Here is a 56,407-nt window from a genome sequence, read left to right as displayed (position 1 = left end):
AGGACACTGGCATCGCGATCGGCCAGGCGCTGAGCAAGGCGCTGGGCGAACGGCGCGGCATCATGCGCTATGCCTCGATCGACCTTGCCATGGACGAGACGCTCACCAGAGCGGCGATCGACGTCTCGGGCCGGCCGTTCCTGGTCTGGAATGTGGGCTTCTCGTCGCCGAAGATCGGCACGTTCGACACCGAGCTGGTGCGCGAGTTCTTCCAGGCGCTGGCGCAGAATGCCGGCATCACGCTGCATGTGACCAACCATTACGGCGCCAACAACCATCATATCGCCGAAACCTGCTTCAAGGCGGTGGCGCGGGCGTTGCGCGCAGCGCTGGAGCCCGATCCGCGCCAGCCCGACGCGGTGCCTTCCACCAAGGGATCCCTGAAAGGATAGCCCTATGGCGATCTATGTCGTGATGGCGCCGCCGGCCGGCAACAAAGCCGAGGACGCAATTTTCGTGCGCGACAGCTTCACCTGGCTGGGTTTCCTGGTCGCGCCGCTGTGGCTCGCCTGGCACCGGATGTGGATCGAGGCGGCCCTAACCTTCATCGTCATGGCGATCCTGTCGGTGGCCGGCGAGAGGCTCGGGCTCGAAGGGGCCGGATCGCTGCTGTCGCTGCTGGTCTCCCTCTATGTCGGCTTCGAAGGCCAGGGCCTGCGCATCGCCTCGCTGCGGCGGCGCGGCTGGCGCGAATGGGGCGTGATCGAGGCCGGCAATCTCGCCGATGCCGAGACGCGCCATGTGCTGGAAACCGGCGAGGAGAGCGAGGAGCAGCCCCTGCCGCGCATCGTGCCGGATGCATCGCAGGCACGTCCGCCGCAGACAGGCATGGCGCTCGGCCTGACCCATACGCCTGGAAGGCCCTGACATGCGGGTGGCCATCATCGATTACGGCTCGGGCAATCTGCGCTCGGCCACCAAAGCCTTCGAGCGCGCCGCTCATGAGGCGGGCCTTGCCGCGACGATCGAGCTGACGGCCGATGCCGAGCGGGTGCGTTCCGCCGACCGCATCGTGCTGCCGGGCGTCGGCGCCTATGCCGACTGCGCCGCCGGCCTGCATGCGGTGTCGGGGATGTGGGAGGCGGTGGAAGAAGTCGCGCTTCGTAAGGGGCGTCCTTTCCTCGGTATCTGCGTCGGCATGCAGCTGATGTCGCAACGCGGCCTCGAAAAGACCGTCACCCAAGGTCTTGGCTGGATCGCCGGCGACGTCAAGGAGATCACGCCGTCCGATCCGGCGCTGAAAATCCCGCAGATCGGCTGGAACACGATCGAACTCCAACGCAAGCACCCGCTGTTTTCCGGAATCGAGACCGGCCCGAAGGGGCTGCACGCCTATTTCGTCCATTCTTATCATCTGGACGCGAAGAATTCCGGCGAAGTGCTGGCGACGACCGATTATGGCGGCGCGGTGACGGCGGCCGTCGCCCGCGACAACCTTGCCGGCACGCAGTTCCATCCCGAGAAGAGCCAGGCGCTCGGCCTGGCCTTGATCACCAATTTCCTGAAATGGAGGCCCTAGCGTGAGCAAGAAGGGCTATTGGATCGTCATCCTCTCGGTGACCGATCCGCAAGGCTACCAGCGCTATCGCGACGCCATAGGCGACGCCATTTCCAATTTCGGAGGCCGCTATCTCGTCCGCGGAGGGGATGTGACGAACCCGGAAGGATCGGATTTCGGCCGGCATGTCGTGGTGGAATTCGATTCCTATGAGGCGGCCCTGAACTGCTATCGGTCGGAGGCCTACCAGAGAGCGCTTGTGCACAGACGGGCGGCCTCGACCGGACACTTCGTCATCGTCGAGGGCGCCTGACCGATGATCCTGTTTCCCGCCATCGATCTCAAGGACGGAAAGTGCGTGCGCCTGAAGCACGGCGACATGGCCACTGCCACCATCTACAACGACGATCCCGCCGCGCAGGCCAGGGCCTTCGAGGAGCAGGGCTTCGAGTGGCTGCATGTCGTCGACCTCAACGGCGCCTTCAAGGGCCAAAGCGTCAATTCGGCGGCGGTCGGCGCCATTCTGAAGGCGACGAAGAATCCCGTGCAGCTCGGCGGCGGCATCCGCACCTTGCCGCAGATCGAGGATTGGCTGGATCGCGGCCTGACGCGCGTTATCCTCGGCACCGTGGCGGTGCGCGAACCCAACCTGGTCAAGGAGGCCTGCAAGGCCTTTCCCGGGAAAATAGCGGTCGGCATCGACGCCAAGGGCGGCAAGGTCGCGGTCGAGGGCTGGGCCGAGGCCTCCGAGCTCGGCGTCATCGAGCTGGCCAAGAAATTCGAGGGCGCCGGCGTTGCCGCCATCATCTACACCGACATCGACCGCGACGGCGTGCTGACCGGCATCAACTGGGATTCGACTATCGACCTCGCCGAGGCCGTGTCGATTCCGGTGATCGCCTCCGGCGGCCTCGCCTCGATCGCCGACATCGTGCGCATGACCATGCCCGACGCGCAAAAACTCGAAGGCGCGATCTCCGGCCGCGCCCTGTATGACGGACGTATCGACCCAGCCGAGGCGCTGGCGATCCTGCGCGGCGAGCGGACGGGGGCAACAGCGTGAACATTTCGATCATTCTGGCCTCCTATGACAGCGGCCATTTCCACGGCGGCTGCGGCCAGGGCCCGGACGCGCTGATTTCGGGCGGGCTGGCCGACGCGCTGAAGCTCGCCGGCCACGATGTCGAGGTGAGCGACATCGGCAAGGTGGTCGAGGACGACGCCGAGCGCGAGATCGGTACCGGATTTGCCGTCTGCAACGCCGTTTCAGGCGAAGTCCGCATGGCGCTGGACAGGAAGCGGTTTCCGATCGTGCTGGCCGGCAACTGCCTGACCGCCGCTGGCGCCGTGGCCGGTGCCGGTGCCGACGCCATCATCTGGGCCGACCAGCATGGCGACCTCAACACGCCGGAAACCACCACAACGGGCTTTCTCGACGGCATGGCGCTGGCCACCGTGCTGGGCCTGTGCTGGCGATCGATAGCGGCGCAGATTCCGGGCTTCAAGCCGGTCGATCCGTCGCGCTGCGTTCTGGTCAACGCGCGCGACCTCGACAGCGCGGAACAGGAACTGCTGGAAAAGCTGCCGATCATCCGGACCGAATGCCCGGACTGGAAGAGCGCCGCGCAAAGGCTGAAGGCCGACGGTGCACGCCAGGTCCACATGCATGTCGACCTTGACGTGCATGACCCCGAGAAGCTGCAAGCCAATCGCTACACCACGCCCGGCGGTCCGGCGCCCGAGCAGCTGCGCACCGCCATGTGCGGCCTCGCCGGGCCGCTCGCCATCGCCGGGCTCACCATCTCCGCCTACGATCCAGCCTTCGATCCCAAGGGCGACGTGCCGCCGCTGGTCGGCGCGCTGGTGGTCGACCTGCTCTCGACGCTGGAGCGCAAGTGATGCTCAAGGCCCGCGTCATCCCCTGCCTCGACGTCAAGAACGGCCGCGTGGTCAAGGGCGTCAATTTCGTCGACCTCGTCGATGCCGGCGACCCGGTCGAGGCCGCCAAGGCTTATGATGCCGCAGGCGCCGACGAGCTCTGCTTCCTCGACATCACCGCCTCGTCCGACAATCGCGAGACGATCTTCGACGTGGTTGCCCGAACTGCCGAGCAGTGCTTCATGCCGCTCACCGTCGGCGGCGGCGTGCGCCAGGTGGCCGACATCCGCAAGCTGCTCCTGGCCGGCGCCGACAAGGTGTCGATCAACACGGCGGCGGTGAAGAACCCGGATTTCGTCGCGGAAGCTGCCGATAAATTCGGCAACCAGTGCATCGTCGTGGCGATCGACGCCAAGAAGGTATCGGCGCAAGGCGAGACCGACCGCTGGGAGATCTTTACCCATGGCGGACGCGAGAAGACCGGCATCGACGCGGTCGAATTCGCGCAGCGCATGGTCGAGCGCGGCGCCGGCGAGATTCTTTTGACCTCGATGGACCGCGACGGCACCAAGGCCGGTTACGATATTGCGCTCACCCGGGCGATTGCCGACGGGGTGCGCGTGCCGGTGATCGCTTCCGGCGGCGTCGGAACGCTCGATCACCTGGTCGAAGGCATCCGCGACGGCCATGCGGCTGCGGTGCTTGCCGCCTCGATCTTCCATTTCGGCACCTACACCATTGCCGAAGCCAAGACGCATATGGCCAGGGCCGGCCTGCCGATGCGGCTGGACTCGGCCGCCCATCGGACTTAAACCGCTGCTATGGCTCAATTTTCGCTCGCCGAGCTGGAAACGATCATCCATCAGCGCGCCCATTCCGGCGACGCCGACTCATGGACGGCGAAGCTGTTCGCCAAAGGCATCGACAAGGCGGCGCAGAAGCTCGGAGAGGAAGCCGTCGAGACGGTGATTGCCGCGGTCAAGGGGGACAAGAAAGCCGTCGTTTCGGAAAGCGCCGATCTTATATATCATTGGCTGGTCGTCCTTGGCATCGCGGGCATTCCGCTTGACGAGGTGCTGAAGGAGCTTGAGGGCCGAACCAGCCGCTCGGGTACCGCCGAAAAGGCGTCCCGGCCCCAGGGCTGATCGAAAGAGAGAGCATGATGTCGCCCGAAAACGGCTTCGCACTTTTCGGCGGCACGCTCTAGGAGGGCAGGAAACCCGATGGACCAGCTGGCTCCGACCGAGAAGTATTCCCCCTATCGATTCTTCTCCGCCGAGCAATGGTCGCAGTTTCGCGCCGACACGCCGCTGACGCTGACCGGGGACGAGATCGACCGGCTGCGCTCGCTCAACGACCCGGTCGACCTCGAAGAGGTCAAGCGCATCTACCTCTCGCTGTCCCGGCTGCTTTCGGCCCATGTCGAGGCGAGCCAGCTGCTGTTTCGGCAGCGCCAGGCCTTTTTCAACGCGCAGGACGTCGTCAAGACACCCTTCATCATCGGCATTGCCGGCTCGGTCGCGGTCGGCAAGTCGACCACGGCGCGCGTGCTGAAGGAGCTTCTGGCGCGCTGGCCGTCGAGCCCGAAAGTCGACCTCATCACCACCGACGGCTTCCTGTTGCCCAACGAGATCCTGCGCCGCGAGAACCTCATGGAGCGCAAGGGGTTCCCCGAGAGCTACGACGTCGGCGCGCTGCTGAGATTCCTGTCCGGCATCAAGTCGGCGCAAAGCAGCGTCCGGGCGCCGGTCTATTCGCACCTGACCTACGACGTGATCCCCGGCGAGTTCGTCACCATTGACCGGCCGGACATACTGATCTTCGAAGGCATCAACGTGCTGCAGCCGGGCAAGCTGCCGAAGGACGGCAAGATCGTGCCATTCCTGTCCGACTTCTTCGATTTCGCCATCTATATCGATGCCGACGAGAAGCTGATCCATCAATGGTACATCCAGCGTTTCATGCGGCTGCGCGAAACCGCCTTCCGCAATCCGGATTCCTTCTTCCACCGCTATTCGCAGCTCTCCGAGGATGCCGCGCGGGCCATCGCCGAGGGGCTGTGGGCCAACATCAACCTGAAGAACCTGCGCGAGAACATCCTGCCGACCAGGGCGCGGGCCGACCTCATCCTGCGCAAGGGCACCAACCACCTCATCGAGGAAGTGGCGTTAAGGAAATTGTGACCCCTTAACGACGCCTTAGGCAATCCCGACTAGCGTTGCCAGCCAAACTCCAGCGGGTGTCGGGAGGCAACCGGTGATCAATGCGGGCAATGCCGCGGGACGCGAGCCCCGGTCTATTCACTGGTCATTTCGGGCTTCAATGCAGAGGCGGCGCTGCCGCTATTTGTCCGGCGGGATGAGTCTAACTCGAAAAGCTCGACGCCAGCGCCGGAGCAGCGTTTTCCTATTGCGGGCATCGCTGCGTGACGTTCATGCCTGACGGTGCGCTTGGCGTCGAAATCTTCCGCTTCGCCTGTGCAACCGGGGCCGGATTCCTCCTCTCCGTTGGGCTGGCCGCAATTCTCACCGATCTCGCCGGATACCTGTCGTCGGCGCCGGTGGCGCTGGCTTCCATTCTAGTGCCGGTTCTGAACTTCGCAGTCTTACGCAAGTTTGTCTTCGGCGCTCCCATGGGCGCCAACGGCCCCCTCTGCCCCGAAGGAGAGAGCCGATGACCGCCGTGCTCGACAGACCGACAGCAGACGCGCCTATCGGCGAAGCGCGCAGCATGTGGGCATGGACCGTGATACTTTGCCTGCTGGTCCTGGCGGCCGCCATTCCCTGGCAGATGCGATGGGGCGTCATACCAGACACAAGTTGGGTGATCACGCTGTGCGAGAAGATGCTTGCCGGATCACGGCTCTATGTCGACGTGTTCGAAGTCAATCCGCCTTTCACGCCTTGGATGTTCATGCCGGTCGTGGCACTGGCGCACAAGGTCGGCATGTCGCCGGAGGTGGCGGTTCATGCCTACAGCTATGCGATTTGCCTGGCAGGATTGGGGTTTGCCGGGCTGATCGCCAAGCAGGCCGGTCTTGCCGAGAACCGCGCACTGTTTCAAATGTTGCCGCTGTTCCTGGCCCTGCTTGTCATCTTCCCGGGCAATGCTTTCACCGAACGGGAGCAACTGGGGATCGCGTTGTTTTTGCCGATGCTGGTGCTGACGGCGTGGCGCGCGGCGCCTATCGAAGGACGCGTGCCGAGTATCCTGACGGCGGTTCTTGCCGGGCTTAGCGGCAGCGTGCTGGTTCTGGTGAAGCCCTACTATGCACTGGTCGTGCTCGTTCCGGCGTTATACGCGGCCTGGAGCCGCCGGTCGATCCGGATGCTTTTCGCCGTCGAGAACTGGGCGATCGGCCTGGTCTGCGTCGCCTATGTCGTTGCCGTCCAGTATTTCCATCCGGAATTCCTGAGCGTCGTCTATCCGATGCTGGCCGACACCTATATGCGGATGCAGAAGATGCAGGCGCTGCTGGAGATCTATGTGCCGATCTATGTGGTCGCTCTTGCCGCGCTGTATCTTCTTAGACCGGGATTGCCTTTGTCGCCACTGGTCACCGTGTTCACGCTTGCTTCGCTGGCTGCGACCGTGCCGCTGATCTACCAGGCAAAAGGCTGGCCCTATCACGCGTTTCCGGCCTTCAGTCTGATTCTGGCGGCCCTCCTGCTGAGGATGGCGCAAGCTGCCCCGGCGACATACAAGTCGCCGGGCACGGCAATGGAACTGGTGCTCAAGGTGCTGCTGGCTGTCATCATTGCCGCCGCCGCCATCCCGTTCATGCAGACACAGAAGCTCAGTGCAGAGTTTGTCGCCAAGCTTAAGGCCGCTGCTCCTCAGCCGACCGTCGCGCTAGTCGGCGCCGACATCTCGGGAGGCCATCCTCTTACCCGCATGCTCGGCGGGACATGGATTTCACGCCATTGCAACGACTGGCTGGGTGAATCAGCGCGTTATCTTTCGGGCATCGCAAGCCGGAACGGCGACCAGGAGGCGGCGTCCCACTACCGGCAGATCGCCGATCGCTACATCGAGAGCAAGATCGCCGAACTCGAGACCCAGAAGCCTGCCATGATAATCGTCGAGAAAAAGGACAGGGACTGGAATGCGGAGCTCGCCCAGCGGCAAGACTACACCAACTTCCTGCGTCGCTATCAGCAGATTGCCGAGGATGACGAAGTGCAGGTGTTGCTGCGCAATCCAGGAACTGCCCAGGCAGAGTGATCCGCAGCCGTCCTTTCGGGAGAGGTCGCGAGGAAATTTTGAACGGTGGCTGCCGGTTAAAGCGCGCTTAACTGCCGGTCCGTTAGAAACTAAGCCACAAACGCTGTACTGCTATTGAGGCTCCCGGCATGGATGCGCCATTGGTTGCTTCAGGCGAGCAGGCCGATCTGCGGCCCCGTCAGGCCGGAACTGCATTTCGCTTTGGCCTGCCGGCTGCCGCAACATTGTTGATCGCCCTCTATGCGATCGTCGTCTCGCGCCTCTTGCCGGGCAATGTCGACGTGTCGTGGCTGCTGACCGTCGGCGACCGCGTGCTGAGCGGCGAACGCCTCTATGTCGACGTCGCCGAGGCCAATCCGCCCTTTTCGACCTGGCTCTACCTGCCATTCCTAATTCTTGAGCGGTTGACCGGGTTTTCGGCGGAGCTCTGGGTGGGGCTCGGCATGGTAGTGCTGGCAATCGGTTCGGTCTGGCTTTCAGCTCGAATCCTCGTACGTGCAGACCAAACGCTGACGCGATTCGTCTGGGCAGTTCCGGCCCTGGTGTTTCTTCTGCTTGCGCTGTCGCCGGCGGATTTCGGCCAGCGCGAACAAATCGCAGTCATCTGCCTTTTGCCTTGGCTGGCGCTGCTTGCGGCACGCGACCGGACAGCGGATTTCCGCGCCGGCAGCACGGCCGAGCGGCTTGCCGCCGGGATTGGCGCCGCGATTTTCGTCATGATCAAACCGCCCTTCAGCGTGCTGGCGCTGGCTGCGCCGGTGCTGGTCCTTGCCGCGCAGCGACGCTCGGCGCGGCCTCTGCTGACGACCGAGAATGTCTTCGGCGCTGTTTTGACCGTCGCCTATCTGGTCATGCTTGTAGTCTTTATGCAGCCCTTCTTCACCGGTGTCCTGCCTTTGCTGCGCGAGGTCTATTTGCCGATGCGCTTGCCGGTCGTCGACATGTTGATGCTCTTGCCGGTGAAGATTTTCGTGGCCATGGCCGCGGCAACGTTGGCCATGGCCTACCCTGACCGGCCCGATCGCGATGCGAAGATTCTGCTGCTGGCAGGTGTCGGCTATGTCCCTGGGTTTGTCGTCTTGGGCAAAGGCTGGACCTATCAGGCGATGCCGTTCCTGACGCTCGGCATGTTGGCCTTTGTGCTCCAGTTTATCCGGTTGCGGCCACAGCGCGACCTGCCTGTGCTGGCAAGGGCGGGTGTCGGGTTCGGTCTGCTTTTGCTCGTAACGACCGTCGCGCCACGGCAAGGCCTGGCATTCGTCGAACCGCGTGGCGATCTCGACGCGGCGACGGCCGCCATCAACCGGATCGCCGATCACCCGACCTTTATATCGATCGGCTCGGCGCTGCAGATCGGCAATCCGCTCGTCCGGATGACCGGCGCTCGCATGGTTGGGCGCCACCCGTCCGGCTGGATGGTCAATGATGCCCAGGTCCTGATCGAGTCTGGGCCGGATACCGCGACCCACCTCAGGCTCGAAGCCTTGCGCGCGGATTACACGCAGGCGATCGCCAGTGAGTTGGCCACGAAACGGCCCGATATCGTTGCCGATGACGGAACCACAGGACCGGACGTACCGATAAAGCTCCATCTGACGCAGCCGCACGCAACGGCGCCGTTGCGTGACAGCCCTTTGATCGCAAAGGCTTTGCAGGACTATCGTCTGCTCTATCAGAACGCCTCCGTAACCCTGTTCATCCGCAGCGATATCGCCGAACGCAATTAGGGCGGCACTGGCTAATCGAGATCAATTGGCGCTTAAAGGATGTCTCCTTTCTGGCTGCCCTGGCGGGACTGATGCTGGCCGGCGCGGGGGTGCGCCGCCCGTTTCAGGGAAGGACCGGCGCTTCTCGCGCTTGCCCCCGCCGCCTATGGGATGCCGGTGCTGTTTCCCGGCAATGTTTCAGCGAGCGTGAGCATATCGGCGTCGCGCTTTTTTCTGCCGCTGATGTCATTGATGGCGTGGTGCGCGCGGGGCGAGGTACGGGTGCGACAGCGCAACGCAGGAATTAGCCAGGCACGAGGACCCGCGACCGCCTCAAATTGACATGGCCGTCATTCTTCATACTTCCTGCGGCGAACGGAAGGCTGCGGCAAAGCCGCCGAGCCTATCGCTGCGCACGTATCTTGGAATTGCTTCAGGCTAGGGACGGTTCTCCCGAGAGTTCAGCCTTCCGGCCTCTCGTCCATATCGAATGCAGCATCCACGCGGCAAGAAACAGCGGGATCAGGACAGCGACGCAATATCCGCCCCAGGTGAAAAAATTCACGACGAAAGGCGCGAGCCAGCAAATCGCCAGGATCAGCCGAGGCGGCCTGGAAATCATCGCGGCGAGCATCGCCACCGCTACGGCCACACCGATCGTGTCGTAGGTGTAGCCATAGGGCGTGGCCAGGATCGCAAGGACAGCGGTAAGCACCACGCGTTCCTGATGCGAGACCACGCGGCCCGGCCGCCAGAGCCAGATCGCCGCGGCGATGGAAGCGATGGTCGCGACCGCCTGCACGCCATAGGCGGAGGTCACCCCGGCGCCGAAAGCTCTCGCCGTGAAGAACACCGTTATCGCGTTGTACTGATAGGGCTGCGGATAAGGCGCCTCCATGATCGCCGTCATCAAGGGGCGGGTTTCGGTCAGGAATAGGCGCCAGACATCGAAGCCGAAGAACAGGCCGGTGGCGAGGGCGATCACGACGCTGGTGCCGATCGCCGCGAGAATGGCGCGCCAGTTGCCGCTGGCGAGCAGGCAGAAGGGCACGAGAATGCCGAGATGCGGTTTGATCGTCAGCAGGCCGAACAGGATTCCGGCCAGCAGCGGACGCCTTGGTGCCACGGCGAGGCCTCCGATCAACAGCGCGGCGGTCAGCGCGCCGTTCTGGCCGAACAAGGAGTTCCAGATAACCGCCGGGCTCAAGACAATCGCCAGTTCCAGCGCCGCTCCGAGCTTCAGCGGCCGGATCGCCAGCCACAGGCACAGCACGGTCCCGACCGTCCAGATCAGATAGGCAGGCAGGATCGGCAAGGTGGCGAGCGGAACGCCTAGCAGGAGGATGTTCGGCGGATAGCTCCATTCCTGATTTGGAAGGTCGGGTGAGAACATCGCGCGCAGCGCCGCGCGGTAGGCCTCCACGTCGAAGAGAACGGCAACGTGGCCCTCGATGGCCATGCGCGAACCTGACCAGAGGTTGGTGAAATCCCAGTAGGGGAGCCTGTGCGACAGCGCGGAAAAGCCTCTGCTGTCCAAGGTCCACAGAAAGCTCAGGTAGAACCAAGTCATCCATGCGGCGATGATCGACACGACCGTGACAATGGCCACGTCCAAAAGGCTCCTGGTCCTGATCCAATCCGGTTGCATGGCGATCTCGGTTACAGCAACCGCGATTGTAGCCCAGGTGTCCTTAAGATCGTCTTGCCCCAATATGCTCAGCCAGGCACCGTCACCCGCCGCAGCGTCAGATTGATGCGGCCGCCGTTCTTCAGCAGCGCCGATGTCGCCGGATAGATGCGGTCGACACCGTGGAAGGCGAGGCGGCCTTCGCCGCCAAGCACGACGACGTCGCCGCTCTTCAGCCTGAACGACTTGGTGCCGCCATCGCGCCTGTCCTGGCCGACCCGGAACAGGCAGTCGTCGCCCAGTGAGACCGACACCACGGGCGCGGCGAAATTCTGTTCGTCGCGGTCCTGATGCAGGCCCATTTTGGCATCCGCCGAATAGAAGTTGACCAGGCATGCCTCGGGCGGATGCTGATAGGCCGAGACCTCGCGCCATAATTCCAGCAGGGCTTCCGGGATCGCCGGCCAGGGCTCGCCGGTCACCGGATGCGTCGGCTGATAGCGATAGCCGCGCTCCTTGTCGGTCACCCAGCCAAGCGCGCCGCAATTGGTCATGCGCACGCTCATCTCCTTGCCGGTGCGCGGCATGGCCGGCACGTAGAGGGGTGCGGCCTGCACGACGCGCCTGATCTCCTCGACCAGCGCTTCCTGGGCCGGGCGCGGGAGGTAGCCCGGCATATGGCGGACGCCTTTGGGCAGAACGAGCATGGATCGATCCGTTGCTCCTAGAGCCGGATGGTTTCGGGTCTGTTCGACATGAAATCTGAATCCGTCTCTAAATCAGAGAGATAGGGCATGATGTCCCGAAAACCGCTTCACACTGTTCGGCATCATGCTCCAAGCCATGCCATCGTTCAAAGAAGGCGGCGACCCGAAACTAGCGGCTTTGGCCGGATCAGTCGCTTTCCACCCGACCGCGCAGCTTCTTCACCGTCGACCGGCCTGCCTTGCTCTTCAGGCGGCGCTCCACAGCGCCTTTGGACGGCCTGGTCTTCTTCCGCGGCGGAGGCGGCGGCTCGGCCGCCTTGGCGATCAATGCAGTCAGCCGCGCCCGCGCGTCGGCGCGGTTCTGCTCCTGGGTGCGAAAGCGGCCTGCCTCGATGACGATGACGCCGTCCTTGGTGGCGCGCTGGCCGGCCAGCTTGATGGCGCGCTCGCGCACGCGCTCGGACAGGCCGGACGCGTTCGCCGCGTCGAAGCGCAGCTGCACGGCGGTGGCCACTTTGTTGACGTTCTGGCCGCCCGGACCGGACGAGCGGATGAAGTCCTCATGCAGGTCGCCAGGACGGATGACCGCTTCGCCGGAGATGGTGATATCGTCGTCGCTTGCCATGCACGCACTCATGACGCGACGGCGGCAAAAAGAAAAGGCCCGGCGCGAGCCAGGCCCTGGAGGAAGACATTGGCAGTGACTGCTATTCAGCCGCTTCCTGCATCCGCGGCGCCGCGCCGAGGATGGTCGCGTCGACATGGCGTTCGAACTTCTCGAAATTGACGGCGAACATGTTGACCAGCTTCGCAGCCTGGCGGTCGTAACCGGCCTTGTCCGCCCAGGTCGAGCGGGGGTCGAGAATGGCGCCGTCGACACCCGGGACCGCCACCGGCACCTCAAAGCCGAAATTGGCGTCGGTGCGGAACTCGGCCGACTTCAGCGAACCGTCGAGCGCGGCGCCCAGCAAGGCGCGCGTCACCTTGATCGGCATGCGGCGGCCGGTGCCGTAGGCGCCGCCGGTCCAGCCGGTGTTGACCAGCCAGCAGTCGACGCCATGGCCGGCGATCAGCTCGCGCAGCAGATTGCCGTATTCGGATGGATGGCGCGGCATGAACGGGGCGCCGAAGCAGGTCGAGAACGTCGCCTCCGGCTCGGTGACGCCCTTTTCCGTGCCGGCAACCTTGGCGGTATAGCCCGACAGGAAGTGGTACATCGCCTGCGCCGGCGTCAGCCTGGCGATCGGCGGCATGACGCCGAAGGCGTCTGCGGTCAGCATGATGATGTTCTTCGGATGCCCGGCGCGGCCGGTCTTCGAGGCATTGGGGATGAAATCCAGCGGATAGGCGCAGCGCGTGTTCTCGGTCAGGCTGCCATCGTTGAAATCCGGAACGCGGCCGGCGTCGAGCACCACATTCTCCAGCACCGTGCCGAAGCGCTGCGTGGTGGCGAAGATCTCCGGCTCGGCCTCCGCCGACAGCCTGATCGTCTTGGCGTAGCAGCCGCCCTCGAAATTGAAGATGCCCTGCGGGCCCCAGCCATGCTCGTCGTCGCCGATCAGCGTGCGCGACGGGTCGGCCGACAGCGTCGTCTTGCCGGTGCCGGACAGGCCGAAGAAGACGGCTGCGTCGCCGTCCGCACCTTCATTGGCGGAACAGTGCATCGGCATCACGCCCCTTGCCGGCAGCAGATAGTTCAGCACGGTGAAAACCGACTTCTTCATCTCGCCGGCATAGGAGGTGCCGCCGATCAGAACGATCTTGCGGGTGAGGTCGACCGCGATCACCGTTTCGGTGCGGGTGCCGTGACGGGCCGGATCGGCGCGGAAGGAGGGCAGGTCGATGATCGTAAGCTGCGGCACGAAACGCTCGATCTCCGCGGCTTCGGGACGGATCAAAAGATTGCGGATGAACAGCGAGTGCCAGGCGAATTCGGTGATGACCCGGGTCGGCAGCTTCAGATTGGCGTCGGCGCCGCCGACGAGGTCCTGCACGTAGAGGTCCTTGCCGGCTGCATGTGCCTTGAAATCCGCCAGCAGCGCTTCGAACTCACCCGGCGAGATCGCCTTGTTGTTGTCCCACCACACCTGGCCGCCGGTCGCCTCGTCGCGCACGACGAATTTATCCTTCGGCGAACGCCCGGTGTGCTGGCCGGTCTCGGCGACCAGCGCGCCCTGCGCGGTCAACCTCGCCTCGCCGCGCCGGATCGCTTCCTCGTAGAGTTCGGCCGCGCCAAAATTATAGCGTACCATGCCCATTGTCTTCAGGCCGATCGCGTCGATGGCGCAGTCGGGGTTGCGTTTGCCGGCTTCCGACATCAAATTTCCTCTCTGGATTTGGCCACATCTGACGGGTTACTTCCCGGAGCCCGCGCTGGGGCCGTCAGGTTCAGAACCAGAAAAGCCGAATGATATCAAATCATTAATCGATTTAAAAAATTTGAAAGTTGTTTAAATCGTTTATATGTGCAAAAAACCGTAGAGGTTGCCCAAAGGATTGGCAGGCTCGGTTCGTCCAATCCCACTATGGGTGCGATGGCGTGTGACGGCAGGCCGCCCGTGACTTCGGACAAGGCCCGTGCCACATTTTGTACCCAATTTGTCCTGCAAAAGCCCCTTCTCGACGACAGAAGGGACAGCTCATGAGGGAGCCGCTTGAAATGGCAACAATCGCGCTTGTCGACGACGACCGAAACATTCTGACCTCGGTGTCGATCGCGCTCGAATCCGAGGGCTATCGGGTCGAAACCTACACCGATGGCGCGTCGGCGCTGGAAGGCCTGGCGGCACGGCCGCCGAACCTCGCCATCCTCGACATCAAGATGCCGCGCATGGACGGCATGGAGCTGTTGCGCCGCATGCGCCAGAAGTCGGATCTCCCGGTCATCTTCCTGACGTCGAAGGACGACGAGATCGACGAGTTGTTCGGCCTCAAGATGGGCGCCGACGACTTCATCCGCAAACCGTTCTCGCAGCGCCTGCTTGTCGAGCGCGTGCGCGCAGTGCTGCGCCGCACCAGCGCCCGCGAGGCGGCGGCCAAGGCGCCCAGCCAGCAGGCCCGCTCGCTCGAACGCGGCCAGTTGGTGATGGACCAGGAGCGGCACACCTGCACCTGGAAGGGCGAGCCGGTGACGCTGACGGTGACCGAATTCCTCATCCTGCATTCGCTGGCGCAGCGCCCCGGTGTGGTAAAAAGCCGTGATGCGCTGATGGATTCAGCCTATGATGAACAGGTCTATGTCGACGACCGCACCATCGACAGCCACATCAAGCGGCTGCGCAAGAAGTTCAAGGCCGTCGACGACGACTTCGAGATGATCGAAACCCTTTACGGAGTCGGGTACCGGTTCCGCGAAGCGTAAGATAGGCAGTAGGGTATAGTCAGTAGTCAGTTTTGAATGATGCGGGCGGCCACCCATAGCCGCAGTCAGCCAACCACTTCCCTACTGCCTACTCACTACTCACTAACTAAACAGGGCCTGCTATTCGATGGCAGTGGAAGTAGAGCGAGGCAGACGGGCGGGCGCGGCAAGGCGTCCGCCGCGGATCGTGCCCGCCTTCGTTTCGAAAATCACGGTGCCGATGCGCCGGTTTCTCGGCCATCACATCTTCTCCAGCCTGACGCGGCGCATCCTGTTCCTCAACCTGGCCGGCCTCGCAGTGCTGGTCACCGGCATCCTTTACCTGAACACCTTTCGCGACGGGCTGATCGACGCGCGCGTCGAAAGCCTGATGACGCAGGGCGAGATCATCGCCGGCGCCATCGCGGCTTCGGCGACCGTCGAGACCGATTCGATCAGCATCGATCCGGAAAAGCTGCTGGAGCTGCAGGCGGGCGAAAGCCTGGGGCCGGGGTCGGACCAGCTCGACAACCTCGATTTCCCGATCAATCCCGAGCGCGTCGCGCCGGTGCTGCGACGCTTGATCTCGCCGACGCGCACCCGCGCCCGCATCTATGACCGCGACGCCAACCTGCTGCTCGATTCGCGGCATCTTTATTCGCGCGGCCAGATCCTGCGCTACGACCTGCCGCCCGTCGACGAGGAGCAGCCGGGCGTCGTGGAGCGAGTGGAGAAGTTCATCTTCGACTTCTTCCGCAACAAGGACCTGCCGGTCTACCACGAGCAGCCCGGCGGCAACGGCGCGGCCTTTCCCGAAGTGGTCAAGGCACTGACCGGCAGCCCTTCGACCATCGTGCGGGTGAGCGAGCAGGGCGAACAGATCGTCTCCGTCGCGGTGCCGATCCAGCGCTTCCGCGCCGTGCTCGGCGTCTTGATGCTGTCCACCGAAGGCGGCGACATCGACAAGATCGTCGCGGCCGAGCGCAAGGCGATCCTGCGCGTGTTCGGGGTGGCGGCGCTCGTCACCGCGATCCTGTCGATGCTGCTCGCCTCCACCATCGCCAATCCGCTGCGCCGGCTTTCAGCCGCCGCCGTCAGGGTGCGGCGCGGCGTCAAGAGCCGCGAGGAAATCCCCGACTTTTCCGATCGTCAGGACGAGATCGGCAATTTGTCCATTGCCGTGCGCGATATGACGAATGCGCTGTATGCGAGAATCGAAGCGATCGAAAGTTTCGCGGCCGACGTGTCGCATGAGTTGAAGAACCCGCTGACGTCGCTGCGCAGCGCCGTGGAAACACTGCCTTTGGCGAAAAACGATGCTTCTCGCGCGCGCCTGATGGAGATCATCCAGCACGACGTGAGGCGGCTCGACCGCTTGATCACCGATATCTCGGATGCGTCCCGCCTCGATGCCGAGCTGGCGCGCGACGATGCCGCGACCGTCGACCTGAAGAAGTTCATCACCGATCTCATCGCCGTCTCGCGCGAGACGACGCGCAACAAGAAGGCTGTCGAGATCGACCTCAAGGTCGCCAAGCTGCCGGCCGGCGCCAAAGGCTATTTCGTTGTCGGCCATGACCTCAGGATCGGGCAGGTCATCACCAACCTGATCGAGAACGCGCGTTCCTTCGTGCCGGACGAGCATGGCCACATCGCGATCTCGTTGGCGCGCGCCGGCAAGTTCAACATCATCACCGTCGACGACAACGGCCCGGGTATCCGGGCCGAGAAGATCGACCGCATCTTCGAGCGCTTCTATACCGACCGGCCGGCCGGCGAGGCGTTCGGCCAGAACTCCGGCCTCGGGCTGTCGATCAGTCGCCAGATCGTCGAGGCACATGGCGGCACGCTGACGGCCGAGAACATCCCCGGCACCAAACCCGGCGAGATCAAGGGCGCGCGTTTCGTGGTGACGCTGCCGGCGGAAGGCTGATCGCCGAACCGACATGCCAGGCGCCGCCGCAAAGCCCCGCAACATTCATGGGACGGCCATACTGGTCGGCGAGCGCGGCGTGCTGATCACCGGGCCGTCCGGCGCCGGCAAGACGACGCTGGCGCTGGCGCTTGTCGATCATTGCCGCGCGCAGGGCCTTTTTGCCCGGCTGGTCGGCGACGACCAGTTGCTTGCGGCCGCGCATGGCGGCCGGCTGGTTTGCCGCGCGCCGGCGAGCATCGCCGGCCTCGCTGAGGTGCACGGCATCGGGCCGCGGCCGCTGGCTTTCGAACCGGCCGCCGTGATCGATCTTGTGGTGCGGCTTGTCGAACCGGCGGACATGGCGCGTCTGCAGGACGAGACCACGGAGACGATCGGCGGATGCCGGCTGCCCCGCGTCGACATCGCCCGGCAAAATGTCACCGCCGCGTTGCCCATGCTGATGGCGCGGCTGTCGATCCAGCCTTTTTCATGATCCGGCCCGGGTTTTTTGCTGCGATGCGTCAAAATGGCCCGGGCCGCCGCAATTTTGGGCTTGTCAACCGGCCGTGCGTCGACAAGATAGCGCTCCCGCCGCCTGGAATGGCTGGCGAACATAAGATACGCCTGTGAAGCGGCGATGACGGGAGCCACCAGAGAATGATCGGACTCGTGCTCGTGACGCACGGTCAACTCGCTACCGAGTTCCGACATGCCGTAGAGCATGTCGTCGGGCCGCAAGACAATTTCGAAACCGTGGCGATCGGCGCCGACGACGACATGGAGCAGCGCCGGGCCGACATCGTCGACGCGGTCGCGCGCGTCGACACCGGCGCAGGCGTCATCGTGCTCACCGACATGTTCGGCGGCACGCCTTCCAACCTCGCCATCTCGGTGATGGAATCCGGCCGCACGGAGGTCATCGCCGGCATGAACCTGCCGATGCTGATCAAGCTCTCCTCGATCCGCAAGGGCGACAACATGGCCGCCGCGCTCGACGAAGCGCAAGCGGCCGGCCGTAAATACATCAACGTCGCCAGCCAGCTCCTGAGCAGCAAATGAACGCATCGGCGCCGCGGACGGATGAGGTGGTGCGGGAGTTCCCGATCATCAATCAGCGCGGCCTGCATGCGCGCGCTTCGGCCAAGTTCGTCCAGGTCGCCAGCGGCTTCGACGCCATCATCCATGTCGAGAAGGACGGCGTGAAGGTCGGCGGCACCTCGATCATGGGCCTGATGATGCTGGCGGCGAGCCCAGGCTATTCGATCCGCGTCATCGCCAGCGGCCCGGAAGCCGTGCCGGCCATGGACGCGTTGGAGCAGCTGATCGCCTCGCGTTTCGGCGAGGAAATCTAGTTCCTCAGCACAGGGATTTTTACCGGTCGGCTCTGTTTGCGTTGGCAGGCGGCATGCCTTGGAGATTGGCCGAAACGCCCATCGCGTCGTCGCGCGGCTTCAACCAATCCCCGGCGTTTGCGCCGACTTCACGGAACATCTCGCTTTTCCGAAGACATGCGCGCATAAAGATTTCTTTATGTCCCATTGTCGTGCGGCGACCGATCTGCTAGTCAGGCCGGCAACCGCGCCCTCCCATGCGCCTCCCGGCGTCGGCGCGCCTTGAGAAAAAATCACACCGGAGCACTGCCATGACGGGTAGCAAGGATTATGTGGTCGCCGACATCTCGCTTGCCGGCTGGGGCCGCAAGGAGATCGAGATCGCCGAAACCGAAATGCCGGGCCTGATGGCCTGCCGCGAGGAGTTCGGCGCCAAGAAGCCGCTGAAGGGCGCGCGCATCACCGGCTCGCTGCACATGACCATCCAGACGGCGGTGCTGATCGAGACGCTGAAGGCGCTGGGCGCCGACATCCGCTGGGCCTCCTGCAACATCTTCTCGACCCAGGACCACGCGGCCGCAGCCATCGCCGAGGCCGGCATTCCGGTCTTCGCCATCAAGGGCGAGTCGCTGGAAGACTATTGGGACTACACCGACCGGATCTTCCAGTGGACCGATGGCGGTACCTCCAACATGATCCTGGACGATGGCGGCGACGCCACCATGTACATCCTGCTCGGCGCGCGCGCCGAGGCCGGCGAGGACGTGCTGTCCAATCCCGGCAGCGAGGAGGAAGAGATCCTGTTCGCCCAGATCAAGAAGCGCCTGAAGGCTTCGCCAGGCTTCTTCACCAAGCAGCGGGAAGCGATCCGCGGCGTCACCGAGGAGACCACCACCGGTGTCAACCGCCTCTACCAGCTGCAGAAGAAGGGCCTGCTGCCCTTCCCGGCGATTAACGTCAACGATTCCGTCACCAAGTCGAAATTCGACAACAAATACGGCTGCAAGGAATCGCTGGTCGACGGCATCCGCCGCGGCACCGATACCATGATGGCCGGCAAGGTCGCGGTGGTCTGCGGCTATGGCGATGTCGGCAAGGGCTCGTCGGCCTCGCTGCGCGGCGCCGGCGCGCGTGTGAAAGTCACCGAGGTCGACCCGATCTGCGCGCTGCAGGCGGCGATGGACGGCTATGAGGTGGTGACGCTGGAAGACGCCGCGCCCACCGCCGACATCGTCATCACCACCACCGGCAACAAGGACGTCGTCACGCTCGACCATATGCGGTCGATGAAGGACATGGTGATCGTCGGCAATATCGGCCACTTCGACAACGAGATCCAGGTGGCGGCGCTGCGCAACCTGAAATGGACCAACATCAAGCCGCAGGTGGATTTGATCACCTTCCCGGACGGCAAGCGTATGATCCTTCTGTCCGAGGGCCGCCTGCTCAACCTCGGCAACGCCACCGGTCATCCGAGCTTTGTCATGTCGGCCTCGTTCACGAACCAGGTGCTGGCGCAGATCGAGCTTTTCAGCAAGCACGGCCAGTACGAGAACCAGGTCTATGTGCTGCCCAAGCACCTCGACGAGAAGGTCGCGCGGCTGCATCTCGACAAGCTCGGCGCCAAGCTGACCGAGCTGTCCGGCGAACAGGCCGCCTATATCGGCGTGACGCCGCAGGGCCCGTACAAGCCTGAACACTACCGCTATTAACCAAAGCGAAATTATCTACCATATATTGAAGCCGGGAGGTTGACTTTCCATCCGGCTTTATTTTTTGCGCCAATGATTCTTCACGCCGGTTCCAGCAAGCGTTATTGTTGTGATTCGCGGTCCGGGGACATGTTGGGCCGGGGACGCATCAGGGCGGTCTTGCATTCAAGCGGCGAAGAGGACCAAGACATGCCGGGGGATTACCCGCCACGCGCGGGAAAGGCCGTTTCCGGCGGCCATGAGGATTCGAATGATGCCGGCCCCGGTGTGAGCCGCGGCGGTTTTCGTGCCGGCTCGCGGCTGGCCTTGCTGCTTGCGACCTCGACGCTTGCCGGCCCGCTGCTCGCCTTTGCCGCCCACGCCGAGACGGGCATTCCGGCAAAGGCCGTGGCGCCGGTCAGCACGCTCGAGGTCATGCAGCTCGCCATGTTCGTGGGCGTCATGGGCGCGGCGCTGGTTTCGGCCATCTTCCTTATCCGCGAGCGCGCACGCACCGCCTCGCAGAACCTGCAGCTCAGGGCCCGCATCGCGGACGTCAACGCTGCGCTGCAGCGTTCCGAGGCGCTGCTCAATCTGCGCGACCAGCGCCTGATCGTGTGGACAACGGACAACAAGAAATCCGAGCTCATCGGCAGCCTGCCGCTGGAAAGCGGCGCGCCTGACGACAGGTCCGCCTTCCTCGCTTTCGGCCGTTGGCTGATGCCGCGCTCGGCGGCGGCGTTGGAGCACGCGGTTGCCGCGTTGCGCGAACAGGCGAAGACCTTCGATCTGGTCATCGAAACGCAGGCCGGCGTGCCGCTGGAGGTGCATGGGCGCAAGAGCGCGGCGCATGTGCTGGTGCGTTTCGTCTCGCTGTCGGAGACGTTGCGCAACCAGGCCAGGCTGAAGATCGAGAACCAGCGGCTCAGCGCCGACTACGACACCTTGATCGGCCTGCTCGACGCGCTGAAGATGCCGGCATGGCTGCGCGGCGCGGACGGGCGATTGCAATGGGTCAACCGCGCCTACGCCGAGGCCGTGGAAGCAGGAAGCGCCGCCGCGGCCGTGCGCGACGCGACGGAATTCCTTGGCGGCCAGGCGCGCGATCAAATCGCCGAGCAGCATAAGTTGCACCCGGTCTTCGAACAGACGCTATCCACCGTGATCGAAGGCGATCGCCGCATGTTCGCGGTCACCGACTTCGCCGGCGCCGACGGTTCGGCGGGGCTCGCCTGCGACACCAGCGCGGCCGAGACGATCCGCGCCGAATATGAGCGGACCGTGCGCAGCCATGCCGACACGCTCGACCAGTTGAACACCGCCGTGGCGATCTTCGACACCGAGGAAAAGCTGCGCTTCTTCAACCAGGCCTTCCAGAAGCTGTGGGGCCTCGACTCGGGCTTCCTGCTCAGCGCTCCCTCCAACACGCTGCTGCTCGACAGGCTGCGCAGCGAAGGCAGGATCGCCGAGCAGCCGGAATGGCGGCGCTGGAAGGAAAACCTGCTCAGCGCCTATCGCGCCGTCGAATCGCAGGAACACTGGTGGCACCTGCCGGACGGCAAGACGATCCGCGTCGTGGCGAACCCGCAGCCGAAGGGCGGCGTCACCTGGGTGTTCGAGAACCTGACCGAAAAGATGGACCTCGAAAGCCGCTACCAGACCGCCGTGCGGGTGCAGGGCGAGACGCTGGACAATCTCGCCGAAGGCGTGGTCGTGTTCGGTCCGGACGGGCGGCTGCGCCTGTCCAATCCGGCCTTCGTCGCGCTGTGGGGGCTGACGATGGAAGCGGTCAAGCCGAACGTCCATGTTTCGGCGATCCGCGACCTGTGCGACCAGCGCGCCGCGAACAGCCCTTGGGGCGGCTTCGTCGCCGCAGTCACCGGCTTCGACGACGAGCGCCGCGACCGTCGCGGCCAGATCGAGCTCGTCGACGGGACGGTGCTGAGCTACGCGGTGATCCATCTGCCCAACGGCCAGGTGATGATCACCTTCGTCGACGTCACCGACACCGTCAATGTCGAGCGGGCGCTGAAGGACAGGAACGAGGCGCTGGAGAAATCCGATCAGCTGAAGAACGAATTCGTGCAGCATGTGTCCTATGAGCTGCGCTCGCCGCTGACCAACATCATCGGCTTCACCGAGCTTCTGTCGCTGCCCGCGACCGGGCCGCTGACGCCCAAGCAGCGCGAATATGTCGAGCATGTCGGCTCGTCGTCCTCGGTGCTGCTCACCATCGTCAACGATATCCTCGACCTGGCCACCGTCGATGCCGGCATCATGCAGCTCGACATCTCCGAGATGAACATCGACCGGACGATCGCCGCGGCCGCCGAGCTGGTCGCCGACCGGCTGGACGAGCATCAAATCAAGCTCGAGATCGATGCGGCGGAGGCGCCGGCGAGCTTCCATGGCGACGAGACTCGCATCCGCCAGATCCTCTACAACCTGCTCAGCAACGCGGCCAACTACGCACCGGAGGCAAGCACGATCCGGCTCACCTGCCGTCGGCTAGCCGACGGCGTCGAGTTCTCCGTGCATGATGACGGTCCTGGCATGCCGCCGGACGTGCTGGAATCGGTCTTCCGCCGCTTCGAGCCGCGCGCCAATGGCGGGCGGAGGCGCGGCGCCGGGCTGGGGCTCTCGATCGTCAAGAGCTTCGTCGAACTGCATGGTGGAACCGTGCGCATCGAGACCGGCCAGGACAGGGGCACCACGGTAATCTGCACCTTCCCGGACAAGCCTTCCGGAATCCCCGATACGCCGGCGGGCATCCGCGACGCGGCCGAGTAGCGCGGACTATATGGCTGGACCAGTGTTGGAACGTTTTCTCGCCGACGAGGCGGCCACGGCAAGGCTTGGCGAGGACCTCGCCATGGCGTTGCGCGCGGGCGACGCGATCGCGCTGAAAGGCGATCTCGGCGCCGGCAAGTCGACGTTGGCCCGCGCGCTGATCCGGGCGCTCGCCGACGACGCCAATCTCGAAGTGCCGAGCCCGACCTTCACCTTGGTGCAGAGCTACGAGACGCGCGTTCCGGTGCAGCATTTCGACCTCTATCGGCTGTCCGCGCCGGACGAGCTCGACGAGCTCGGCCTCGACGACGCGCTAAGCCAAGGCGCGGCGCTCATCGAATGGCCGGAACGGGCCGCAGACCGCTTGCCGGAAACGGCGCTGTGGGTCGATCTTGCCGAGCAGGGCGAAGGCCGCGTGGCGCGGCTTTCCGGGCAGGGACCGATCTATGATCGCGTGGCGCGATCGCTCGCGATGCGCGATTTTCTGGCCTCCGCCGGATGGGGCGGAGCCAGCCGCCGTCATTTCGTCGGCGACGCCTCCGCCCGCTCCTATGAGATCGTCTCGCTGCCCGGCAAGGCGCCGCGCGTGCTGATGAACTCGCCGCGCCTCGTGCTCGGGCCGCCGGTTCGCGACGGCAAGCCCTATGCGGTGATCGCCCACACGGCGCAATCCGTCGCCGCCTTCGTCGCCATCGACCGGGCGCTGCTTGGGGCCGGCGTCAGCGTGCCGGCGATCCATGCCCAGGATCTCGACCAGGGCTTTCTGCTCATCGAGCATCTCGGCTCGGAAGGTTTCCTCGGTCGCGACGGCCAGCCCATCGCCAAACGCTACGAGGCGGCGGCCGAATTGCTGGCCATGATGCATGGCAAGGCCTGGCCTACGCGCTTGGAAGCGGCGCCCGGCGTATTTCACGACGTGCCGCCTTTCGACCGGGAAGCCATGCTGATCGAGGCCGACCTTCTGGTCGACTGGTATGTCCCTTGGATTACCGGCGAACCGGCAAACGACGCGTTGCGGGAAGGCTACCACAAGGTATGGAACGCACTTCTCGATCACCTGGCAGGCAGCGAATACACGCTGATGCTGCGCGACTTCCATTCGCCCAACATCATCTGGCGGACCGAGCGCGCCGGCCTCGACCGGCTGGGCATCGTCGATGTGCAGGACGCGCTGATCGGGCCTGCCGCCTATGACGTCGCTTCTTTGGCCATGGATGCGCGCGTTACCGTCTCGCCCGAGATCGAGCGGCGCACCGTCGCGGCTTATGTCGCGGCGCGGCGCGCCGCCGGCGCTTTCGACGAGGCCGGCTTCGCCGAGGCCTATGCGATCATGGCCGCGCAGCGCAATTCGAAGATCCTCGGCATCTTCGTGCGGCTCGAAAAGCGCGACGGCAAGCCTTACTATCTGAAACACCTGCCGCGCATCCGCGACTATCTGAGGCGGGCGCTGGCGCATCCAGCGCTGGCCGGCCTGAAGGAATTCTACATGGCCCACGGCCTGCTCGAGGAACGGGTCCCATGAAGCCGACGACTGCGATGGTGCTGGCGGCCGGGCTCGGCAAGCGCATGCGGCCGATCACCGACACGATGCCCAAGCCGCTGGTGAAGGTCGCCGGCAAGACCTTGCTCGATTGGGGGCTGGACAGCCTGGAAGCCGCCGGTGTCGCCAAGGCCGTCGTCAACGTGCACTATCTGCCCGAGCAGATCGTCGCGCATGTTGCCCATAGGCGCGCACCGAAGATCGTCATCTCCGACGAGCGCAAGGCGCTGCTGGAATCGGCTGGCGGCATCGTCAAGGCGCTGCCGCTTCTGGGTGGCGAGCCCTTCTACATCATCAATGCCGACACCTTCTGGATCGACAGCGGCCAGCCCAGCCTCGAGCGTCTTGCCCTTGCATGGGACGCCGCGAGAATGGATATTCTGCTGATGCTTACCGATCTTGACTCAGCGACCGGGCATTGCGTCGGCACCGATTTCCTTGTTGCCCCTGATGGAGCCCTACGGCGCTCGAAGGGCGATCCGGCGGGCCTGATCTATGCCGGCGCCGCCATCATCCATCCGCGCATCTTCAAGGACGCGCCCATGGGCTCGCATTCGCTCAATGTCCATTTCGACAAGGCGATCGCCGCAGGGCGCCTGTTCGGCATGAAGATGAACGGACGCTGGATCACCGTCGGCACTCCGGACGCGATCCCTGCCGCCGAAGCGGCCGTCGCCGGCGCCCTAGCGAAGGCGGTATGAGCGGCACGCGCCGCGTCTTTTCCATTCCGCCCGGAGCGCCGTTCCTGCCGACGCTGGCGGGGGCGTTACTCGACGGACGCCTGATCCCCGGCTTCCGCTTCGACGGCGACCCGCTGGCGCTTGCCGACGCCACCATTTATGTGCCGACGCGCCGCGCGGCGCGGGCGCTGCGCGGCGCCTTCGTCGACGTTTTAGGAAAACGCTCCGCCATCCTGCCGACGGTGCGGCCGCTCGGCGAGTTCGACGAGGACGAGGCGGCCTTCGACGCCGAAGCCGCGCCGGCGATAGATCTCGCGCCGCCGATCGCCGCGCAGGAGCGGCTGCTTTTGCTGGCACCGCTGGTGCGCGCCTGGAAGGAAAGCCTGCCGGCGCATGTGAGGGCTCGGTTCAACGAGGAATTCGTCGTGCCGACCTCGGCCGCCGACGCCATCTGGTTGGCGCGCGACCTTGCCAGGCTGATGGATGAGATCGAGACCGAAGGCACGGATTGGGCAAAGCTCGCGACGCTGGTTACCGGCAACCTCGCCGGATGGTGGCAGGTGACGCTCGATTTCCTCGGCATCGTCACCGAGAACTGGCCGGAGTTGCTCAAGGAACGCGACCGCTCCAATCCAGCCGCGCATCGCAGCGCGCTGATCCGGCTGGAGGCGACCCGGCTGAAGCGCACTCCGCCGGCCGGACCGGTGATTGCCGCCGGTTCGACCGGCTCCATCCCCGCCACCGCCGAACTGCTTGCAGTGATCGCCGGCCTGCCCAACGGCGCCGTCGTGCTGCCCGGGCTCGACCGCAACCTGGACGACGCATCCTTCGCGGCGATCACGGCGCCTGGCGCGCGCCCGGCAACGCTCGGCCACCCGCAATACGGCCTCGCCAAGCTGATCGGCGGCATCGGCATTCCGCGCCGCGACGTCGAGGACCTTGTTGCGGCGCCATCGCCGCTTGCGTTGCGCGCGGCCCTGGTCGGCGAGGCGCTGCGGCCGGCCGAAACCACCGAATACTGGACCGAGACGCGGCCGCGCTTCACGGCACTCGACATCGAACAGGCGCTGGCCGGCGTGACGCTGGTGGAAGCGGCGAACGAACGCGACGAGGCGGCGGCAATCGCCATCGCGCTGAAGCGCGCCGTGGAGGCCCCAGGCAAGCGCGCGGCGCTCGTCACCGGTGACCGAGCGCTGGCCCGGCGGGTTTCGGCCGAGCTTTTGCGTTTCGGCGTCGTCGCAGACGATTCCGGCGGCGCGCCTTTAATCAATACACCGGCCGCCAGCCTGCTCAGGCTCGCGCTGAGCGCTGCGTTCCGACCCGGCGACCCCGTAGGCCTGCTTGCCTTGCTCAAGCATCCGCTGCTCGCGCTCGGTCTCGAACGCCAGGCCATGCGCAAGGCTGCCGAGCTCGTCGAGCTGGTGGCGCTGCGCGGCGGCACGGGCCGGCCCGATGTCGCATCGCTCGGCGCGCTGTTCGAGACACGGCTGGCGGAACTGAGCGGCGACACAAGGCAGCCTTTCTGGTTCTCGCGCTTGACCGTGCGCGGCATCGAGCAGGCCCAAGATATGCTTAGCCGCCTTACCAAGTCGCTGTTGCCGCTCACCGCGATGCGCGACGAGAAAGGCGCCGATATTGCGACGCTGACGCGCGCGAGCGTGGTCGCGCTGGAAAGTCTCGGTCGCGCCGTCGACGGCGGCCTGGCGGAGCTCTATGCCGGCGATGCGGGCGAGAAACTCGCCGAGCTGTTGCGCGGGCTGGTGGCGGCGTCGTCGCCCTTCACCTTCGCCGCTTTGGAGTGGCCCGACGTGATAGAGGCCCTGATCGCGCCGGAGACGGTCAAGCCGGCGCAAGGCACCGATCGCAACATCGCCATCTGGGGCGCGCTGGAGGCTCGGCTGCAGCATGTCGACATGTTGGTCATCGGCGGGCTCAATGAAGGGGTTTGGCCGCGCAAGCCCGAGAGCGACCGCTTCATGTCGCGGCTGATGAAGACCGGCATCGACCTCGAGCCGCCGGAGCGGCGCATCGGCCTTGCCGCGCATGACTTCCAGATGGCGATGGGCACAAAAGAGGTCGTGCTGACGCGTTCGGCGCGCTCCGGCGACGCGCCGGCGGTGCCGTCGCGCTGGCTGCAGCGCATCCTGACCTTCCTCGGCAAGGAGCCGGCGTCAGCACTTCGCGGCCGCGGCGACGCGCTGCTTGCCTGGGCGCGCGCGCTCGATGCCGGCGAGAAGAAGGATTTTGCCTCCCGCCCGCAGCCGAAGCCGCCGCTCAGCCTGCGCCCGCAGCATTTCTCGGTCACCGAGATCGAGACGCTGCGCCGCGACCCCTACGCGGTCTATGCACGGCGCATCCTCGGCCTGATGCGGCTCGAGCCGTTAATCCGCGATCCGGGCGCCGCCGAACGCGGCACGCTGTTCCACGAGATCCTGCATCTGTTCTCGCGGCGGGTCGAGGATCCGAGGGCGCCGAACGCGCTGGCCAGCCTCATTGAATCGGGCCGTACCTGCTTTGCCGACGCAAAGCTTCCGCCTGATATCGAGGCTATCTGGTGGCCGCGTTTCGAAAAGCTCGCCGAGAACATCATCGAATGGGAGCATGGCCGCGCCGATGCCGTCGCAAGGCGCTACGCCGAGGAGCGCGCTGAGAAGACGGTGGTCGGCCGCACCGGGGTGACGCTTTCCGGCTATGCCGACCGCGTCGACCTGCTTGCCGGCGGCATGGCCGACATCCTCGACTACAAGACAGGATCCTCGCCCTCGAAAGCGCAGGCGCACACGCTGCTGTCGCCGCAGCTCGCGCTGGAGGGCGCGTTGCTCAGGCGCGGCGCCTTCAAGGACCTCGGCATCCGCGAACCCTCGCAGCTCGCCTTCGTGCGGCTGAAGCCGAATGGCGAGGTATTCGAGGAATCGATCCTCGACTACAACCGCAAGTTCCGCACCGCCAACGATCTTTCCGAGGAGGCCTGGGCGCGGCTGGAACGGCTGCTCTTCCACTATGCCGACCCGACCACCGGCTATCTGTCGCGCGCGCTGCCCTTCCGCGAGGGCGAGGCCGACGGCGACTACGATCATCTGGCGCGGGTGCTCGAATGGTCGGCCGGCGGCGCCAGCGAGGACGAGGCGGAAGGATGAAATATCCGATCCCCTCCGATACCGCCGCCAGCCAGGCGCGCGCCTCCGATCCCGCCTATTCCGCCTGGGTGTCGGCCAATGCCGGTTCGGGCAAGACGCATGTGCTGGCGCAGCGCGTCATCCGGCTCCTGCTCAACGGCACCGATCCGTCGAAGATCCTGTGCCTCACCTACACGCGGGCTGCCGCCGCCAACATGTCGAACCGCGTGTTCTCGACCCTGTCGGAATGGACGGCGCTGCCTGATGCCGAGCTGGCGGTCAGGATCGCGGCGCTGGACGGCCGCGGCGCCGACCGCGACCTGATGCGGCGCGCGCGCCGGCTGTTTGCCGAGGCGCTCGAGACGCCGGGCGGACTGAAAATCCAGACCATTCATGCCTTCTGCGAATCCGTGCTGCACCAGTTCCCGCTCGAAGCCAATATCCCGGCGCATTTCGAGATGCTCGATCCGCAGATGGAGGCCTCGCTGTTCGCCGATGCCCGCCGCGACATGATCTCGGGCGCAGGCGCCGGCGTCGAAGGGCTGGCGGAAGCCTTTGCCACCGTGCTGGAACGCGGCGGCGAGTTCGGGCTCGATACGCTGCTTGCCGAGATCGTCGGCAAGCGCGATGAACTGCGCGGTTTCATCGCCAAGCTCGGCAGGGATCGGGACTTCCGGCCGCTGTTCGCCGAATTCGGCTTCAGGCCTGGACAGACGGCCGAGGACATCGCTGCTTCGCTGTGGCCGCTGCCTGGCTTTTCGCCTGGCCAGCTCGCTGAATTTGCCCGTGCCGCCGAGGCCGCCGACGCCAAGCAGGTTTTGAACAACGTGCTGCCCTATGCGCAGAGCGCCTTTGCCGAGGCCGATCCGATCCGGCGGCTGCGCCTGCTCGCCAAAGCATTCCTGCGTGCGGACGGCGACCCCTACGATCCGCCCAAAATCTTCAGGAAGGCGCTTGTCGACCGCCTGCCCGACCTGCCGGACCGCTATTTCGTGGTGGCGAAGGCAATCCTCGACGTAACCGACCGGCTGGCGCTGTTCCGCATGCTGGAAGGGACAGCGGCAGCACTGACCGTCGCCGGCTGGCTGATCGCGCGCTACGAGCAGTTGAAGCGCGGGCGGGGTTTCCTCGACTTCAACGACCTCATCACCCGCACGGTCAGTCTCTTGTCGCGACCGGATGCCGGGCCGTGGGTGCAGTTCAAGCTCGACCAAGGCATCGACCACATCCTGCTCGACGAGGCGCAGGACACCAGCCCGGACCAATGGGAAGTGGTGAAGAAGCTGACGGAAGAGTTCTTTGCCGGGCTCGGCCAGCGCGAAGCGGTGCGCCGAACTGTCTTTGCCGTCGGCGACGAGAAGCAGTCGATCTACTCCTTCCAGGGCGCGGCGCCGGATTCCTTTGCCGAAAGCCGGCTGTTGTTTGCCGGCCGCGTGCGCGACGCGGAGGCCGCCTTCGCCAATCTCAAGCTCACCTGGTCGTTCCGGTCGAGCGACGACGTGCTGGCCGCCGTCGACCGCGTCTTCGCCGAACCGGGCGTCAGGCGCGGCATCAGCCACGATCCAGACCCTCTGAGTCATAGGGCGATCCGCAATGACGCACCGGGCTATGTCGAGGTGTGGCCCTCGGTCGGCGCCGAGATGGTCGAGGAGCCCGACGACTGGACCTTGCCGGTCAACCATGCCAGCGCGCCCGCGGTGCGCGTCGCCGAGCATGTGGCCACCACCATCCAGACCTGGCTGCGCAGCGGCGAGGTCATCGAAGGCAAGGGCAGGAAGCTGACCGCCGGCGACATCCTGGTCCTGGTGCGCAAGCGCGACCGCTTCGTCCATGCGCTATCGCGCAGCCTGAAGAACCGACAGATCCCGGTCGCCGGCGCCGACAGGCTGAGCCTGCCCGGCCATATCGCCGTGCAGGACCTGATCGCGCTCGGACATTTCCTGATCCAGCCGGAGGACGACCTTTCCTTGGCCGCCGTGCTGCGCAGCCCGATCTTCGAGGTTTCGGAGGAAAGCTTGCTCGCGCTCGGCGGATCGAGGCCGAAGGGCCAGTCGCTGATCGCCTCGCTCAGACAACATGCGGCCGAGGATGTGGCCCTCGCCGCTGTCGTTAGCCGGCTCGACGGCTGGGCAACCGAAGTGGCCTTCAAGCCGGTGTTCGAATTCTACGCCGCGGCACTGGCGCGCGACGGACTGCGCCGCAAGATGACGGCGCGGCTAGGACCCGAAGCCGGCGACATCCTCGACGAATTCCTGAGCTTTTGCCTGGCCGAGGAACGGACCGGCCTGCCGGGGCTGGAATCCTTCCTCTCGACGCTCGAAAATGCCGGCCCCGAGATCAAGCGCGAGATGGACCAGACGCGCGACGAGGTCCGCGTCATGACCGTGCATGCCGCCAAGGGCCTGGAGGCGCCGGTCGTCTTCCTGGTCGACGGCGGCTCGGCGCCATTCAGCGACCAGCATCTGCCGCGGCTGATGCCGTTCGAGAGCTCGGGGACGCAATGGAAAGGCAAGGGCTATCTGTGGCGCTCGGCCAGCGACGTCTCCAACGGCGTCTCGAAGGCGGCATCGGTGCGGGCGCGCGAACTGGCGGACGACGAGTACCGGCGGCTGCTCTATGTCGGCATGACGCGTGCCGAGGACCGGCTGGTCGTCTGCGGCTATCACGGCAAGCGGCAGCCCAGCCCCGGCACGTGGCATTCGATCGTCAGCCGCGCGTTGCTCGGCGCGCCCGAGAGCTCCGAGCGCCGGCATCCGGCGACGGCCGAGGTGGCGGTACATCGCTTCCATATGACCGGGCTCCCGCCGGTGGCATTGACCGGCACCGACGAGGCAGGGCCGTTCGAGCATATCGCTCCGCTGCCTGAAGACCTGTTCCGGCCGCTGCCGCCTTATGAGGAGCTGCCGCGGCCGCTTTCGCCTTCCGGCGCCTCGGCGCTGATCGACGAGGCGAAAGAAGCCGTCCCCGACACTCGCTCGCCGGTGCTCGACGTCGCCGCCGAACCCGGCTTTGCGATCATGCGCGGCCTTGCCCTGCACAAATTGCTGCAGATGCTGCCCGGCATCGCCGAGGACGAAAGGCGGAACGCGGCGGAGCGCTACCTGGCGCGCGCCGGCGCGGATTGGCCGGATGGCGAGCGCGACAAGGCGCTGGACGCCGTGCTCTCCATCCTGTCCGACACCCGCTTCGGCGCGCTGTTCTCGCCATCCTCCCGCGCTGAGGTCGCCGTCATGGGCAGCCTCGAGGTGAAGGGCAGGCTGCGCTCCATCTCCGGCAAGATCGACCGGCTGGCGGTCACGCCGGAAAAGGTTTCGATCGTCGACTACAAGACCAACCGACCGGCGCCTGGGAACCTGGCGGAGGTGCCGCCTGCCTATGTGCTGCAGCTTGCGCTCTACCGCGCGCTGCTTCTGCCGCTCTATCCGGGCCGCGAGGTGACGGCGGCGCTGCTGTTTACCGAGGCGCCGCGCCTGATCGAGCTGCCCGCCCCCGCCATGGATGACGCCCTTGCCCGACTCACGGCAGCGTGACACAAGAACTGCTTGAACATCGCCGCCACAACCACCACATTTGGTGCAACCCGAGTTTTCGAAAGGATTTCAGCATGGCCACCGTCAAGGTCGACAAGGGCAATTTCCAGGCCGATGTGCTCAACGCCAAGGAGCCGGTCGTGGTGGATTTCTGGGCGGAATGGTGCGGCCCGTGCAAGATGATCGCTCCGGCGCTGGAAGACATCGCCAACGAGCTTGGCGCGAAGATCAAGGTCGCAAAGCTCAACATCGACGAGAACCCGGAGCTTGCCGCGCAATACGGCGTGCGCTCGATCCCGACGCTGATGATCTTCAAGGGCGGCGAAGTCGCCGACATGAAAGTGGGCGCCGCGCCGAAGACCGCGCTGTCGCACTGGATCAACGGCAGTCTCGCCTGAGCCAATCTAAAGTCTTCAAGATCCAAGCCCGGCCATCGCGCCGGGCTTTTCTTTGGCGTCATGGCTCGTCGCGCTCTGGCTCTCGCCTGCGGGCACTCCGTGTCCTCTGTTCGCAGGAAAGGGAGAGCTCCATGACCGGAACCGCCAAGGCCACAGTTCACGTCGACAATGAGCGCGTCATCGTCACCGAATACCGCTTCGCGCCGGGCGCCAATACCGGCTGGCACCGCCATGGCCACGACTATGTCGTCGTGCCGCTGATGGACGGCAAGGTGAAGCTGGTGACCAAGGACGGCGAATCCTTCGCCGAGATGAAGCAAGGCGCGCCCTATTTCCGCCGGGAGGGCGTCGAGCACGACGTCATCAATGCCAATGACGGCGAATACGCCTTCATCGAAATCGAGCTGAAGTAGGCCGGCCGTGATTGCCGGCTTGCACGTTTCCTTTCCGGCCTCGTGCGGGATGTCGTGGGTCTAACGCCTGTCCTCGCCTTTGCCGGTTTTGCGGCGGTGGCCGCTTATGTCCAGACCCTGACGGGCTTCGCCTTCGGCCTGGTGATGATGGGCGCGATTGCCCTTGTCGGCTTGCTGCCCCTGCCCGACGCAGCTGCGATGGTCGGCATGCTGACCCTGGTCAATGCCACGCAGATGCTGATCCAGGGCGGCTGGCGCGAGATTGCGCGCCGGGAGCTGCGGCTTATCCTGGTCGCAAGCCTGCCTTCGCTGCTCTTGGGGTATGCCCTGTTGGAATGGCTGGCGGACACGCGGGCCGACCTGCTGAAAATCGGACTCGGTCTGGTCATCATGATGTCCAGCCTGCAACTGGCCATCAGGCCTGCCGGCTTGGCAAAACGATCGTCGGACGCGAGTTTCGTCGGCTTCGGTGTCGTTTCGGGCCTGATGAGTGGGCTGTTTGCGACCGGCGGCCCGCCGCTCGTCTATCATCTCTTTCGCCAGCCAATGCCGCATGTACGAATCCGCGAAACGCTGGTCACCGCTTTCGGCGCCGCGCAGGTGGTGCGGCTTATCCTGGTGACGGCAAGCGGCAACCTGCCGACCATGTCGCCTGTCGCGCTCGTCGTCGCCATACCGGCCGTAATGCTGATGACCTATGCGGCACGCCGCTGGCCACCGTCATTGTCGCAAGGGACAATGCGAAAGATCGTCTTTGTTCTGCTTTTCCTGTCAGGGCTCTCGCTGGCACTGCCTGCCGCGATGCACCTTGCCGTCTAACTTCAACTGCTCATGTGGGCGACGTGTCGCTCCAATTTACCAGTCGGCGACACGGTCGCCGCCGGTGAATTGCGCGCTTTTGGCGGTGTATTCGAACAGCTCGATCTTCACGCCGTTGGGGTCGGCGATCCAGGCCTGGTATGTGTCGTCGCAGGCGAGCTTCTTTGGCGTGACCGCGACGCCTTTCGACCGGATATGAAGGATCGCCGCATCGATGTCTTCCACCTCGAGGCAGAAGTGGTTGATCTGGTTTGCCTCGCTGTAGCTGGCTTCACTTTTCTCGAACACCTCGACATGGCTGCGGCCGCCGCAGTCGAGATAGAAACCGAAAATCCTGCCGTCGCGCAGGAAATTGAACCGCGTGTCCATGCCGAGCACATCGCGGTAGAAGCGGCGCGTCGCCTCCAGGTCATGCGCGAAGATGCAGACATGAGCGAGCTGCTTCACCTTGATCATGCCGGTTCCTTTCGGCCCCCGCCGAATCCGCAACGCTGTCCCGATTTCGCCTCAGGTCGGCGGCGTGCCGTTTTCGGCCAGCACGGCGCCGGCGAAATAGAGGGAGCCGCCGATCAGGATGCGCGGCGCCGGGCCATCCCAAGAGTCGCGCAACAGCATCAGCGCGTTGGCGACGGAGCTGACCGGCTCGGCCGACAGGCCGGCCTCTTCGGCACGCAAGGCCAGCTCGTCGTTGGGAACGCCGGCGTCGCTGCTGGTTACCGGCACGGTATAGACGTGGCGGGCAAGCCCCTTGAAGGCGCTGAAATAGCCAGTCTGGTCCTTGGTGTTGATCATCCCGGAGATCAGGACCAGCGGCCGCGGGTTCTTTTCCTCCTGCTCGGCCAGCGCCTCGGCGATGACAATGCCGGCGCCGGGGTTGTGGCCGCCGTCCAGCCAGATCTCGGCGCCCTTCGGCGCCAGGTCGACCAGCTTGCCTTGGGTCAGCTTCTGCATGCGTGCCGGCCAGGCGACATGGGTCATCGCCCGCTCGGCGGCGCGGTGGCCGATCTCGAAACCAGCCGCCTTGACGGCGGCGATCGCCGCCGCGGCATTGGCGTATTGATGGCGCCCCGGCAGGCGCGGCGAAGGCAGGTCCATCAGCCCGTCCCCGTCCTGATAGACCATGCGGCCGTTTTCCTCGAAGGCGAGGAAATCCTGGCCATAGACCACGGTCGGGCAATCCAGCCGCTCGGCCGACTCGATCAGCACCTGAAGCGCGGTGTCGCTTTCCTGGGCGCCGATCACCACCGGGCAGCCGCGCTTCATGATGCCGGCCTTCTCGGCGGCGATCAGCTCGACCCGGTCGCCGAGATAGGCTTCATGGTCCATCGATATCGGCATGATCACCGAAACCGCCGGCTGCTTGATCACATTGGTGGCGTCGAAGCGGCCGCCGAGGCCGACCTCGATAATCGCCGCCTCCGCCGGGTGCTCCGAGAACAGGATGAAGGTGACGGCGGTGAGGATCTCGAAGACGGTGATCTTCTGGCCGCCATTGGCCTCGGCGACACGCGCAATGGCCTCAGCGAAAATATCGTCCTCGACGAGCTTGCCGCCGCCTTCGGCCGCCAGCCGGTAGCGCTCATGCCAGTTTACCAGATGCGGCGAGGTGTGGACGTGGACAAGGTGGCCGGCGGCCTCCAGCAGCGCGCGCGCGAAGGCGGCGCAGGAGCCCTTGCCGTTGGTGCCGGCGATGTGGATGACCGGCGGCAGCCGATCCTGCGGATTGCCGAGGCGCTCGAGAAGCCCCGTGACGCGGTCCAGCGAAAGGTCGAAGCCTTTCGGATGCAGCGTCATCAGATGTTCGATTTCGCGTTCGGCGGAAAGCGTTGTCATGATGGAATCCTAGAGCGGTTCATCATCTCATGGAATGCAGAACCGCTCTCTCTTTTTTGTTGGCGCAATTCCAAACGGAAAACCGTTCCACACTTTTCCTGGAATTGCTTTGGCGGGCGGTTCCCGAAACCGGGAATCGGTTCGAACGAGCCGTGCGCAAATCAGAGGCTACAGCACGCAACAGGCGGCGCAACTCGCGGTTCGCGGCGAGCGATGTCGCGTCAAGCCGATATATCGCTTCAAGCCGATATCGCTTCAGGCTTGCGCGCGCGCCTCGGCATTGACCACCGCCGGCGGCAGGATCTCCGGCTCCAGCGGCTTCTCGGCCTCCGGCATCTTGAGCAGCATCTTCAAGAGACGGGAAATGGTCCGGCGCATCTCAAGGCGCGACACGACCATGTCCACCATGCCGTGTTCCATCAGATACTCCGCGCGCTGAAAACCGTCGGGCAGTTTTTCGCGGATGGTCTGCTCGATGACGCGCGGGCCGGCAAAGCCGATCAGCGCCCCGGGCTCGGCGATGTGGACGTCGCCCAGCATGGCGTAGGACGCGGTGACGCCGCCGGTGGTCGGGTTGGTCAGCACCACGATATAGGGCAGGCCGGCTTCCTTCAGCCGGTCGACGCCGATCGTGGTGCGCGGCAATTGCATCAGCGACAGGATGCCTTCCTGCATGCGGGCGCCGCCGGAAGCGGCGAACAGGATCAGCGGCCGCTTGCGCTGCAGCGCGACCTCGAAAGCATGCACGATGGCTTCGCCGGCGGCCATGCCGAGCGAGCCGCCCATGAAGGCGAAGTCCTGCACGGTGACGATGACGGGCAGCCCGTCGATGGTGCCGGCGCCGTTGAGGATCGCATCCTCGAGGTTGGTCTTGGCCTTGGCCTCCTTCAGGCGGTCGGTGTAGCGCTTCTCGTCGCGGAACTTCAGCGGGTCCTGGACGACCTTCGGGTTTTCCAGCACCTCGTATTTGCCGTCATCGAAGAAATATTTCAGCCGCTCCTTGGCCGAGATCTTCATGTGATGGCCGGAAGCCGGGATGACGAACTGGTTGGATTCGAGATCCTTGTGGAAGACCATCTCGCCGGTCTCGGGATCCTTGATCCAGAGGTTTTCCGGCATGTCGGTGCGCCGGCCGAGCATCGAATTGATCTTCGGGCGGACGTAATTGGTGATCCAGTTCATGGCTTCGGCTCCTGTCCTGGAAAGGACTTCAAGCAATTCCAGGGAAAGTCTGTGGGGGTTTCCGGCCGGAATTGCTCAAGAACAAATAGTCGGGCTATTCGGCAGCAGCAAGGCGGGCCGAGCGGACGCCCTGGGCAAGCCCGCTGACCAAAGTGGCGACGGCTTCCGCCGGATCGGCTGTTTTGTCGCCCTTGGGGCCGAGCACATTGGCGACCGCATTGACAATCGCGGTGCCGACGACGACGCCGTCGGCATTAGCGCCGATCACACGCGCCTGCTCGGCGGTCTTGACGCCGAAGCCGACGCAGACCGGCAGGTCGGTGTGGCCCTTGATGCGGTTGACGGCCGCGGCTACCTTGCCCGTGTCGGCCAAGGCCGAGCCCGTGATGCCGGTCATCGAGACGTAGTAGACGAAGCCGGAGGTGTTTTCCAAAACCTTGGGCAGGCGCTTGTCGTCGGTGGTCGGCGTCGCCAGGCGGATGAAGTTGACGCCGGCCTTCAGCGCCGGAATGCAAAGCTCCTCGTCCATCTCCGGCGGCAGGTCGACGACGATCAGTCCGTCGATGCCGCTCGCCTTGGCGTCGGTGAGGAAGCGGTCCACGCCATAGATGTAGATCGGATTGTAGTAGCCCATCAGCACGATCGGCGTCTCGTCGTCGCCGGCGCGGAAGTCGGCCGCCAGCTTCAGCGTCTTGACCAGTGTCTGGCCGCCCTTCAGCGCACGCAGGCCGGCGGCCTGGATCGCCGGGCCATCGGCCATCGGGTCGGAGAAGGGCATTCCCATCTCGATAATATCGGCGCCGGCGATCGGCAGCGCCTTCATGATCGACAGCGAGCTGTCGTAATCGGGGTCGCCGCCCATGAAATAGGTGACCAAAGCCGGGCGGCCTTCGGCCTTGAGCTTCACCATACGGCGGTCGATGCGGGTGGTCATTGTCAGATCTCCATGCCCAGCATGTTGGCCACCGTGTGCACGTCCTTGTCGCCGCGGCCGGACAGATTGACGATGACGAGCTGATCCTTGTCCATCTTCGGCACGATCTTCATCGCATGGGCGATGGCATGCGCCGATTCCAGCGCCGGGATGATGCCTTCGACGCGGGTGGTGAGCTGGAAGGCTTCCAGCGCCTCTTCGTCGAGGATCGGCTCATACTGGACGCGGCCCGAATCGCGCAACCAGGAATGCTCGGGGCCGACGCCCGGATAGTCGAGGCCGGCCGAGATCGAATGGCCGTCGAGGATCTGGCCGTCCGAGTTCTGCAACAGATAGGTGCGGTTGCCGTGCAGCACGCCGGGCTTGCCGGCATTCATCGAGGCGCAATGCTCGACGCCGTCGAGGCCGCGCCCGCCAGCCTCGATGCCGATGATGCGGACGTCCTTGTCGTCGAGGAAGGGATGGAACAGGCCAATGGCGTTGGAGCCGCCGCCGACGGCGGCGATGATGACATCAGGCAGCCGGCCTTCCTGCTCCAGAATCTGGGCGCGGGCTTCCGTGCCGATCACCGACTGGAAGTCGCGCACCAGTTCCGGATAGGGGTGCGGGCCGGCGGCGGTGCCGATCAGGTAATAGGTGTCCTCGACATTGGTGACCCAGTCGCGCAGGGCCTCGTTCATGGCGTCCTTCAGCGTGCCGTGACCGGCGGTGACCGGCCGCACCTCGGCGCCGAGCAGCTTCATGCGGAAGACATTCGGGCTCTGGCGGGCGACATCGGTGGCGCCCATGTAGACGACGCAAGGATAGCCGAAGCGCGCCGCGACGGTAGCCGAGGCGACGCCATGCTGGCCGGCGCCGGTCTCGGCGATGATGCGCTTCTTGCCCATGCGCTTGGCGAGCAGGATCTGGCCGAGGCAATTGTTGATCTTGTGCGAGCCGGTGTGGTTGAGGTCCTCGCGCTTGAAATAGACTTTTGCGCCGCCTCCGAGGCCCTTGGCCGAGGAAACCTCACGAAGATGCTTTGTGAGGCCCTCGGCGAAATACAACTTCGACGGCCGCCCGGCATAGTGGGTGGACAGGTTCTGCAGCTCGGCCTTGAACTCGGGATCGGTCTTGGCCTTGTCCCACTGCTCTTCCAGATCGAGGATCAGCGGCATCAGCGTCTCGGCGACGAAGCGGCCGCCGAAAATGCCGAACATGCCCTGTTCGTCGGGTCCGGTGCGGAAGGAATTGGGCATTGCCGGCTTGTTCATCGCCGATCTCCTGATGTGAATTGTATTCAGGCGGCGCGGTCGTCGCGCGCGGCCCTGACGGCCCGGAAAAACTGCTCGATCAGCGCCGGATCCTTGACGCCCGGAGCGCTTTCCACACCGGACGAAACGTCTATTCCGGGCGGGTCGGCCTGTCTCAGGGCATCGCCGATATTGGCGGCGTTGAGCCCTCCGGAAAGCATGTAATCGAGTCCGGCGTCAAGGCCGGCAAGGATGCGCCAGTCGAAGGAAACGCCGTTGCCGCCCGGCAGTTGCGAGCCCTTCGGCGGCTTGGAATCCAGAAGGAAGCGATCGGCGATGCCGATGAAGGGTTTTATGCGATCGATATCCGCCGCCTCGCTGATGGGCAGCGCCTTCATCACCGGCAGGCCGTAACGCCCCTTGATCTCGGCCACGCGCTCGGGCGTTTCCGAACCATGCAATTGCAGCATGTCGGGCTGCATTTTCGCGACGATCTCGTCGAGAAAGCCATCATCGGCGTCGACGCTGACGGCTGCCGCCAGGGCCTTGCCGCGCGCCGCCTGACGCAAACGGCCGGCCTCGGCGGGCTCGACATAACGCGGGCTCTTGGCGAAGAAAATAAAGCCGACATGGCTGGCGCCACCGGCAAGCGCGGCGGCCATCGCGGCGTCGGTCTTCAATCCGCAGATCTTGATGTCGAGCGTCATGGCGCGGGCTTGGCACGAAACGGGAAAAGAGTCGAGAAAAAGCATGCTGTTGCCGGTCCGGCGGAAAACACTACCTTCATATAGGAACCACAGGCGGGAGCAGAATGATCATGGCCGACCGGACCGTCGCCGAACTGAAGCAGAAGATCGCGCAGGCGCGCGAGGTGATCGCGCATCTGATGGACAAGGCCGCCTTCAACGGCGCCGAGGCGCATCGGGCTCTGGATTATTTCGGAAGCGATACGTTCGACCGGGATTTTTTGCCGTGGCCGCATACCGAGGAAGGACTGCGGCCGGAAGAGCTGAGCGCGGCGAATGATGATTGATGGGCGGTAGTAGGGCGCCACCTCTCCTTCGTCATCCTAGGGCGGAGCGACGCGAAGCGGCGCGCAGACCCTAGGATCCATGCCGTTACGTCGGCCCAAGAGTGCAGCGATAGAGAATAAAACGCCTTTCCGGGACGCCTCCCGCCAAAGGCAAAGCAATTTCTGAACCGCTACGGCGTTCGCACGTCACGGCATGGATCCTAGGGTCTGCGCGCGTCGCTTCGCTCCTTGCTTCGCCCTAGGATGACGAAGCTGAGATGGCTCGGCTAATCTCCAGCGTTTGCACTAGCAGTGACGGCGTTCTCTGCATTGCCATCCGCTGGAGCTACTCAAACACAATCGCCTGCAGCGCCCCGCCGTTGCGCTTCAGCCAGTCCTTGCAGCGGTCGGTATCCGGGCAGAGTTTTTCGCACAACTTCCAGAATTTCGGGCCGTGGTTCATCTCCTTGAGATGCGCCACCTCATGCGCCACCAGATAGTTTATCACCGCCGGCGGCGCCATCATGATGCGCCACGAGAAGGAGAGATTGCCCTCCGAGGTGCATGACCCCCAGCGGCTGGAGGTATCCTTGTACCTTATCGCCTTGGCGCGCTTGCCGATCGTTTCGGTGTGCTTGACCACCAGCTTCTCGATCTCCTTCTTGGCCTCGCGCTTGAGATAGTCGGCGATGCGGCGCGGCAAATGGATGCGCTCGCCATGGATGATCAGGAGCGGGCCGCGATCGTCGCGCGCGACGGTGACGGTGCCGCGCCTCGAAGGCTCGTGCACGATGCGGTGAGGCACGCCGCGGATCGGGATCCGGATGCCCGGGCGCACCTGCGGCCTCGTCGGCACCTTGGCCAGCCGCTGCTCCAGCCAGTCCTGATGGCGGTCGAGGAATTTCTCCACCTCGCCGCGGCGCAGGCCGGGCGGCACGGTGACGCGCAGGCCCTGGCCGCCGGAATCGATGCGCAGCGTAAGCCGCCGAGCCCTGGCGCTCTCAACGATCTTGAGCGGCAGCGTGCGGCCGGCGACGCAATGCTCGCGCTCGACGACAGGCGTGGGCTTTGGCTTGGTCAGGTTGCGAAGGAAGCCGAGGGTCATGGCTGGACGATACGCGATTCGAAAAAAACGGCCAGTGGAGGGAAGCTACATAGAGAACAAAAAAGAAACGGCGCCGCTAAACGCGACGCCGCATATCATACCGAGACGTGTCGCCGGATCTCAGTCGTCGAGCAGGTTGGTACCTTTGCCGCCCTTCGGACCCGCCTTGTCGCTCGAGCCGGTCGAACTCGGCGCGGTCGACTTGTTGCGGTTGGCCATGAAGCGATCGAACTCTTCCTGGTCCTTGGCGCGGCGCAGTTCGCGGGCGTACTCGTCGAACTCGGAGAGCATCTCGTCGAGCTTGCGGCGCTCCTCGGCGAGGCGCTCCAGCTCCTTCTCGCGCCAATCGTCGAAGGCGACGTTGCCGGTGCGGGCCGAGCCGTGGCCCCAGCGGGCCGCCTTCTCGGAGCGACGACGGCAACCGGCGAAGATGCCGTCCGTGGCGCGGTTGACGTCGCGCTTGAAGCCTTCCAACCGATCGCCCCAGATGATGTAGGCGAGCATGGCGAAGCCGAGCGGCCAGAACACCATGAAGCCGATGACCATCAGCGCGATGGTGGCAGGCGTCCAGGCCGGACGGATCAATGCACTTGTGTTCATTTTCTCCCAATCCTTCCATTGGAGACAGCCAAACCGGCTGCGTGGAATCGAAATGGGAAGGCGAAATCGGCGATTCAAGACAAACCCGCCCAAAACCGGCGAAGCGCCTGAAATGATTATCGCTTTTTGAGCTTCTCGAGGAAAAGCACCGCCATTCCGGCGACCAGCCCCCAAAATGCCGCGCCCACGCCGAAGAGCGTGAGTCCCGAAGCCGTCGCGGCGAAGGTGACGGTGGCCGGCATGCGTTCGGCCTCCTCCTTCAGCGCGATCGACAGCGCGTTGGCCAAGGGCGCCGTCAAGGCGAGCCCCGCGACCAGCACGATCAGGCTTTGCGGCAGGACGGCGAAGATCGCCACCAGCGAGGCGCCGAAGATCGCGAAGATGAGATAGGCGAGCGCGTAGAACGGCCCGGTCTTCCAGCGTTCGGCCGGGTCGGGATGGACATCGGGGCCGGTGCAGATTGCGGCCGAGATCGCCGCGAGATTGGTGGTCGCGGCGCCGAACGGCGCCGAGAGCAGCGAAAACAGGCCGGTGACGCCGATCAGCGGACCGGGCTCCGGATGGTAGCCCGCTGCGCGCAGCACCGCGAGACCGGAAAGGTTCTGCGAGGCCATGGTGACCAGATAGAGTGGCAAGGCGAGGCCGATGATCGCCGACGCGGTGAATTGCGGCGCAATCAATGTCAATGTCGACAGTTCCGGCGCCGGCAGGCTGCCGACGCGGCCGGTGAGGAAAGCGGCGAGGCCGCCGCCGATCAGCACCACCAGCACCGACAGAGCCGGATTGAACAGACGGATGACGAAGAAGGCGGCGATCAGCGGCAGGATCAGCCAAGGGTCGGCCGGAATAGCCTTCACCGCATTGACGGCGAAGCCGACCAGAATGCCGGCCAGCATGCCGGACGCGACCGAGGCCGGGATTTTCGCGATTAGCCTAGTCAACGGCTTGAACAGGCCGGTGGCGACCAGAAGGACGCCGGTGACCATGAAGGCGCCGACGGCCTGCGGCATCGTAAATCCGCTGGAGGCCGCGATCAGCGCCAAGCCGGGCGTCGACCAAGCGGTGATGACCGGCATCTTGGTGCGCCAGGACAACCACAGACACTCAACGACCATGGCCAGGCATATCGCCGTCACGCCGCTGGCGGTCTCGATCTGGGTGGCGCCGACCGCCTTGGCGGCGGCAATGACCAGGGCCAGAGTGCCGCCGAAGCCGACGATCGCCGCGACGAACGCGGATATCGGGATGGAGATGCGCATTATTCGGCCGCCCGCTTGACCATGTCGCCGACGGCCCGCTTGAGCATGTCGAGATCCTCGGGGCGGGACAGGCGATGATCGCCGTCCGGGATCAGCGACAGCGTCACATCGTCGGCGGGCAGCATGGATGCGAGCTTCAAGGCATGGCCGGACGGCACGTCCGGATCGGCCAGGCCCTGCAGGATGTGCACCGGGCAATGAGTGTCGATCGGCCCGGTCATCACCCGATTGGCGCGGCCGTCCTCGATCAGCGCGCGCGTGTAGATATAGGGCTCGTCCGAATAATCGGACGGCTCGGCGAAGAAGCCTTTTTCCCTCAGATCCTGCCGCTGCGCGTCGGTCAGCACCGGCTCGATCAGCTCGACGGTGAAATCAGGCGCCGGGGCGAGCAGCACCAGGCCGGCAACCCTCGTGTCGCCCGCCTTGCGCAGTTCCTGCGCCATGCGCAACGCGATCCACGCCCCCATCGAGGAGCCGACCAATACCTGCTTGCCCTTGCTGAACCGGCGAAAGACGGCGAGGCTCTCGGCCAACCACTTCGAGATCGTGCCGTTGGCGAATTCGCCGCCCGACTCGCCATGGCCGGAATAGTCGTGGCGCAGACAGGCGTGGCCTTCGCTCGCAGCCCAGGCGGCAAGCGTCTGCGCCTTCGTGCCCTGCATGTCGGACTTGTAGCCGCCGAGCCAGACCACGCCGGGCGCCGCGCCCGGCATCCGCCTGACGGCGACGCCCGACCCGTCCACATCGATGAAAACCGGAGCGCTGGCGGCCATGAGCTTGTCCTTCCCGCCGGTCTTTTGGCACAGGCAGTGGTTCAACGAAAAGTGCTCGCGGCGTTTCTTTGCTTGGTGCAGACAATTACCAGGCAGCAGGTGATTTTGCGGCGCGGCTATGCTATTGACTCACGCCCCGCGCTTCCCACATAGGCGCGTCCACCTACTTTTGTCTAAAGAACCCAGAACGAAACGGCCGAGGAGACCACGACCATTCGCAGACCTTTCAAAGCAGCGGCACCCACCAAGGACGGGCCGCGCTCCAACCGAGACATCCGGGTGCCCCGGGTCCAGCTTATCGACGCCGACGGCCAGAACCGAGGCGATGTTTCCATCAACGACGCGCTGCTGCTGGCCGAAGAGGCCGGGCTCGATCTCGTCGAGATTTCGCCCAATGCGGTGCCGCCCGTCGTCAAGATCCTCGATCTCGGCAAGCTGAAATACGCCAACCAGAAGAAGGCGGCCGAAGCGCGCAAGAACCAGAAGGTCATCGAGATCAAGGAGATCAAGATGCGCCCGAACATCGACAGCCATGACTACGAGACCAAGATGAAGGCCGTGCGGCGCTTCTTCGAGGAAGGCGACAAGGTCAAGCTGACGCTGCGCTTCCGCGGCCGCGAGATGGCGCATATGGAACTTGGCATGCAGCTTCTGAACAAGGTGCGCGAGGAAGTTGCGACGATCGCCAAGGTCGAGGCGGAGCCGAAGCTCGAAGGCCGCCAGATGATGATGGTTCTGGCGCCGCGCTGACCAGGGATGGCGCGGCCGCCAAAGCGTCGCGCCCATCACGGTTTCGAGAGTTGCCGGGCTCTTTGTATCCCGCTCTAAAATCCGCCCGAATTGCCGGGCACGGCGTCCCGACGATCGGCGGGGCGCCTGTTTTCAACCCGATCGCCAGCCACCTCGACGATCCCTTCGCGATCGCGAGCAATCGACGATCGGCTTTTGCCGATCGCGAATCGACGATCGGATGGGTCATGGTCGATGAAGTGAAGGTCTCAGCCGACAACCAGACTGAGGGGTTGGGCGGCTACCAGCACATGCGCCGGATCGTGCTGGCGGTGCTGATCGTGGTGCTGTTCTGCGCGCTTCTGTTCGGCCAGTCTTCCTTTCCGCCGGACACGTCCGTGCACGAGTCGATCGAGATGTTCGGCGTGCTTTTGATCTTTCTCGGCATTGTCGGGCGGCTGTGGTCGACGCTTTATATCGGCGGGCGCAAATCGGCCGAGGTGGTCACCGGCGGTCCCTATTCGATCACCCGCAACCCGCTCTATTTGTTTTCGACCCTGGCTGCCGCCGGGGTCGGGGCGCAGATCGGCTCGTTCAGCGGCATCATCCTGTTCTCGCTGCTCTGCGCCGGCGCCTTCCACATCGTCATCCTGCGCGAGGAGCGTTACCTGAAGGAACTGCTCGGCGCGCCCTACCAGGCCTATCTGGCCAAAGTGCCGCGGTTCTTCCCGAACCTTGCGCTCTACCAGGAAGGCGATACCGGCAGCTTCAGGCCGCGCCTGCTCTTGAACACGCTGCTCGACGGCCTGGTGTTCCTGGTGGCGCTGCCCGCCTTTGAGCTGATCGACGGCATGCAGCAGTCGGGCATGCTGCCGGTGTGGTTCACGCTACCTTAGGGTGCTGACAGCCCAAGCACCCTCGAAACCTCGGCTCGCGAAAGCAGACAAATTAATAGTCTGGCTACGGGGGCAGTGTAGGGATAATCGCTGCTAACAAAGGCGGCGAGGCGTGTAGTGACGAGCGCGGGGCTTGGCATTTCGGCATATAGGGATGTCTTTCGACTTGCGCGGCCCTTGCTGCGGGGCATCATCCTTATCTTCGCACTGTCACTAGTCTCGTGCGGCTTCTTTGCCGACGTCTGGGAATGGAACCAGAAGTTGACGGTCGAGGTATTCGTGGACGGTAAGGTCGTTTCCGGGTCGGCGGTGACGCACGTCTGGTGGCAGGAGGCCAACGCGTTTGACGTCTATCCATCGGGCTACAAAGGCGAAGCGACGGTCGTCGACCTCGGACCGAAAGGCAAGCTCTTCGCGTTGATCGGTGAAGAGACCAAATACATTGCTCAATACGCACTCCATGCGGAATTGGGCTACAGTCGCGCTGACTACGAAGGGCTGTTGCCAGCGATCGTGCGGTTTCGCGGCACGAGGGACGTGCCGCATGACCGTTATCCGCTCCTTGTCACCTTCACCGATCCAAACGATCCGAAGACTGTGCGCAAAGTCGATCCGGACTATCTTGCAGGAGCCTTTGGTTCCGGCGTTTCGTTGAAACGCATCACGCTAGAAATTACCGATGACAAAATAACGGAAAACGTTGGCGATCAGCTGCTCTCATGGTGGTCGCTTTACGAGAATCGCCAACTCGATGGGGAGAGATACACAATGAGCAACCGTGTATCTCGGTTTGCAAACTCCCTAAATCGCTTGAATTTTAAAAAGGGGTAACGCGCACTGCGGCCAAAGCGCGTCGCATGGCTTGGGGTGTGTCGGGTGTTGCGCTCGCTCCATCTTTGATCTATAGGACCGCCGTTCCAAGAAAACCGCCCGGCAGGGCATGCCGTGGCGGTTTCATTTGCTTTTCGGGCTTTGGTCGGCCCGAAGCGAGACAAGAAGCGCGATGGTGCGCCACCAATACGGAGTAGCAAAATGCCCAAGATGAAGACCAAATCGGCCGCCAAGAAGCGGTTCAAGATTACTGCCACCGGCAAGGTGCTGTCGGCTGCCGCCGGCAAGCGCCACGGCATGATCAAGCGTTCCAACAAGTTCATTCGCGATGCCCGCGGCACGATGGTTCTGGCTGAACCGGACGGCAAGAAGGTCATCAAGAATTTTCTGCCGAACGGCCTCTAATCCCTCGGCTTGGAACCACTTTTGTTTTTACGCAATTCCGAACGGAAAACCGCTGAACACTTTTCCTGGAATTGCTTTTAAGGAGATCATGACATGGCACGCGTAAAGAGAGGCGTTACCGCCCACGCCAAGCACAAGAAGATTTTGAAGGCCGCCAAGGGTTTCTACGGCCGCCGCAAGAACACCATACGCATCGCCAAGCAAGCGGTGGAGAAGTCGCTGCAATACGCCTACCGCGACCGCAAAAACCGCAAGCGCTCGTTCCGCGCGCTGTGGATCCAGCGCATCAACGCCGCGACCCACGAGCATGGCCTGACCTATGGCCGTTTCATCGACGGCCTCAACAAGGCCGGCATCGAAATCGATCGCAAGGTCCTTTCGGACATGGCCATCCACGAGCCGCAGGCTTTCGCCGCGCTGGTCGCCAAGGCCAAGGTCGCGCTCGAATATCTGAAGAACACCACGCCGAATGCTTTTGAGAGCGCTGTCGCCTAAGCCAGCGCTTCCCAAGCATACGCAATTCTGATTTGGGGAACCCGCGCTGGCACGGCTGGCGCGGGTTTTTCTATGCCTGATGTAACCAAAATGGCGACGACGAAACCAAAATGGTGACAGTCGCCCGACCGAGAGAGCTTCGCCGTGAACGCCACTGCTGGAAATCTTGAAGCCCTGGAAGGCTCGTTGCTCGCCGAAATCGCGGCGGCGGCGGACGAGGCCGCGATCGAGGCGGTGCGCGTCTCGGCGCTGGGCAAGAAGGGTTCCGTCTCCGAAATGCTGAAGACGCTGGGCGCAATGAGCGCCGAGGAACGCCAGGTGAAGGGGCCGGCGATCAACGGCCTGAAGAACCGCGTCACCGAAGCGCTCACCCAGCGCAAGGCGGAACTGAAGGATGTGGCGATCGCGGCCCGGCTCGCGGCTGAGAAGGTCGACGTCACGCTCCCCGTTCGCCAATCGCCGGCCGAGCGCGGCCGCATTCATCCGATCAGCCAGGTGATCGACGAGATCGCGGCGATCTTCGGCGATCTCGGCTTCGCCATCGCCGAAGGCCCCGATATCGAGACCGACTATTACAATTTCACCGCGCTGAATTTTCCCGAGGGACATCCGGCGCGCGAGATGCACGACACCTTCTTCTTCCAGCCGGACGAGAAGGGTGAGCGCAAGCTGTTGCGCACCCACACCTCGCCCGTGCAGATCCGCACCATGGAGAAGCAGAAGCCGCCGATCCGCATCGTCATCCCCGGCAAGACCTACCGGCAGGATTCCGACGCCACGCACTCGCCGATGTTCCATCAGGTCGAGGGGTTGGTGGTCGACAAATCAGCCAACGTCGCCAACATGAAGTGGGTGCTGGAGGAGTTCTGCAAGGCCTTCTTCGAGGTGCCGTCGGTCAAGATGCGCTTCCGTCCGTCCTTCTTCCCGTTCACCGAGCCCAGTCTCGAGGTCGATATCCAGTGCGATCGCTCGCGTCCGGGTGAAGTGCGCTTCGGCGAAGGCTCCGACTGGATGGAGATACTGGGCTGCGGCATGGTGCATCCCAACGTGCTGCGCGCCGGCGGGCTCGATCCCGACGAATATCAGGGCTTTGCCTGGGGCATGGGCATCGACCGCATCGCGATGCTGAAATACGGCATGCCGGACCTGCGCGCCTTCTTCGACGCCGACGTGCGCTGGCTCGCGCATTACGGCTTCCGGCCGCTCGACCTGCCGACGCTGTTCGGGGGGCTGTCGACATGACCGCACCCCACACCGGGGGCTGTCGCTGCGGCGCGGTGCGGTTCGAGGCCTCGGCCGAGCCGCATCACATCAGCTATTGCCATTGCGGCGATTGCCGGCGCGCCAGCGGCGCGCCGGTGTCGGCCTTTGTCGGCTTCATGGCCGATCAGGTCGCGCTCAACGGCAAATCGCTGAAAAGCTATCGCAACGGCCCGGTGGAGCGCACGTTCTGCGGCAGCTGCGGCTCGCCGATCGCCTATACCGACCAGCGGCTCGACAACCAGATCTATTTCATGCTCGGCGCCATGGACATGCCGGCCTATTTCAGGCCGACAGTGCATGCGCATGTGCGCGAGCAACTGCCCTTCCTGCACATGCCCGACGCGCTGCCGCGCGAGCTGAAGACCAGCGTGCCCAGACCTGATGGGCAAGGACCGAACGGAACAGAAGCATGAAATTCACCCTCTCCTGGCTCAAGGACCATCTCGAGACCGACGCCTCGCTTGCCGAGATCGTCGAGCGGCTGACCGCGATCGGCCTCGAGGTCGAACATGTCGACGACAAGGCCGGCCTGAAACCCTTCGTCATCGCCAAAGTGCTGACGGCGGTGCAGCATCCGGACGCCGACCGGCTGCGCGTGCTGACAGTCGACACCGGCGATGGCAAGCCGCCGGTGCAGGTGGTCTGCGGCGCGCCCAACGCCCGCGCCGGCATGATCGGCGCTTTCGCCGCGCCCGGCACCTATGTTCCCGGCATCGACGTGACGCTCTCGGTCGGCAAGATCCGCGGCGTCGAGAGCCATGGCATGATGTGCTCGGAGCGTGAGCTGGAAATCTCCGACGAGCACAACGGCATCATCGATTTGCCTGAGGATGCGCCGGTCGGCACCAGCTTCGCCGCCTACGCGCATCTCGACGATCCGGTCATCGAGATCAACCTGACGCCGAACCGGCCGGACGCGACCAGCGTCTACGGTATCGCGCGCGACCTCGCGGCGAGCGGGCTTGGCCGGCTCACCGGCGGCGGGATCATGCCGCATGCCGGCGAAGGCCTGTGCCCGGTCAAGGTGAAGATCGAGGCGCCGGAACTCTGCCCCGGCTTCGCGCTGGCGCTGGTGGAGGGCGTCAAGAACGGCCCGTCGCCGAAATGGCTGCAGCAGCGGCTGATCGCCATCGGGCTCAGGCCGATCAGCGCGCTTGTCGACATCACCAACTATGTCACCTTCGACCGCGGGCGGCCTCTGCATGTCTTCGATGCCGGCAAGGTCGCCGGCAATCTCGTGGTGCGCCGCGCCAAGGACGGCGAGAAGGTGCTGGCGCTGGACGGCCGCGAATACACGCTGACGCCGGAGATGTGCGTGATCGCCGACGACAATGGCGTGGAATCGATCGCCGGGATCATGGGCGGCGAGCGTTCGGGCTGCGACGAGAACACCACCGATGTGCTGATCGAATCGGCGCTCTGGGATCCGATCGCCACGGCCCGCACCGGCCGCGCGCTCGGCATCATCACCGACGCGCGCTACCGCTTCGAGCGCGGCGTCGATCCCGAATTCATGGTGCCGGGCGTCGAGCTGGCGATCAAGCTGGTGCTCGATTTCTGCGGCGGCACGCCTTCTGAAATCGAGGTTGCCGGCTATGCCGGCCACAAGCCGAAAATCGTCTCCTTCCCGCTGTCGGAAGTGAAGCGGCTGACCGGCATAGAGGTGCCTAGGGAAGAAGCCCTTGGCATCCTGACCCGGCTCGGCTTCGAGCCGAAAGGATTGAGCGACGTCGTCAAGGTGGAGGTGCCGTCCTGGCGGCCGGATGTCGACGGCAAGGCCGACCTGGTCGAGGAGGTGATGCGCATACATGGCGTCGACAACATCTTGGCCCAGCCGCTTACCTCGCATGACGCGGTCAACGGCAAGATCCTGACCACGCTGCAGGTGCGCACCCGCGCCGCCAAGCGCGCGCTCGCCGTGCGCGGCATGATGGAGGCCGTCACCTGGTCGTTCATTCCCGCCAGACATGCAGAGCTGTTCGGCGGCGGCCAGACGGCGCTCAAGCTCGCCAACCCGATCGCCGCGGATATGTCCGACATGCGGCCGTCGCTGCTGCCGGGGCTGATCGCGGCCGCGCAGCGCAATGCCGACAAGGGCATCGGCGATGTGGCGCTGTTCGAGGTTTCGGGCACCTATGAAGGCGATGGCGCCGACCAGCAGCGGCGCGTCGCCGCCGGCGTGCGGCGCGGCACCGCCAAGCTCGACGGCTCGGGCCGCAGCTGGTCCGGCAATGCCGGGCCGGTGGGCGTGTTCGACGCCAAGGCGGACGCGATCGCGGCGCTCGAGGCCTGCGGCGCGCCGGTCGACCGGCTGCAGATCGAGCACGGCGGCCCGGCTTGGTATCATCCGGGACGCTCCGGCACGATCAAGCTCGGGCCAAAGACGGTGCTCGGCACTTTCGGCGAGTTCCATCCGAGGACGCTGGACGGCCTGGACGCGTCAGGTCCGATCTGCGGCTTCGAGGTTTTCGTCGACGCCGTACCGGAGCCGAAGGCCAAGCCGACGCGCACCAAGCCGAAGCTGGAGCTGTCGCCGTTCCAGGCGGTGAAGCGCGACTTCGCCTTCGTCGTCGACAAGACGGTCGAGGCCGGCACGCTGGTGCGGGCAGCTTTGGCGGCCGACAAGAAGCTGGTCACCGGCGTTTCGGTGTTCGACGTCTTCGAAGGCGCTTCGCTGGGGGCGGCCAAGAAGTCGATCGCCATCGAGGTGTCGATCCAGCCTGTTGAAAAGACGTTGACCGACGAGGATTTCGAGGCGCTCGCAAGACGCATCGTCGAGAACGTCAACAAGCAGACGGGCGGCGTGCTGAGGGCGTAAGGCATTGCGCAGAGATGGCGAATCGCTCTCCAAAGGGCGATGCACCATCTCCGCTATTCCGGCCTCCCCTTCGAGGAACAGCGCGCGGCCTTCCTGGCCATCATCGCGGCCGATCCGCTGCTGGATGAAACGCTGGCGCGTGTGCGCGAGCTTGCGCTTCCCGACTGGCTGGTGGTTTCCGGCGCGCTCTACAACAGCGTCTGGAACCACCTGACCGGCAAGCCGCCGGGCTACGGCATCAAGGATGTCGACCTGTTCTATTTCGACGACGCCGACTTGTCCTACGAGGCCGAGGATGCGGTGATCCGCCGGGCGGCAGAGCATTTCGCGGGGATGGCGCTGCCGGTCGAGGTGCGCAACCAGGCGCGGGTGCATTTGTGGTATCCGGTGAAGTTCGGGCAGGAGTGCCCGCGTTATGCGAGCGCCAGCGAGTCGGTGAGCTATTTCGCGTCGAAGACGCATGCGGTCGGGGTGCGGTACGACGCCGACGGAGCTTTGGAGCTGGTGGCACCGTTCGGGCTCGACGATCTTTTTTCGTTTCGCATCACGCCGAACCGGGTGCTGGACAACCAGCGGACGCACGAGGCGAAGGGGAGAAGGGCGCAGGAGTATTGGCCGGAGATCGAGGTGGTGCCGTGGTAGGGGGGCGCCGAAGCGCCCCTTCCATTGTCGCTCACCCGTTCACCAGCGCCAGCAGTTCCTCCGTATAGCGCTTGCCGACTACCTTGTCGGGCGACAGCGCATCACCGATCGCCGCGACCTCGGCCGCGCTCAGCCCGATATTCGCCGCCGCCGTGTTCTGCTCAAGGTGGCGTATCTTCCTTGCGCCGGGGATCGGGACGATGAAATCGCCCTGGTGCAGCACCCAGGCGAGCGCCAGCTGCGCCGCTGTCACGCCCTTCTGCGCCGCCATCTTCTCCAGCACTGCGATGACCGCGTTGTTGGCTTCCATCGCCTCGGCCTGGAAGCGCGGCAGAGTGAGGCGCCAGTCGCCGGCGCCGAGCGCGTCCGGCTTGGCGATCGCGCCGGTGAGCAGGCCGCGGCCGAGCGGGCTGTAGGGGACGAAGCCGATGCCGAGCTCGCGGCAGACGTCGAACACCTCATCCTCGGGATCGCGGCTCCACAGCGAATATTCGCTCTGCACCGCGGCGATCGGGTGCACGGCATGCGCCCGGCGCAGCGTCGCGCCGCTCACCTCCGACAGGCCCAGCGCCCGGACCTTGCCTTCGCGCACCAATTCCGCCATGGCGCCGACCGTGTCCTCGATCGGCACGTTCGGATCGACGCGGTGCTGGTAATAGAGGTCGATCACGTCGGTGTTCAGCCGCTTCAACGAAGCCTCGGCCACTGCCTTGACGTGCTCGGGGCGGCTGTCGACTCCGACCATGCGGTCGGTGCCCTCGCCATGTTCGGAAATCTTGAAGCCGAATTTGGTGGCGATCGTCACCTTGTCGCGTACCGGCTTCAGCGCCTTGCCGAGCAGGATCTCGTTCTCGTATGGACCATAGACTTCGGCCGTATCGAAGAAGGTCACGCCGATCTCGACGGCGCGGCGCAGCGTGGCGATCGCTTCCGCCTCCGGCTGGCCGCCATAGCCGAAGCTCATGCCCATGCAGCCGAGGCCGACGGAGAAGACTTCGAGTTCAGTTCCAAGTTTGCGGGTTTTCATGGCGCGTCTCCTTGTTGCGATGGGGGAGAGATAGCGCCTCGCACCGCGTTCGATAATTCTTTCTCTTTTGTACGGGTTGCTCTATAAAATAGAACGATGAATCGGACGAACCTCTCGCAACTCGCCGTGCTGGCCGCGGTCGCCCAATGCGCCAGCTTCCGCGGCGCCGCCCGCGAGCTCGGCATCGCGCCGTCGGCGGTCAGCCATGCGGTGTCGAGCCTGGAAGCACGGCTTGGCGTGCGGCTGCTTGCGCGCAGCACGCGCAGCGTCGCGCCGACCGAGGAAGGCGCGCAGCTTCTGGAACGGCTGCGGCCGGCCCTGTCCGAGATCGATCTCGCGCTGGAAACGGCGGTCGAGGCGCGCGACCGGCCGGCCGGCAATCTCAGGCTCAGCGTGCCGCGCACCGCCGCGCATCTGGTGCTGACGCCACGGCTCGGCGCCTTTGCCACCGCCTATCCCGACATCGTGCTGGAGATCGTCATCGAGGATCGCTTCACCGATGTCGTCGAGGGCGGCTTCGACGCCGGCGTCAGGCTCGGCGAAAGCCTGCAGCGCGACATGATCGCGGTGCGGATCGGGCCCGACATCCGCGGCGCGGTGGTCGCAGCGCCCTCTTATTTCGCTTCCATGCCGAAGCCAGGTCATCCGCGCGATCTCGCAGGCCATCGCTGCATCCGCTTCCGTTTTTCCAGCGGCATTCTCTATCGCTGGGAGTTCGAGAAGGACGGCGAGGAAATCGAGATCGCGGTGGAAGGACCGCTGATCCTCGACGAGGACCATCTGATCGCCCAGGCGGCAGTCGACGGCGCCGGGCTTGCCTTCGTCTTCGAGGATTATGTCAAGGCGCCGCTCGCCGATGGCAGGCTGATCCGCGTGCTGGAGGACTGGTGCCCGTCCTTCGACGGCTTCTTCGTCTATTATCCGAGCCGCCGGCAAATGCGCCCGGCGCTCAGGGCGTTCGTGGATTTCTTCAAGGTGAGCGGATAGCACCCCCAAGTGGGCAGGGTAAATCGCATATGGCAGCGCCAGCCCCCCACTCCGGCCGCTACGCGTTCACCTCTCACCCATGTTCATGGCGGAGAGGAAAGCCAGGCTTTTCGAGGCCGCAATCTCGGCGGTTGGCGTTTCCTCCCTCCAGAATGTGGCTACGCTATGCACACATCTTCTGTGACTGGCGCGACTGCAGGCCGAGGCTTGATTGCCAGGTGGTTCCCCCAATCCGTCGCTGCTTCGCAGCGCCACCTTTCCCCCCTCCGGAGGGAAAGGAAGGGAGCCTTGCCGGACGGGCGTTGACGGCAAAAGGCTTGGCGCCTTTCCTCTACCCCGTCGATCGGGGGAGAGGTGGCTCGGCGAAGCCGAGACGGAGTGGGGGTCGACCAGCGCTACATTGGACAATGCATGCGCCAAGCACCAATCAAACAGCCGGTAGCGCAAACAACCGGCCGCCGGCGGGCACGACGTCATCGATGCCGGCAAGCCGCAGGCAGTGCCAGGCCATTGCGTGGTTGGAGGAGGTGACGGGAATGCCGATGCGCCGCTCCAGCTCGGCGACCGCTTCCGCCACGCGCAGGCTGGTGCAGGAGATGAAGATCGCTTCCACCCCCGGCACGGTGGCCATCGTCTCGGCCGCCGCCTCGATCGAGGCAAGCGAGATGCGAGCCGCCTCGCGGTCGTCGCGCCGGTCGAAAGTGGCGACGGCTGATATGTCGAGGCCGCGGCCGGTGAAATAGCGGACCAGGCCCTGGTTGATCTCGGGTGCATAAGGGGTCAGCAGGCCGATGCCCCTGGCGCCGAGCGCCTTGAAGGCGGCCAAAGCGCCAGTGACCGGGGTGGTGCAGGCGACGCCCGGCCGCGCCTTGCGGATCTCGGCGAAGACGGCTTCCTCGCCGAGCGTCATGGTGGCCGAGGTGCAGCCGAAGCCTACGACGTCGAGCGGGATGCTGGGCAGGATTAGATCGACGGTCGGCGCGATGCGCGGGCCGATGGCGCGCAAAGTGTCGGGCGTGATGTCGTTGTCGTTGAACAGGCGCGCCTCGTAGAAGGCGACGCCCGGAATGCGGATCAGCGCGCGGAACTCATGCTCCAGCGTCTGGTCGGTGGCGAGGATCGCCAAGCCGATCGCCGCGCGCGAGGCGAGGCCGCCGTCGATCTCCGACGGAAGGACGCCCAGATCGACTGGCTTGGGGTCGACCGGCCCTGGCGATTGCGGGCGGGTAGCGGCCGCGCTGACAGACATGGCATTCCTTTTCCTGCTCGATCCCCTCCGGGATCATGCTCTCAGTTCAAAATTCCGTCCATCGAGATCGCCGGCTTGCGGCCGGCGATCAGGTCGGCGGTAATGCGGGCCGAGCCATGCGACATGGTCCAGCCGATATGGCCGTGCCCGGTATTGAGATAGAGGTTGCTGAGGCGGCGCCGGCCGAATTCGGGCAGGTTGTTGGGCGTCATCGGCCGCAGGCCCGCCCACATCTCGGCGCGGTCGTAGTCGGCGCCTTCGGGATAGAGTTCCTCGGTCACCCCTTTCATGAAGGCGAAATCGGCCGGTTTGTGACTGGTGTCGTAACCGGCGAACTCGGCCGTAGCGGTGACGCGCAGCCGGTCGCCGAAGCGCGATACGGCGACCAGATTGTGCTCGTCGATGGCGGCGATGGTGGGCGGCGCCGGACGGTTGCCGATCGGAATGGTCAGCGAATAGCCCTTGATCGGATAGATCGGCAGGCTGATGCCGACGGTGCTCGCGACCAGCGGGCTGTAGGAGCCGAGCGCCAGCACATAGGCATCGCCCTTGACGCTTCCCTTGTCGGTCAGCACCCGGGCGACATCATCGCCGGACGTCTCGATGCCGGTGATGGTCGTGCCGGTGCGGATCTCACCGCCGCGCGCGACCACTTTTGCCGCCAGCGCGCGGGTGAACTTCGCCGGATCGCCGGTCTCGTCGGTCGGGCAATGGATGCCGCCGGCGATTTTTTCCTTGGCGGAAGCCAGCGCCGGATCGAGGGCGACGATGGCGTCGCGGTCGAGCACCTTGATCAGCTGGCCGTCGGATTCCAGCAGCTTCATATGCTCGACGCCTTTGTCGAGCGCCTGCTGGCTGCGATAAAAATAGAGGATGCCGCGATCGTTGCGGTCATAGTCTATCGCCTCGTCGGCGACGACCTCGTGCAGGACGGATTGCGAATAGACCGCCAGCCGATGCTTGAGCAGCGTGTTGCGCCTGGCCTTCCCGGCCGTGCATTCCATCAGGAACAGCCATGACCAGCTGTAGAGCCGAGGATCGGCCGAAAGCTTGAAGCGCAGCGCCTGGTCCTTCAGCACCAGCGATTTCAAGAGGATCATCGGCGCCTTGGGCGATGACCAGACGAAGGAATGCCCCGGCGCGACCATGCCGGCATTGCCCCAGCTGGTCTCGGCGGCGACCTGAGGCTGGCGCTCGAGGATGACGACCTCGTGCCCGTCCTTCTGCAGCTGATAGGCCGTGGTGACACCGACCACGCCGCCACCCAACACGACCACGCGCATGGCGCCTCCGGAGATCGCAAGTCGGCTCACTGTAAGGTGTAGGCTGCAGCCTGCAATGGCACACATGGAGAGATGTCGGCGGGACAGCGCGTCTCTCGTGGGCAGGACGATCGCAAATGGCGCTTCGTCATTCTAGGGCGGAGCAAGGAGCGAAGCGACGCGCGCAGACCCTAGAATCCATGCCATGACATTGGCCATAGAATGCAACGGTCCAGAATAGCGGCTGGCAATGGCGCCAGATAAGATCGCCACATGACAGGTTACGTCTACATGACCGCAAGCCAGAAGGGCGGCACGATCTATATCGGCGTCACCAATGACCTTGCTCGCCGGATGCCTGAGCATAAGTCCGGCCAAGGCTCCGGCTTTACCAGCCGCTACGGCGTGCAGCGTCTGGTCTGGTACGAAGAATATTTCGACATCACCGATGCCATCCAGCGTGAGACGTCACTGAAACGCTGGCCTCGCCGATGGAAGGTCGAGCTGATAGAGAATGCCAACCCGGAATGGTTCGAGCTCTTCCGCGGGATTGGCTGGTGAACCGTTCTGCACCGTGGCGGCGCTCAGGCGTCACGGCATGGCAACTGTGTTCACGCGAATGCGGTTTTGTCGCGAATGATAGCGTTGAGGACGACCAGGAGCTTCCTTG

General features: G+C 64.6%; 54 protein-coding genes and 1 pseudogene (1 of these 55 cut by a window edge). 38 read left to right on the top strand and 17 right to left on the bottom strand.

Features of this window, described 5'->3' with window-relative positions:
• From hisB to FJ423_RS17780, 12 genes and pseudogenes are all read left to right on the top strand, one after another.
• On the top strand, positions 1-392 hold the 3' portion of the coding sequence (gene hisB, locus FJ423_RS17835; protein ID WP_140843544.1) for an imidazoleglycerol-phosphate dehydratase HisB. 205 nt of this gene lie to the left of the window's left edge; 392 of the gene's 597 nt are visible here — the last part of the coding sequence; its start codon lies off the left edge, out of view; its stop codon occupies positions 390-392.
• A 4-nt stretch (positions 393-396) separates the two neighbouring features.
• Positions 397-867: a DUF2628 domain-containing protein gene (locus FJ423_RS17830; protein ID WP_140843542.1), complete on the top strand. Its 471-nt coding sequence runs from the start codon at positions 397-399 to the stop codon at positions 865-867.
• 1 nt (position 868) lies between these two features.
• Positions 869-1,519: an imidazole glycerol phosphate synthase subunit HisH gene (hisH, locus tag FJ423_RS17825; protein WP_140843540.1), complete on the top strand. Its 651-nt coding sequence runs from the start codon at positions 869-871 to the stop codon at positions 1,517-1,519.
• 1 nt (position 1,520) lies between these two features.
• Entirely contained in the window at positions 1,521-1,811 is a 291-nt protein-coding gene (locus FJ423_RS17820; protein WP_140843538.1) for a DUF1330 domain-containing protein, read from the top strand.
• Positions 1,812-1,814: 3 nt separating this feature from the next.
• Positions 1,815-2,561: a 1-(5-phosphoribosyl)-5-[(5-phosphoribosylamino)methylideneamino]imidazole-4-carboxamide isomerase gene (gene hisA, locus FJ423_RS17815; RefSeq protein ID WP_140843537.1), complete on the top strand. Its 747-nt coding sequence runs from the start codon at positions 1,815-1,817 to the stop codon at positions 2,559-2,561.
• Positions 2,558-3,397: an arginase family protein gene (locus FJ423_RS17810; RefSeq protein ID WP_140843535.1), complete on the top strand. Its 840-nt coding sequence runs from the start codon at positions 2,558-2,560 to the stop codon at positions 3,395-3,397. Before hisA ends, FJ423_RS17810 begins: the two co-directional genes overlap by 4 nt.
• Positions 3,397-4,188 carry an imidazole glycerol phosphate synthase subunit HisF gene (gene hisF, locus FJ423_RS17805; RefSeq protein WP_140843533.1) on the top strand — a complete coding sequence of 264 codons (792 nt, stop codon included), beginning with the start codon at positions 3,397-3,399 and terminating at the stop codon, positions 4,186-4,188. The genes FJ423_RS17810 and hisF overlap by 1 nt, the downstream gene beginning before the upstream one ends.
• A 9-nt stretch (positions 4,189-4,197) precedes the next feature.
• Positions 4,198-4,521, top strand: coding sequence for a phosphoribosyl-ATP diphosphatase (locus FJ423_RS17800; RefSeq protein ID WP_095768008.1), 324 nt, complete (start codon positions 4,198-4,200; stop codon positions 4,519-4,521).
• 78 nt (positions 4,522-4,599) lie between these two features.
• The gene (gene coaA, locus FJ423_RS17795; RefSeq protein ID WP_140843531.1) at positions 4,600-5,559 is read left to right on the top strand and encodes a type I pantothenate kinase; all 960 of its coding nucleotides are present in this window, start codon (positions 4,600-4,602) and stop codon (positions 5,557-5,559) included.
• Between the two features lie 218 nt (positions 5,560-5,777).
• Positions 5,778-6,053, top strand: a pseudogene (locus tag FJ423_RS17790) (GtrA family protein); the annotation flags it as partial.
• A complete protein-coding gene (locus FJ423_RS17785; protein WP_140843528.1) occupies positions 6,050-7,600 on the top strand; it encodes a hypothetical protein in 1,551 nt (516 codons plus the stop codon). The pseudogene FJ423_RS17790 and the gene FJ423_RS17785, both read left to right, overlap by 4 nt.
• A 128-nt stretch (positions 7,601-7,728) precedes the next feature.
• Positions 7,729-9,327 carry a hypothetical protein gene (locus FJ423_RS17780; protein ID WP_140843526.1) on the top strand — a complete coding sequence of 533 codons (1,599 nt, stop codon included), beginning with the start codon at positions 7,729-7,731 and terminating at the stop codon, positions 9,325-9,327.
• A 412-nt stretch (positions 9,328-9,739) separates the two neighbouring features.
• Here FJ423_RS17780 and FJ423_RS17775 read toward each other — a convergent pair whose 3' ends face one another.
• The 4 genes from FJ423_RS17775 to FJ423_RS17760 all read right to left on the bottom strand — a co-directional run bounded on the left by FJ423_RS17775 (position 9,740) and on the right by FJ423_RS17760 (position 13,958).
• Complete coding sequence (locus tag FJ423_RS17775; protein ID WP_181174822.1) at positions 9,740-10,915, bottom strand: glycosyltransferase family 87 protein; 1,176 nt, start codon at positions 10,913-10,915, stop codon at positions 9,740-9,742.
• Between the two features lie 107 nt (positions 10,916-11,022).
• Positions 11,023-11,640, bottom strand: a complete 618-nt coding sequence (locus FJ423_RS17770) for an alpha-ketoglutarate-dependent dioxygenase AlkB (RefSeq protein ID WP_140843523.1) — start codon at positions 11,638-11,640, stop codon at positions 11,023-11,025.
• A gap of 187 nt (positions 11,641-11,827) precedes the next feature.
• On the bottom strand, positions 11,828-12,265 hold the full coding sequence (gene arfB, locus FJ423_RS17765) for an alternative ribosome rescue aminoacyl-tRNA hydrolase ArfB (RefSeq protein ID WP_140843521.1): 438 nt from the start codon (positions 12,263-12,265) through the stop codon (positions 11,828-11,830).
• An 82-nt stretch (positions 12,266-12,347) separates the two neighbouring features.
• On the bottom strand, positions 12,348-13,958 hold the full coding sequence (locus FJ423_RS17760; RefSeq protein ID WP_140843519.1) for a phosphoenolpyruvate carboxykinase: 1,611 nt from the start codon (positions 13,956-13,958) through the stop codon (positions 12,348-12,350).
• 341 nt (positions 13,959-14,299) lie between these two features.
• Here FJ423_RS17760 and FJ423_RS17755 point away from each other — a divergent pair, with 341 nt between their 5' ends.
• The 14 genes from FJ423_RS17755 to FJ423_RS17685 all read left to right on the top strand — a co-directional run bounded on the left by FJ423_RS17755 (position 14,300) and on the right by FJ423_RS17685 (position 33,203).
• Complete coding sequence (locus FJ423_RS17755) at positions 14,300-15,001, top strand: response regulator transcription factor (protein WP_006201274.1); 702 nt, start codon at positions 14,300-14,302, stop codon at positions 14,999-15,001.
• Positions 15,002-15,128: 127 nt separating this feature from the next.
• The gene (locus FJ423_RS17750; protein ID WP_095767999.1) at positions 15,129-16,913 is read left to right on the top strand and encodes a sensor histidine kinase; all 1,785 of its coding nucleotides are present in this window, start codon (positions 15,129-15,131) and stop codon (positions 16,911-16,913) included.
• Positions 16,914-16,926: 13 nt separating this feature from the next.
• Positions 16,927-17,388 (top strand): HPr kinase/phosphorylase, encoded by a 462-nt coding sequence (locus tag FJ423_RS17745; protein WP_140843517.1) that lies wholly within the window; start codon positions 16,927-16,929, stop codon positions 17,386-17,388.
• A 164-nt stretch (positions 17,389-17,552) separates the two neighbouring features.
• Positions 17,553-17,954: a PTS sugar transporter subunit IIA gene (locus FJ423_RS17735; protein ID WP_027166957.1), complete on the top strand. Its 402-nt coding sequence runs from the start codon at positions 17,553-17,555 to the stop codon at positions 17,952-17,954.
• Positions 17,951-18,247 carry an HPr family phosphocarrier protein gene (locus FJ423_RS17730; RefSeq protein WP_140843515.1) on the top strand — a complete coding sequence of 99 codons (297 nt, stop codon included), beginning with the start codon at positions 17,951-17,953 and terminating at the stop codon, positions 18,245-18,247. Before FJ423_RS17735 ends, FJ423_RS17730 begins: the two co-directional genes overlap by 4 nt.
• A gap of 290 nt (positions 18,248-18,537) precedes the next feature.
• The gene (gene ahcY / locus FJ423_RS17725) at positions 18,538-19,938 is read left to right on the top strand and encodes an adenosylhomocysteinase (protein WP_095767996.1); all 1,401 of its coding nucleotides are present in this window, start codon (positions 18,538-18,540) and stop codon (positions 19,936-19,938) included.
• A 189-nt stretch (positions 19,939-20,127) separates the two neighbouring features.
• Positions 20,128-22,707, top strand: coding sequence for a PAS domain-containing sensor histidine kinase (locus FJ423_RS17720; RefSeq protein ID WP_140843514.1), 2,580 nt, complete (start codon positions 20,128-20,130; stop codon positions 22,705-22,707).
• Between the two features lie 10 nt (positions 22,708-22,717).
• On the top strand, positions 22,718-24,229 hold the full coding sequence (gene tsaE / locus FJ423_RS17715; RefSeq protein ID WP_140843512.1) for a tRNA (adenosine(37)-N6)-threonylcarbamoyltransferase complex ATPase subunit type 1 TsaE: 1,512 nt from the start codon (positions 22,718-22,720) through the stop codon (positions 24,227-24,229).
• On the top strand, positions 24,226-24,948 hold the full coding sequence (locus FJ423_RS17710) for a nucleotidyltransferase family protein (RefSeq protein ID WP_140843510.1): 723 nt from the start codon (positions 24,226-24,228) through the stop codon (positions 24,946-24,948). Before tsaE ends, FJ423_RS17710 begins: the two co-directional genes overlap by 4 nt.
• On the top strand, positions 24,945-28,064 hold the full coding sequence (gene addB, locus FJ423_RS17705; protein WP_140843509.1) for a double-strand break repair protein AddB: 3,120 nt from the start codon (positions 24,945-24,947) through the stop codon (positions 28,062-28,064). Before FJ423_RS17710 ends, addB begins: the two co-directional genes overlap by 4 nt.
• Positions 28,061-31,573, top strand: coding sequence for a double-strand break repair helicase AddA (gene addA, locus FJ423_RS17700; RefSeq protein ID WP_140843507.1), 3,513 nt, complete (start codon positions 28,061-28,063; stop codon positions 31,571-31,573). The genes addB and addA overlap by 4 nt, the downstream gene beginning before the upstream one ends.
• A gap of 74 nt (positions 31,574-31,647) precedes the next feature.
• Positions 31,648-31,971 (top strand): thioredoxin, encoded by a 324-nt coding sequence (gene trxA / locus FJ423_RS17695; protein WP_095767992.1) that lies wholly within the window; start codon positions 31,648-31,650, stop codon positions 31,969-31,971.
• Between the two features lie 131 nt (positions 31,972-32,102).
• A complete protein-coding gene (locus FJ423_RS17690) occupies positions 32,103-32,384 on the top strand; it encodes a cupin domain-containing protein (RefSeq protein ID WP_027166948.1) in 282 nt (93 codons plus the stop codon).
• A gap of 54 nt (positions 32,385-32,438) precedes the next feature.
• Positions 32,439-33,203, top strand: a complete 765-nt coding sequence (locus FJ423_RS17685) for a sulfite exporter TauE/SafE family protein (RefSeq protein ID WP_140843505.1) — start codon at positions 32,439-32,441, stop codon at positions 33,201-33,203.
• 36 nt (positions 33,204-33,239) lie between these two features.
• Here the strand turns inward: FJ423_RS17685 and FJ423_RS17680 are convergent, their stop codons facing one another.
• The 6 genes from FJ423_RS17680 to FJ423_RS17655 all read right to left on the bottom strand — a co-directional run bounded on the left by FJ423_RS17680 (position 33,240) and on the right by FJ423_RS17655 (position 39,091).
• Positions 33,240-33,659 (bottom strand): VOC family protein, encoded by a 420-nt coding sequence (locus tag FJ423_RS17680; RefSeq protein ID WP_140843503.1) that lies wholly within the window; start codon positions 33,657-33,659, stop codon positions 33,240-33,242.
• Positions 33,660-33,710: 51 nt separating this feature from the next.
• Positions 33,711-35,036: a folylpolyglutamate synthase/dihydrofolate synthase family protein gene (locus tag FJ423_RS17675; RefSeq protein ID WP_095767990.1), complete on the bottom strand. Its 1,326-nt coding sequence runs from the start codon at positions 35,034-35,036 to the stop codon at positions 33,711-33,713.
• Positions 35,037-35,291: 255 nt separating this feature from the next.
• A complete protein-coding gene (gene accD, locus FJ423_RS17670) occupies positions 35,292-36,218 on the bottom strand; it encodes an acetyl-CoA carboxylase, carboxyltransferase subunit beta (protein ID WP_140843501.1) in 927 nt (308 codons plus the stop codon).
• 94 nt (positions 36,219-36,312) lie between these two features.
• Positions 36,313-37,152, bottom strand: a complete 840-nt coding sequence (gene trpA / locus FJ423_RS17665) for a tryptophan synthase subunit alpha (protein WP_140843499.1) — start codon at positions 37,150-37,152, stop codon at positions 36,313-36,315.
• A 2-nt stretch (positions 37,153-37,154) separates the two neighbouring features.
• Positions 37,155-38,405 (bottom strand): tryptophan synthase subunit beta, encoded by a 1,251-nt coding sequence (gene trpB, locus FJ423_RS17660; protein WP_140843497.1) that lies wholly within the window; start codon positions 38,403-38,405, stop codon positions 37,155-37,157.
• Positions 38,406-38,431: 26 nt separating this feature from the next.
• Complete coding sequence (locus tag FJ423_RS17655; RefSeq protein ID WP_140843700.1) at positions 38,432-39,091, bottom strand: phosphoribosylanthranilate isomerase; 660 nt, start codon at positions 39,089-39,091, stop codon at positions 38,432-38,434.
• 104 nt (positions 39,092-39,195) lie between these two features.
• Here FJ423_RS17655 and FJ423_RS17650 point away from each other — a divergent pair, with 104 nt between their 5' ends.
• On the top strand, positions 39,196-39,417 hold the full coding sequence (locus tag FJ423_RS17650) for a hypothetical protein (RefSeq protein ID WP_246680191.1): 222 nt from the start codon (positions 39,196-39,198) through the stop codon (positions 39,415-39,417).
• 325 nt (positions 39,418-39,742) lie between these two features.
• Here FJ423_RS17650 and FJ423_RS17645 read toward each other — a convergent pair whose 3' ends face one another.
• From FJ423_RS17645 to FJ423_RS17630, 4 genes are all read right to left on the bottom strand, one after another.
• A complete protein-coding gene (locus tag FJ423_RS17645) occupies positions 39,743-40,501 on the bottom strand; it encodes a M48 family metallopeptidase (protein WP_140843495.1) in 759 nt (252 codons plus the stop codon).
• 120 nt (positions 40,502-40,621) lie between these two features.
• Entirely contained in the window at positions 40,622-41,101 is a 480-nt protein-coding gene (locus tag FJ423_RS17640) for a DUF2852 domain-containing protein (protein ID WP_140843493.1), read from the bottom strand.
• A gap of 116 nt (positions 41,102-41,217) precedes the next feature.
• Entirely contained in the window at positions 41,218-42,360 is a 1,143-nt protein-coding gene (locus FJ423_RS17635; protein ID WP_140843491.1) for a benzoate/H(+) symporter BenE family transporter, read from the bottom strand.
• Positions 42,360-43,133: an alpha/beta hydrolase gene (locus FJ423_RS17630; RefSeq protein ID WP_140843489.1), complete on the bottom strand. Its 774-nt coding sequence runs from the start codon at positions 43,131-43,133 to the stop codon at positions 42,360-42,362. The genes FJ423_RS17635 and FJ423_RS17630 overlap by 1 nt, the downstream gene beginning before the upstream one ends.
• Positions 43,134-43,346: 213 nt before the next feature.
• On the opposite strand from FJ423_RS17630, the gene infC reads away from it, so the two are divergent.
• The 9 genes from infC (at position 43,347) to FJ423_RS17585 (ending at position 51,212) form a co-directional block, all read left to right on the top strand.
• Positions 43,347-43,883 carry a translation initiation factor IF-3 gene (gene infC, locus FJ423_RS17625; protein ID WP_095767981.1) on the top strand — a complete coding sequence of 179 codons (537 nt, stop codon included), beginning with the start codon at positions 43,347-43,349 and terminating at the stop codon, positions 43,881-43,883.
• 227 nt (positions 43,884-44,110) lie between these two features.
• A complete protein-coding gene (locus tag FJ423_RS17620; RefSeq protein ID WP_140843487.1) occupies positions 44,111-44,758 on the top strand; it encodes an isoprenylcysteine carboxylmethyltransferase family protein in 648 nt (215 codons plus the stop codon).
• A gap of 177 nt (positions 44,759-44,935) precedes the next feature.
• Positions 44,936-45,589 carry a hypothetical protein gene (locus tag FJ423_RS17615; RefSeq protein ID WP_140843485.1) on the top strand — a complete coding sequence of 218 codons (654 nt, stop codon included), beginning with the start codon at positions 44,936-44,938 and terminating at the stop codon, positions 45,587-45,589.
• Positions 45,590-45,790: 201 nt separating this feature from the next.
• Complete coding sequence (rpmI, locus tag FJ423_RS17610; RefSeq protein ID WP_027166935.1) at positions 45,791-45,994, top strand: 50S ribosomal protein L35; 204 nt, start codon at positions 45,791-45,793, stop codon at positions 45,992-45,994.
• Between the two features lie 93 nt (positions 45,995-46,087).
• Complete coding sequence (gene rplT, locus FJ423_RS17605; RefSeq protein WP_140843483.1) at positions 46,088-46,489, top strand: 50S ribosomal protein L20; 402 nt, start codon at positions 46,088-46,090, stop codon at positions 46,487-46,489.
• 144 nt (positions 46,490-46,633) lie between these two features.
• Entirely contained in the window at positions 46,634-47,731 is a 1,098-nt protein-coding gene (gene pheS, locus FJ423_RS17600) for a phenylalanine--tRNA ligase subunit alpha (protein ID WP_140843481.1), read from the top strand.
• Positions 47,728-48,165 carry a GFA family protein gene (locus tag FJ423_RS17595; protein ID WP_140843479.1) on the top strand — a complete coding sequence of 146 codons (438 nt, stop codon included), beginning with the start codon at positions 47,728-47,730 and terminating at the stop codon, positions 48,163-48,165. Before pheS ends, FJ423_RS17595 begins: the two co-directional genes overlap by 4 nt.
• Entirely contained in the window at positions 48,162-50,570 is a 2,409-nt protein-coding gene (gene pheT, locus FJ423_RS17590) for a phenylalanine--tRNA ligase subunit beta (protein ID WP_140843477.1), read from the top strand. The genes FJ423_RS17595 and pheT overlap by 4 nt, the downstream gene beginning before the upstream one ends.
• 39 nt (positions 50,571-50,609) lie before the next feature.
• Positions 50,610-51,212, top strand: coding sequence for a nucleotidyltransferase family protein (locus FJ423_RS17585; RefSeq protein ID WP_140843475.1), 603 nt, complete (start codon positions 50,610-50,612; stop codon positions 51,210-51,212).
• 31 nt (positions 51,213-51,243) lie between these two features.
• Here FJ423_RS17585 and FJ423_RS17580 read toward each other — a convergent pair whose 3' ends face one another.
• Positions 51,244-52,239 carry an aldo/keto reductase gene (locus FJ423_RS17580; RefSeq protein WP_140843473.1) on the bottom strand — a complete coding sequence of 332 codons (996 nt, stop codon included), beginning with the start codon at positions 52,237-52,239 and terminating at the stop codon, positions 51,244-51,246.
• 96 nt (positions 52,240-52,335) lie between these two features.
• Here FJ423_RS17580 and FJ423_RS17575 point away from each other — a divergent pair, with 96 nt between their 5' ends.
• A complete protein-coding gene (locus FJ423_RS17575) occupies positions 52,336-53,226 on the top strand; it encodes a LysR family transcriptional regulator (protein WP_140843470.1) in 891 nt (296 codons plus the stop codon).
• A 427-nt stretch (positions 53,227-53,653) separates the two neighbouring features.
• Here FJ423_RS17575 and FJ423_RS17570 read toward each other — a convergent pair whose 3' ends face one another.
• Both FJ423_RS17570 and FJ423_RS17565 read right to left on the bottom strand, forming a co-directional pair.
• Positions 53,654-54,475 (bottom strand): aspartate/glutamate racemase family protein, encoded by an 822-nt coding sequence (locus FJ423_RS17570; protein ID WP_140843468.1) that lies wholly within the window; start codon positions 54,473-54,475, stop codon positions 53,654-53,656.
• A gap of 41 nt (positions 54,476-54,516) precedes the next feature.
• The gene (locus FJ423_RS17565) at positions 54,517-55,758 is read right to left on the bottom strand and encodes a D-amino acid dehydrogenase (protein WP_140843466.1); all 1,242 of its coding nucleotides are present in this window, start codon (positions 55,756-55,758) and stop codon (positions 54,517-54,519) included.
• A gap of 252 nt (positions 55,759-56,010) precedes the next feature.
• Here FJ423_RS17565 and FJ423_RS17560 point away from each other — a divergent pair, with 252 nt between their 5' ends.
• Positions 56,011-56,298: a GIY-YIG nuclease family protein gene (locus FJ423_RS17560; RefSeq protein ID WP_140843464.1), complete on the top strand. Its 288-nt coding sequence runs from the start codon at positions 56,011-56,013 to the stop codon at positions 56,296-56,298.
• Positions 56,299-56,407: the final 109 nt, after the last annotated feature.

Origin of the sequence: Mesorhizobium sp. B2-8-9, assembly GCF_006439475.1 — a bacterium.
GTDB lineage: Bacteria > Pseudomonadota > Alphaproteobacteria > Rhizobiales > Rhizobiaceae > Mesorhizobium.
The sequence above is the reverse complement of the archived record's forward strand: the minus strand, read 5'-3'. Positions and strand labels throughout refer to the sequence as shown.

Excerpts from the sequence above, each read along its gene's own strand:
- FJ423_RS17830 (WP_140843542.1), top strand. The coding sequence starts at position 397 with ATGGCGATCTATGTCGTGATGGCGCCGCCGGCCGGCAACAAAGCCGAG.
- hisH (WP_140843540.1), top strand. The coding sequence starts at position 869 with ATGCGGGTGGCCATCATCGATTACGGCTCGGGCAATCTGCGCTCGGCC.
- hisA (WP_140843537.1), top strand. The coding sequence starts at position 1,815 with ATGATCCTGTTTCCCGCCATCGATCTCAAGGACGGAAAGTGCGTGCGC.
- hisF (WP_140843533.1), top strand. The coding sequence starts at position 3,397 with ATGCTCAAGGCCCGCGTCATCCCCTGCCTCGACGTCAAGAACGGCCGC.
- FJ423_RS17800 (WP_095768008.1), top strand. The coding sequence starts at position 4,198 with ATGGCTCAATTTTCGCTCGCCGAGCTGGAAACGATCATCCATCAGCGC.
- coaA (WP_140843531.1), top strand. The coding sequence starts at position 4,600 with ATGGACCAGCTGGCTCCGACCGAGAAGTATTCCCCCTATCGATTCTTC.
- FJ423_RS17785 (WP_140843528.1), top strand. The coding sequence starts at position 6,050 with ATGACCGCCGTGCTCGACAGACCGACAGCAGACGCGCCTATCGGCGAA.
- FJ423_RS17780 (WP_140843526.1), top strand. The coding sequence starts at position 7,729 with ATGGATGCGCCATTGGTTGCTTCAGGCGAGCAGGCCGATCTGCGGCCC.
- FJ423_RS17770 (WP_140843523.1), bottom strand. The coding sequence starts at position 11,640 with ATGCTCGTTCTGCCCAAAGGCGTCCGCCATATGCCGGGCTACCTCCCG.
- arfB (WP_140843521.1), bottom strand. The coding sequence starts at position 12,265 with ATGGCAAGCGACGACGATATCACCATCTCCGGCGAAGCGGTCATCCGT.
- FJ423_RS17760 (WP_140843519.1), bottom strand. The coding sequence starts at position 13,958 with ATGTCGGAAGCCGGCAAACGCAACCCCGACTGCGCCATCGACGCGATC.
- FJ423_RS17755 (WP_006201274.1), top strand. The coding sequence starts at position 14,300 with ATGGCAACAATCGCGCTTGTCGACGACGACCGAAACATTCTGACCTCG.
- FJ423_RS17750 (WP_095767999.1), top strand. The coding sequence starts at position 15,129 with ATGGCAGTGGAAGTAGAGCGAGGCAGACGGGCGGGCGCGGCAAGGCGT.
- FJ423_RS17745 (WP_140843517.1), top strand. The coding sequence starts at position 16,927 with ATGCCAGGCGCCGCCGCAAAGCCCCGCAACATTCATGGGACGGCCATA.
- FJ423_RS17735 (WP_027166957.1), top strand. The coding sequence starts at position 17,553 with ATGATCGGACTCGTGCTCGTGACGCACGGTCAACTCGCTACCGAGTTC.
- FJ423_RS17730 (WP_140843515.1), top strand. The coding sequence starts at position 17,951 with ATGAACGCATCGGCGCCGCGGACGGATGAGGTGGTGCGGGAGTTCCCG.
- ahcY (WP_095767996.1), top strand. The coding sequence starts at position 18,538 with ATGACGGGTAGCAAGGATTATGTGGTCGCCGACATCTCGCTTGCCGGC.
- FJ423_RS17720 (WP_140843514.1), top strand. The coding sequence starts at position 20,128 with ATGCCGGGGGATTACCCGCCACGCGCGGGAAAGGCCGTTTCCGGCGGC.
- tsaE (WP_140843512.1), top strand. The coding sequence starts at position 22,718 with ATGGCTGGACCAGTGTTGGAACGTTTTCTCGCCGACGAGGCGGCCACG.
- FJ423_RS17710 (WP_140843510.1), top strand. The coding sequence starts at position 24,226 with ATGAAGCCGACGACTGCGATGGTGCTGGCGGCCGGGCTCGGCAAGCGC.
- addB (WP_140843509.1), top strand. The coding sequence starts at position 24,945 with ATGAGCGGCACGCGCCGCGTCTTTTCCATTCCGCCCGGAGCGCCGTTC.
- addA (WP_140843507.1), top strand. The coding sequence starts at position 28,061 with ATGAAATATCCGATCCCCTCCGATACCGCCGCCAGCCAGGCGCGCGCC.
- trxA (WP_095767992.1), top strand. The coding sequence starts at position 31,648 with ATGGCCACCGTCAAGGTCGACAAGGGCAATTTCCAGGCCGATGTGCTC.
- FJ423_RS17690 (WP_027166948.1), top strand. The coding sequence starts at position 32,103 with ATGACCGGAACCGCCAAGGCCACAGTTCACGTCGACAATGAGCGCGTC.
- FJ423_RS17680 (WP_140843503.1), bottom strand. The coding sequence starts at position 33,659 with ATGATCAAGGTGAAGCAGCTCGCTCATGTCTGCATCTTCGCGCATGAC.
- FJ423_RS17675 (WP_095767990.1), bottom strand. The coding sequence starts at position 35,036 with ATGACAACGCTTTCCGCCGAACGCGAAATCGAACATCTGATGACGCTG.
- accD (WP_140843501.1), bottom strand. The coding sequence starts at position 36,218 with ATGAACTGGATCACCAATTACGTCCGCCCGAAGATCAATTCGATGCTC.
- trpA (WP_140843499.1), bottom strand. The coding sequence starts at position 37,152 with ATGACCACCCGCATCGACCGCCGTATGGTGAAGCTCAAGGCCGAAGGC.
- trpB (WP_140843497.1), bottom strand. The coding sequence starts at position 38,405 with ATGAACAAGCCGGCAATGCCCAATTCCTTCCGCACCGGACCCGACGAA.
- FJ423_RS17655 (WP_140843700.1), bottom strand. The coding sequence starts at position 39,091 with ATGACGCTCGACATCAAGATCTGCGGATTGAAGACCGACGCCGCGATG.
- FJ423_RS17650 (WP_246680191.1), top strand. The coding sequence starts at position 39,196 with ATGATCATGGCCGACCGGACCGTCGCCGAACTGAAGCAGAAGATCGCG.
- FJ423_RS17645 (WP_140843495.1), bottom strand. The coding sequence starts at position 40,501 with ATGACCCTCGGCTTCCTTCGCAACCTGACCAAGCCAAAGCCCACGCCT.
- FJ423_RS17640 (WP_140843493.1), bottom strand. The coding sequence starts at position 41,101 with ATGAACACAAGTGCATTGATCCGTCCGGCCTGGACGCCTGCCACCATC.
- FJ423_RS17635 (WP_140843491.1), bottom strand. The coding sequence starts at position 42,360 with ATGCGCATCTCCATCCCGATATCCGCGTTCGTCGCGGCGATCGTCGGC.
- FJ423_RS17630 (WP_140843489.1), bottom strand. The coding sequence starts at position 43,133 with ATGGCCGCCAGCGCTCCGGTTTTCATCGATGTGGACGGGTCGGGCGTC.
- FJ423_RS17620 (WP_140843487.1), top strand. The coding sequence starts at position 44,111 with ATGGTCGATGAAGTGAAGGTCTCAGCCGACAACCAGACTGAGGGGTTG.
- rpmI (WP_027166935.1), top strand. The coding sequence starts at position 45,791 with ATGCCCAAGATGAAGACCAAATCGGCCGCCAAGAAGCGGTTCAAGATT.
- rplT (WP_140843483.1), top strand. The coding sequence starts at position 46,088 with ATGGCACGCGTAAAGAGAGGCGTTACCGCCCACGCCAAGCACAAGAAG.
- FJ423_RS17595 (WP_140843479.1), top strand. The coding sequence starts at position 47,728 with ATGACCGCACCCCACACCGGGGGCTGTCGCTGCGGCGCGGTGCGGTTC.
- pheT (WP_140843477.1), top strand. The coding sequence starts at position 48,162 with ATGAAATTCACCCTCTCCTGGCTCAAGGACCATCTCGAGACCGACGCC.
- FJ423_RS17585 (WP_140843475.1), top strand. The coding sequence starts at position 50,610 with ATGCACCATCTCCGCTATTCCGGCCTCCCCTTCGAGGAACAGCGCGCG.
- FJ423_RS17580 (WP_140843473.1), bottom strand. The coding sequence starts at position 52,239 with ATGAAAACCCGCAAACTTGGAACTGAACTCGAAGTCTTCTCCGTCGGC.
- FJ423_RS17575 (WP_140843470.1), top strand. The coding sequence starts at position 52,336 with ATGAATCGGACGAACCTCTCGCAACTCGCCGTGCTGGCCGCGGTCGCC.
- FJ423_RS17570 (WP_140843468.1), bottom strand. The coding sequence starts at position 54,475 with ATGTCTGTCAGCGCGGCCGCTACCCGCCCGCAATCGCCAGGGCCGGTC.
- FJ423_RS17565 (WP_140843466.1), bottom strand. The coding sequence starts at position 55,758 with ATGCGCGTGGTCGTGTTGGGTGGCGGCGTGGTCGGTGTCACCACGGCC.
- FJ423_RS17560 (WP_140843464.1), top strand. The coding sequence starts at position 56,011 with ATGACAGGTTACGTCTACATGACCGCAAGCCAGAAGGGCGGCACGATC.